Below are 57,671 nucleotides of genomic sequence, written 5' to 3'. Positions count from 1 at the left end.
TAATTCTAGCTCAACTTTAGTAATCCTTATCTAGTGACCTGTGCCTATTTATCTTAAGCTTCTAAAGGCTTTCGTATTACAGACACTAGTGATCAGGTAAATTACCAGCTTGAACCGCCACCTCCTCCAGAGCCTCCTCCTGAGAAGCCACCACCAGAAAAGCCTCCTCCTGAGAAACCTCCTCCATTTGAAGAACTTCCTAAGTTACTTGATGGATTATGAACTGCTTCTTTTGATATAAGAGCCATATCTAACATCATTCTATCTATACTGTATACAGGTCCATAAGGACTATAATAAATAGGTGGAGGAAGCTCTATATCCTTGAATTTATTTTCCCATACCTTAGTCAGATTCAACACTTGAGCATAAGGTAATGTATCATAAAAATATTGTGGTTCCTCTTCTATTAATTTTTCTAATCTATCCTTTTCAGCTACTTTTATAAAATTTCTAAAACCTACAATTTCCGCAAATTTTTCTTTACTATATTGATTTCTCCTTGGAATCTTTGATGCAAATATTGAAATTAATGTTGTTGTAATAAAAATAATTATCTTTAACATATTTGGAATTTTGCATATGAAAAGTTCTGCAGCAACTAACACTCCATATAATCCTACGGAAAGTATATAATTAAAAATTTTACTACCCTTTTCTCCTTTTATGTCCTTATCAAAATTTAATAAATATAATATTATTGTTAAAACTATACATTCTATAATTCCAATTGCCATATAAAGAAACATAACTTCAAAACCAGTTATAGTTATTTCTTTTACAACATAAGCAAAAATTGAAATAGGAATTATATTTATTAATGTACATAAAATCATAGTAAAAATTGATTTTCCATTGACTATCTTTTTCTCTCCACGGAAATTAGATTTTAATCCACGTACAGCATTATTTAAATTAATATAAAACTTATTTTTCAAGTTATTTTTTGTAACTATCTTTCCATCTCCATGTCTAAACATTGCATCAAACAATACTTTTTCATATTCTTTCTCTTTATCAAAAACAGAGATATCTCTTATTTTCTTCAACTTGAAATTTTCATTTTTAGTCATTATTATTTCTAAATATCCCTTACTTGCCCAATAAAAAATCAATTTAGTCAAATCACCATCATATATAAACTTATTATAAATATAAGAAACTTCAGCAGGATTTAAATCCTTTGGTGGATATATTTCTACTGCTGGAATTACCTTATTTTTATCACGTAATCTATAAGCAATAATAAAAGCTATAATTATAGATATAAATGATATTATATAAAAAATATTAACTGATTTAGGAAGCGGTCTATAAAATAAATCTTCATTTACATCTAATAAAAAATCTATTGATTCCTGTTTATTCAGTGATGTTAAGGACTTAAACATAATAGTATTATTCTCAACTTTATTAACCTCATATCTTTCTTTTCCTAAATTTAACCCAAATTCTGAGAACATAACATTATAATCTAATATAGGAACATCACTACTTACTTTTATATTTAATTGTTCTATTTTACTATTTACATTACCTAACAATTGTCCTACATCTATTGAACTATCCATAGGTGGAGTTATTTTATAAGTCACATTAACCTTATATTCTCCAGCTTTCCTCGGTAAAATAATATACTTACCATCTTCATCTATTGTGAAATTATTATTATCAATATTTATTTCTGAAACTTTTACCCTACTAAAATCTTCCCAAAGCCCAATAAAATTATATTTATCTTCTTCTAAAACATTTATAAGATATTCTTTATTTATTAAATACTCTTTTTCCTTTGTTATATGCATATTTATATTTTCCTCATTGATTATATAAGGATGCTTAATTAATGGTGCCTTTGAAAAAGCTCCTTCATTAAGCACTACATTAACAGTTATAGCATTATTAGGTCCTATAGTTCTTTTAGAAGAAAAATAAATGGTATTATCCTTAATTTCATAATTAACTAAGTTACTTTCCTTTGATCCATATTCTCCAGAAGCAACTGTTATTTTCTTTAGTTCTGCATCCTCTGGATAAGTTATCTTTGAAGTGAATTTTTCTATTTTAGTATCCCATTGGTCACCTAATATATTTAAATAAATATAATCTCCTTCTGGCTGTTCATCAGAAAAATGCTTTAATGTATATTTAATAATATACCTTTTATCCCCTCTTACAGTATTATCTTCATCTCCTATTTTTATTTCCATATCATTACTATCAGATATTTCGCTTTTTGCACCATCCACTGAAACATCTGTAATTTCATACTCTTCTAAATAAGAATTTTTAGGAATTGTTCTTATAATCCCGTGTCTTTCTTCATTAAAGTATACATCCACAGTTTCTGTTATTATATATTCTCTTTTATCATTTGCTACAACAGAGACATCCATATTTTTTATATAATATCCATCATCCTCTGCCATTACTTTAATACTGCTAAAACTTAATAAAGAACATAATAAAATTAAAATATATCCTATTTTCCTAAACACTTTCATGGTATCCCCCAAATTTATTTTTCAATACTACCTAAATAAACTAAGACTTAATTCAAATAGAGTTTTCACTTTAACTGAATTTTATAAGAATATAGCTTTGTTTATCTCTAGCTCATAGAAACTTTAGTATTATAAACATTAATCATCATATAAAAAAACTGTCATTAGAGAGAAATAACTTTGCTTACTCTTTAACGACAGAAATTTATTATTCAATTAACATAATGTCTTAAGTTCTAATAATTGTTCTCCTCTTATATCCTTATACATTACATAAAAAATTGTATTTACATAAGGTATAACATAAAAATTTCCTAATCCAAATGTAATAAAAACTAATAGATACCATGGAATTAAACTTAAATACATAATTATTACTTTTCCTAAATTTGAAAATACCATGCTAAAAGACTCAGATATAATTTTTCCAATAGAGTCCTCTTGATTTTCTATTACAATATATGGTGTAAATATAAATGGTAATGATAATAAAAACATTGCCAAAGCTGAAACTACCACAGTAACTATAATACTAATTACTGACTCTGTAGTACTAGCTAAAGTGATAATCACTCCAGCTGGAATTAAAGCAACTATAAATATAAGTGAAAACAATAAATAAATAGCACCATATTTCCAAATAGGCGTAGTTGTAGGAATTATACTTTCATAGTCAACTTTCTCCCTACTATTGCAAAAATTAATAGTAAATGTAGCCATTATTAATTGATAAATTATTGCTATAGCTATAGTTGCTATGACCCCTATAATAGGTATAAGTGTTAATATGAAACTTAATATTCCGTAACATACCATTGCTATTAGTAAGAATAAAGCATAATGTCCACGTCTTCCTTCTAAAATTTCTTTTGCCTTACTCTTAATGTCCCCTCTCTCCATTAAAATCCCCCTTAAATCATAATTATCAATTTATTTTATTATTCTTAAAGAAATAATATGCCAAAGTATCCTTCCCCCAGATATTACTTTGTACTATTAAATCGATATTAATCAACCTATATTTCACCATATAAACACTTTTTTGTAATATATTTTTTTAAAATTACCACAATTTAAGTAATTTCCACTTGAGTTATAAACTTAAAAATCTACTTTTTGAAATCACCTAATTACATCTAAAATATCATATTCAATTTCACCATCGCAGCCTTTCATATTAATATCTAATAACCTAGCTATAGTTGGCCCATGATTTATAAGTTTACCATTCTCTTTTACAACGCCTTTTTTAAATCCCTTACCATATCCTATAAAGAAAGTTCCATAATTCTCTTTATTAGAACTGTAACCATGAGTAGCTCTATATCTATGTTTTATTTTACCTATATCCTCTAAATTAACCTCTTCTACAAATTCTCCACAAGGGTCATCTATAAAATAAAATCCATTTTTAGCTTCAATCATAAAGTGAGCATTTGTATCCCCACCTACATTTTTAATTTCTTCTTTATTTAAAACTCCTTCTATAACATCATACTTTAAAAGCTTTTCTTCTATTAATTTTTCAACTTTCATTTTAATATCTTCATTGCATCTCTTATTTAAATAAATATAAGCTGAACCATCTAAACTCTTTGAAATGGCTTTATAACTAATAATTCTTCCTCTTGAGTTAGCTCTTAAAAGCCCTTCATCTTTAAAAAGTTTATTTAATTTTATAGAACTTTGGACATCTAAAGCACTATGATCTCCTAAAGCTATTATGGCAGTTTCCTCAAATATTCCTTTTTTCTTTAATGTTTCTATAATTTCACCAAGCCTTCTATCATGCCTCTTTAATCCCTCTAAGGCTTCTTTAGATGAATAGCCGTAATTATGCCTATGGCTATCTACATCTATAAAGTGTACAAGCATTAAATTTGGAGTATATTTGTTTATAGTATATTTAAGGGCTTCTGTAGTAAAATCATCTAATTCAGGCTCTTTAATTCCATTTCGTATATGCTTAAATTTATTATTTATTTCATATTGATATTTTAAATTTCCAGCCATAGCTGACATAAATAGTTGATTATGATAACACTTTGTACAAAATATTTCTGGCATATTATAATCTATATGAGCTCCAGCTGTTACTGGCCAAAAAAGTGAACAAGTTTTTAATCCTATATTTTTTGCTAAATCATAAATTGTATCACCCTTTATGTATTTTCTGTGCCAATACCAATTTGGATTTCTCTCAAAAGGTCTAAAAAAAGTATTATCTATAATTCCATGATTCATTGGATACTTTCCAGTTACTATAGTCCCATGTGCTGGGTAAGTTAAGCTTGGATAAACAGAACTAACATTTTTTATTAATGCCCCATTCCTAATTATTTCTCTAAAATTCGGCAATGTTTCTAAAATACTTAAATCCTCTGAAGAAACAGCATCAAAGGATATGATTATTATATACTTATTCAAAATTTAATCCCCTTTCAGCTTTTTTTCATATAATAATTATTCCTATTTTTCCTAGGAAATACTCATTAAATGAAAAAAATACTAAAAAATAATAGAATCCTGTACTTGTTTCCCCTAAGCTTATAGAAAATTAAAATATAACAGACACTAATTATGTGATAGACATTCTTTACCTAAATTAAAAGCCTTACCACAGCTTCAGTGGTCTTCTCTAAATTTTTAGCTCCATTTTTAAGTGCCTCCTCTAAACTTTCGACACCCCTCATTATGCTAAATATTGATTTTATTCCTATATCATAAAGCTCTTCAACGCCATCTCCAACTTTTCCTGCAAATGCAATAGTTTCTACTCCATGTTTTTTTGCCACCATGGCAACACCCATTGGAGTTTTTCCATAAATAGTTTGACTATCTATAGCTCCCTCTCCTGTAAAAATATAATTAGCTCCTTTTAATTTTCTCTCTAAGGCTGTATGCTTAATTACAAGTTCTATCCCCTTTTTAAGCTTTCCATTTAGAAATACTAAAAGAGCTGCTCCAAGACCACCTGCTGCCCCTGCACCTTCCACATATTTCACATCAATACCTAAATTTCTCTTAATTACCTCTGCATAATTAGTTAATGCCTTATCTAAAAGTTCAATATCTTCCTCTGTGGCACCTTTTTGTTTTCCAAAAACATAGGAAGCTCCATTAACTCCAACAAGAGGATTAGTAACATCACAGGCAACTTCAAAATTAATATCCTTTATTCTACTATCCAAAGTGCTTAAATCAATTTTATGTAATTTTAAAAGCTCTGCTCCTCCAAAGCCTAATTCATTACCATACTTGTCTAATAGTTTTCCACCTAAAGCTTGTAACATCCCTACTCCACCATCATTAGTGGCACTTCCTCCTATACCTATAATTACATGCTTTACTCCATTATTAATAGCATCTAAAATCAACTCTCCTGTTCCATAGGTTGTTGTTATTAGTGGATTTCTTAAATTCCTTTCAACTAACTGAATTCCACTAGCTTCTGCCATCTCTATAATAGCTCTTTTCCCATCTCCAAGAATCCCATAAGATGCATTTACTTTTTCTTTTCCCAAAGGTCCAGTTACAAAAGTTTTTTTTATTTTTCCTTTAGTTCCATAAACTAAGGCTTCTACAGTTCCCTCTCCACCATCTGCCATAGGAACTTTTATACACTGAGCATTACTAATAACTTTTTTTATTCCCCTCTCCATGGCATCACAGGCTTCCTTTGATGTCATACTTTCTTTAAATGAATCTGGTGCTAATACAAACTTCATTTTAATCACCTCACTTTATATCTCTACTATAATATTAACAAAAGAAGATTCCTCATCCAAATTATATTAAAACTCCTATGTTCTATAAATGGGAGATAAACAGCCTCATACTTATAGACAATAATCACTCCCCATTCACATGACTCCAAAACTCTACCTGAATTAAATCTACGTTTATAAGTGTATTTTTTCATCTGCCGAGATAGCTAGATAAAAGGCAGAGAGGATGTATCTATAATTTGATACATCCTCATAAAACTTAAATACGATTCTTCTAGTCTATACTTTTATTAATTGAGCCTTTATTCCATCAGCAACAAATTGAACATTTGTACCAACTATTACTTGAATAGAAGTTTTACTTAATCTCACAACTCCCCTTGCTCCTAAAGCCTTTAATTCTTTATCATTAACTTTAGTATTATCCACAACTTCAAGTCTTAATCTAGTAGCACAGTTATCTACTGATTTTATATTTTCACTTCCACCTAAAGCTTCTATATATGATTTTGATATCTCTGAAGTATTTCCAGTTAAAGCTTTATTATCAGTAAACTCTTCATCTTTTTCTCTGCCAGGTGTTGGTATATTAAATGTTTTAATTGCAAAATAGAAAAATACAAAGTAAGCTACTGCTATAGCTAAGCCTATTGGAATTATTAATATCGGTTTTGTTCCTAAGTTATAATTTAATGCATAATCAATAAATCCAGCTGAGAATGTAAAGCCATGTAATACTCCTAAGGCTGAAGTAACTGCCATAGATATTCCAGTTAAAATAGCATGTCCTACTAATAATACTGGTGATAAGAATATGAACATAAATTCTATTGGCTCTGTAATACCTGTTAAGAAACTAGTAAATGCTAAACTTGCAAGCATACCACCAACAAATTTTCTCTTTTCCTTATCAGCTGCAAAGTATATAGCTAAAGCTACTGCTGGTAAACCAAACATCATAATTGGGAAGAAACCAGCCATATAAGTACCGGCAGTTGGGTCTCCTGCAAAGAATCTTGCTATATCACCAGCTTTACCATTAAAGTCCCCTAAAGTAAACCAGAAGTATGAATTAAGAACATGGTGAAGTCCCATTGGTATAAGCAATCTATTAAGGAATGCAAATAGTCCAGCTCCTACAGCACCCATTCCAACAACACCTGCACCCATAGTATGAATTCCAGCTTGGATATACTTCCAAGTGAATCCAAATACCACTGCTAAAATAACTGCACATAAAGCTGTCATAATAGGAACTAATCTTCTACCACCAAAGAAGCCCAAGAACTCAGGAAGCTTCTTGTCACTAAACTTATTGTAGCAATATCCTGCCACTATTCCTATAAGAATTCCACCAAAACTATCAAATTTTAATGTACTAGCAAGCTCTTCTCCATAATTTTGAACCCAAACAAATTTACTTGCATTATTAAGAACTAAGTATCCAACTGCTCCAGCTAGTCCAGCAGCACCATTGCTATCCTTAGAAAAACCAATAGCTACACCTATAGCAAATATCAATGGTAAATTATCAAATAGAGCACTACCTGCAGCTGCCATAAACCCAAATTCCTCTGGAAGATGTAAAAATTCAAGAACATCTGGTTGCCCAAGTCTCAATAGCAAACCTGCAACCGGTAATACTGCAATTGGAAGCATTAAAGACTTACCAATTCGTTGTAAAAACCCTATAATAGCTTTTCCCATAAAAAATACCCCCTTACTTCTACTTATACAAAAGAAAGCTTATTATAATATAATAGGTTATAAATTAATTTATTCCTAATTATAAAAAACGTTTACAAATATTTTTTATAATAATTATTAAAGCCAATATATTTACATTGAGAAATAAATTTATTTATATAAATCATTATACTTTATAATTATTTACTTTTCAACAATTATTTTCCATTTTTAGAATAATTTTAATTAAAAGAATTAATTATTTTAACTTTCTCATTTAACAATAAAAAGCAAGCTATTAAATTATTTTATATTTACTATTGAAAAAAAATCAATAATTATAAAAGAAATAGCAATGATGAATCCAGCAGATTTATATGCTATAGAAACCTCACTTAAGATAAAAGAAAAATTAGGTGGAAATGTTATTGCTATAACAATGGGTCCTCCATCAGCTAAAGAAGTTATATTAGAAGCAATAAGCTTAGGTGTTGATAATGAATATATTATTTCAGATAGTTAACATTTGAGGTGAAAATTCAAAAAATGTTGATAAATTCGACGAGACTCTATATAGATTTGTGTAAAAACAATTCTATACAGAGTCTCGTATTTATTGCTGATACAGCCCCTTTTTAAAGATATAATTTAATTGTTTTTCTTATAATCTCTTCCTACTATAATTGTTCCAATATTAATTACAAGAAATAACGTTAATATGGTATTGTTTAATTTACCTGATGATCCAATTAACAAGATAATTGATATTGCTACTGCAATCCATCTTATTTTTTCACTAAATTTATAAAGTCTTTATTTTCACTTTCACTCATAATTGATATTTCCCCCTTAAACTTGTTCCAATAAATTATAGCATTCCCCTATGCTTAAAAACTTATCAAATACCAAATATAAATAAATTATAGCTCATCCCTACTCTTATTTTTTCTAATTAACATAATATTTTTAAATAAATTACTTTTTAATATTCAATTCCTTCACTTAATAATTTTTTAAATTCTTCCCATTCTATATATTCTCCTCCCATTGATTCTAAATGTTTAGTATGAAACTGACAGTCTATAAATAAGGCTCCTTCCTCTTCTAACTTTTTCCCTAAATATATAAGTGCTATTTTTGAGCCATTTGGTACTTTTGAAAACATACTCTCACCAAAGAAACATTTCCCAAGCTTTACACCATAAACTCCTCCCACAAGCTCACCATTTTTAGTTACTTCAACGCTAAATCCGAAACCTTTATTAAATAAATTTATATAAGCTTCCTTCATTTCCTCTGTTATCCACGTTCCTTCTTTATTTTCACGAAGTTCTTTGCAATTAGTAATAACCCCTTCAAAATTTCTATTAAAAGTTACTTCAAACTCTTTTTTATTCAATACTCTTCTCATAGACTTTGAAGTCTTCATATTTTTAGGTTTTATTATAAATCTTCTTTTAGGACACCACCAAAGTATAGGTTCATCATCACTATACCATGGAAATATTCCATTTTCATAAGCTAAAACAAGTCTTTCAATAGACAAATCTCCTCCAACTGCTAATAATCCATCTTCTTCACCTAGTTCTGGTAATGGAAAAATTATTCTCTCATCTAATCTATATACTGCCATGACACTCTCCTTCTTTTCATTTATTCTTCTTCTATAATAAAAAAGCCTTAAAAATCAATAAATTTACTTTTGATCCTTAAGGCTTTCAATAACATTTTAATTCTTCCCTGTTTTTTTACGTTATACTCAAGATTATTTGTTATATTTTACATCTATTTTAAATGGGTTTAAACTATAAATTTTCATTTTTTAATACATATTGCTTTGGAGTTATACCATAACACTTTTTAAATAATTCAATAAAATGTGATATGTTTTCATAACCCAAATCATATGAAACTTCAGTTACACTCTTATATTTAAGCATTTCTTTAGCCTCTAAAAGCTTTAGCCTTCTCAAGTAATTATTTGGAGTTATACCTGTAACTGCTTTAAATTTTGATGAAAATTTAGTTATAGGCATATTTAAGTTGTTTGCTATATCTCCTATTGTAATCTTATCTAGGATATTATTTCTCATTATTTCAATGGCCTTGTTTATAGGATTATTTCTGTATTCTGTGATTAACCTATTTATTTCAGCCACATTTAACAATTTATATACAAGTTCCTGTGAATATAAGTCTAATAAAAACTCCTTGTTTTTTTCATCACCCATTGAAATTTCTAAAATTCTATTTATTGTTACATCAATTTGAGATTCTTCTTTATTAAAAACATTTTTATTATATCCATAATTATACTCATTTTTAAAATTAATACTAGTTTTATTTTTAACTAAGTCTACTAAAGAATCAGTAAATTCAACAACTAATAGTTTAGATAACTTTTCTATTGATACTTCAGCTCTACTATGAGCTGGTATTATTATGAAATTTTTAGAATTACACTTGTATTCCTTTCCATTGAGAGTAATTAGCTTTTCTCCCTCTAATATTGTACATAATTTGTTATTTTCATAAGATTTTATAATACCTCTATACCCTTTACTATAATTAAAAAAAGATATTTTTAAAAATTCTGTTTCTATTTGGCTACTATTCTCTAGCCTACCTTCAAGTATATTCATAACAAACATCTCCCTTTTAAAATACGACAAAATTCCTCCCTATATCTAATATAAAATCCCATTTTCGCCTTGTCAACAACTTATTTTGTTTTATATCCCATTAATTCTATAATAAGTTTTAAAATTTATTATAACTATAATTTATATTTTTCTCATTAATGAAACTTATTAGATTATATCAATAATTAATGTATTAAATTAATTATTTTTATAATGCCTTATTTATCTCTAAGCTAAATTTATATTCCGTAAGTGTAAGTACCATAACAAAGTATCCAACAAGTACTCCAGCAAAGCCAGTTGCAATAACCTTTAAAATAAGTGCCTGTATATAGCTTAGTTCTAGTATTCCAAACATAACTGGAATTCCAATGAAAAATGGTATTATCAAAATCATAGTCATAATAGTTAATATTATTGCTTTTAACAAAACATTCTTCGGAAAATATTTAGCTATAATATGATCTTCTTTATTATAATCTATTTTAGGTGCAATCCCTTTTTGTATATCTTTTTTTATCATTGGAAATCCTGTAAGCGAACATAACATACCTAAAATTAAAATAGACATTACATAATCTGATGCAATTTCTGAAAGTGTAAAAAGCCTAGTTTTATCAGTAGTTTGAATAATAAAAATTATCCCATTAATAGCTGCATTTACAATCCAAAAATTAATTATACTTTTTTTAACCATATATTTATGCAAACTTTTTTCTTGAATCTTTTTCTTATCCAAACTTTTCTTTTCTAAATTCTCATCTAAATTTTTTATATATTTGTTTTTTAATAAAGTAAATATTACTAATGTTATAGTTACTCCCATAGTAACATCTGATGCAAAATGTGCACCTACCACAATTCTACTAACTGGAACTAATACTATCCATAATCCTGCAAATCCTATAAGCAAATTCTTCTTATCCTTTAAATTAGTAACAAATACTGGTATTAAGGTAATCCAAACCATAATTGCAGAATTTGCACTATGACCTGAAGGGAATGACATAAATTCATTTCCTGATGCAAAACCTTGTGGAATAAACCACATTGAATATCCAGCAAAAGAGCCTACCTCTATCATATGTCTATAACGTTCTCTTCCCCATAAGAATTTAATTGAATTGAATGCAATTGTTACAAATACAAATGTTAATAGACCTACAATTGCCACTCTTCGTAATTCTTCTTTGTGTGTAGTGGCATATTTCTTAGCTATAATATATGATGCTACAATATAAATAGCCATAAGTATAGGTATTAAAACCTTAGAACCATGTAAATAATTCACTGGTAGCATAGCAGCCATAAATGACAAGAAAATCAGTAAAACAATATAACCAACTGTACCTAAGTTGTATTTCATTGATTTATCTTTTTCTCTAGTTAACATTAAACTAACTATGCAAAATGTTGCAATAATTGCCGATGGAAACTCTCCAATGGCTTCAAATATTAATCCAAATTTACTTTCAGGATTGTACATAGCGTTAGATATATTCATATCTGTAAATGCAAATACTACTAATAATATTCCAATAATAGATAATATAATTTTATGCCCCTTTTTCATTTTATCCCCCTTTAATTACTGTATTTTAAAATAAAATTACCCATTTCTATTGCACAATCTTCACTTTGTGGATATACTCCTATATTATCCCCATATGCATGACCAAATCCTTTATATAATATGGTCGTCGTATCAACACCTGCTCTAGTTAACTTAGAAGCATAAGCCAAACATTCTACCTTTAAGAAGTCATGCTCTCCTACTGTTATAAATGTAGGTGGTAAACCTTTTCCATCTCCTATATATGGAGTTAAGTATATGTTTTTAACATCATCAGTTCCTAAAATATTTTCTAGCCCTCCTGATAATCCATTAAACATATCCAACATCATTTCTAAGCCTTTTCTGTATTTGGGAGCCATTTCGTATTCGTCTTTGCTCCATTTGAAAAATTCATCTTCTATATTTGCCATATTTACTGTAGGATAAAGTAATAATTGACCTTTAATCATCCCCAAATTAGCTTCGAGATTTCTTGTAGTACAGTATTGTGTCAAGTTTCCTCCAGCACTATCTCCTGCTACGAATATATTTTTCTTATTTGCACCTAGCCTCTCTGCATTAGCATAAATCCATTTTAATACTGAATAACAATCCTCATGACCTGTTGGATATGGATTCTCTGGTGCTAAACGGTAATCAACAGAGAAAGCAAGTATATCTGTGTTTTCAACAATTAGTTTTACTAATTCCTCAACTACATCAGGAGAACCTCCAAAGAATCCTCCACCATGTATAAAGTAAAGAATTGACACATTTTCTTTCATTGTTTCAGACTTGTAAATACGTACTGGTATCTTATATCCATCACTAGCTTCTACATATTCTGTTCTAATATCAATCTTCTTTTCTACTATAGGTATACTCTTAACTTCACCAAACATATTTCTCAATTTTTTAATAGATTTTTGAGAAACGTCCATCTTTCTCATACTCTTAGGCATAAATTTCATTATTGTAAGTTGCTTCTTCATATCTTTGTAAAGACGAGAATCCATTGCTCCTATTTCATCATTATCAGGTAATTTTTTAATTAAAACATTTGCTCCCTTAACATTAACAATTTCTTGTCTTTCTATAATCTTATCTAATAATTCTTGTGAATATTTTCTGCTCATTTTTAATTCCCCCTTTTATCTATACATTTATTCAATATTTGAAATCTTTTTCATAGAATATAAAAAATAAACGCATATTTTATTTCGTTTTGAATACATGCGTTTATTTTTATTACTAAAAATTTATGATTATAGTGATTTTAAGTCATTAGCTATTTCGTTCATACAATCTTCTGCCTGAGGATACAATCCTAACTTATCTATAAATGCATGATCCATCCCTCTATATCTTATAGTCCTACAGTCAACATTTGATTCTTTTAGTCTTTTTGAATATGCCTCACCTTGAACTCTTATAAAATCATATTCTCCAACTACCATTAAAGTTTTTGGAAGATTACTTAAATCTTCAACTAAAAGAGGTGATACATATCTATCTTCTGCTAATGAACTATCTTCCATATATAAACTTAACATTCCTGATGCATCTTTAAGTCCACAAATAGCTTTCTTAACAAGCTCTTCATTAGATTTTATTTCATATTCATCTAAACTCCAATTATAATATGGAGTTTCTTTCTGTGATATTATTGTTGCAGGATATATTAATGCTTGATATTTTATCATATTAGTTCCTAAATCTCTGTCTTTCAAAGTACATACTGCCGATAAATTACCTCCTGCACTATCTCCTGATACTCCTATTTTATTTGAATCTACATTAATTTCTTCTCCATTGTTATATACCCACTTAATTACATCAAAGCAGTCTGTAAATCCTTTTGGGAATTGATGCTCTGGTGCTAATCTATAATCAACAGATACAACTACTGCATTAGCTTTTTTAGCTATTAGTTTACAAGGATTTTCAACTACATCTACACTACCAGCTATAAACCCTCCACCATGTATAAATATTAATGCAGGCATTTTTTCATTAGATTTTGGTGAATATATTCTAACAGGTATATCTCCATTTTCACCTTGTATTATTCTATGAGTTGTTTCAATTTCTCCATTAGTTAAATCTTCATTGTCCCATCCAAAAATACTACGAATCATTCCTACAGGAAAATTATTATATGTGTAAGTTTTATCTGCTTTTTTATTTTCATATAGATACTTATCTGGATTTAACATTACATCCATTACTCTTGGATCTAGAGTTCCCTGTTCTCCTACATCTGGAATATCTTTTATGATTATTTCTTGACCATTTATTATTTCTACTTTGTTATTTTCACTTAAATGTTTTACTAGCTCTTTATACATACCACACCTCATATTTTAAAATTAATTATTGTTAACTATTTCAGTTAATTTTATTAGTTTATTTAAATTATAAGTTGCTTTATTACTCTTAATAGCATCTCCTACTGCTGCTACTATCATATTTCCTGCCAGTGCAGCTTCTACCCCTGCTTCTGCATCTTCAACTACTAAGCATTCTTTTGGATCTATTCCCAGTTTATTTGCTGCTAATATAAATACTTCTGGATTTGGCTTAGATTTTGTTATCATTGTACCATCTGCTATTTCATCGAAAATATTTGATAATCCTATCTTCTCAAGTATCAAGGAAGTGTTTTTACTTGAAGAACCTATGGCTACTTTTATATTGTTAGATTTTAAATAATCTATAACTTCATTAACACCTTCTAATATTTCTGAAGATGAAAGATTGGCTAATAAACTTCTATATATATCATTTTTCTCTTCTAATAAAATTGCTTTTTCATCTTGAGTATATTCTTTATTTGCCTTTTCTAATATTATTTCTAAGCTTTCCGCTCTACTTACACCTCTTAATTCATTGTTTATAGATCTATTAAACTCTATATTTTCTTTGTCAGCTATACTCTTCCATGCTTGATAATGGTATTCATCAGTAGAAACTATAACTCCATCTAAATCAAAGATTACTGCTTTTATTCTCATGCTATTCTCCTTAAGTTACATTTTATAATCTCGTATCCCACATACCACAGAATGGGTCTACTGGATTTTGACCTTTAAACTCACTTCTTCCCATTAATTTTTCAAACAGTTCATCTAATACCACATCTGAACTATGATAAGTATTTATAAATGTTTTTACACGAGGTACATCTATTAAATGATATGGATTTTCCACTGATATAAATATTGTAGGTACTTTTTCCATGTATATAGGTACATTAGCTCCCATTGGCTGATCCCACTCTATCCTTACTATAGTTTGGTTACTTTTAGTAGCTAGATTTGAAACATAAATTATTAAATCATATTTTCCAACTACTGATGAAAATGGTGCAACCATTCCTTCAAATCCTTCACCAGGACTAAATATATCTACTTCAAATCCTTCTCTTTCTAATTTATCTTTTACTAGTTTATCTACCCCTTCTCTAGCTCCATAAAATTCACCTGTACTACTTCCTATATAGTATAAAAGAACTTTTTTGAATTTATCAGGAGATATAGGTAATACACCTTTTTCCTCTTTTACTAAAGTTACAGATTTATCCGCACACTCTTTTGACCATTCTAAATGTTTTTTATTTGCAACTATTTTCTTTGCATTTTCAAGAGTTGGTAAAAGCTTATTTTCTTCTTTTTTAGTGTGAAGCTTTAATGATGCTTTAAGCCCAAGTACTTTTGTTACTGCATCATCTAAACGTTCACTTGTAATTATACCGTCTTCTACCCCTTTTCTCATGAACTTATAATCTTCTTCTAAGTTACGAGTAAATAGGAACATATCACATCCTGCGGCTATTGCCTGTGGTACAGCTTTTTCTCTTGGCATAGGAATTATCATACCAGCCATAGTAGATGCATCTGTAACTACTAAGCCATTGAAGTTTAATTTTTCTTTTAATAATCCTGTAACTAATTCTTGTGCTAAAGATGCTGGTAATATTTCTTTATCTTCTAACTGTGGGTTTAATTTTTTAGAATATGCAGGTTGCATTATATGACCTATCATTACAGTCTTTGCTCCTGCTTCTATTGATGCTTTGTATGCTTCTCCATAAGTTTTATCCCATTCTTCACAACTCATGCTGTTTATTGAAGTTACTAAATGCTGATCTCTTTCATCCATTCCATCTCCAGGGAAATGCTTTATAGATGCTGCCATATCATACTTTTGAACTGCTTTAACATATTCAGCTCCCATATTTTTTACTATTTCAGGGTTAGACCCAAATGTTCTTGTGTTTGTAATTGGATTTCTAAAGTTATAATCTATATCTATTATTGGTGCAAATGCCCAGTTAAGCCCCACTGCTGAACCTTCTGCTCCACAAACATCACCTAATCTATATCCTTGAGTATAGTCATTAGTTGCACCTACTTCCATAGGAGACCCAAAACTTGTTCCTTCTAAAACTCCTCCATTTCCACCTTTTTCTAAGTTTGCAGCTATTAACATTGGTATTTGAGAATTTTCTTGTAGAAATCTATTCGCTTCTATAACTTGCTCTAGCGGCATAGGTCTACACATTATTCCTCCTGGCTTAACTGTATCTAATAAATTTTTAAGATATTCTTTATCATCTGAGTAAGCTATTAAGCAAAATATTTGTCCTATTTTTTCATCTAAAGTCATGTTGTTTAATGTATTCTCTACCCAAGCAACATCTTTATCATTTAAGAAAAACGGTTTCTCTTTAAGTTTACTTAATCTATCCATCAAAATTCCCCCTAGTAATTATCTAATTTATAATTTAATTTTAAACGTTTTACATATCAATTACCTTTGACTTTTTTATCTAAATACTGTACATTTTTGTCCTATTATTTCTCTTGTTATAATAAAAAACTATCTCTAAATATAATTTGCTAATAATCTTTTTGATTTTATTAGTAAATTTATTCTGAGATAGTTTCTTAATTAAACATCTTATTCTAATTTAATTTTTTACTAACTTTAACTCCATAATTATAAAGTTATTATCTTAGTTAAAGTTTCATATTTTATTATTATCTTTAGTATTCACAAATTAATTATTGCAAACTATTTATCTCAAGTAATACTATTTCATGAGGTTGTAGTATTTTACTTATTTTATATGAATTTTTTATATTTTCATTTTTTCTTGTATAGCTTGGATAAGATCTACTTTTTAAATACTCTATTTCTTCTTGTGCTAAATATTTTTGAGCTCCAATTTCAACCCAAGCGTCAAAAGAGCTTCCATTATTTCTATTTACTCTGTATTCCTTTATTTCATAATCTCCAGCATCTATATTTTCCAATATAAAATTAAACTCTTTAGCGTTATCATTTTTAAATACACTATATCTATCTTCCTGTGTCATTTTAGATGTATCCATAGATAAATATAATTTATCAAAATGACAATAGTTATATATAATTATTTGATAACCCTTACTACTTCTAGTTATATAATGACCTTCCCCCTTATCTATCAAAACATTCCCTAGCTTAGCTAATAAATAAAATGCATTATATGCCGCTTTTTTTATTGAGTTCATGGTTATTAATCCTATACCGCCATGATACTCATCTTCTGGTAATGGCAACTCTTCTATAAAATCACTAACAACCCAGTATGCCAAAGACTCTGTGCTATCCATATTCTCTACTATATTCTTTACTATGAATGCAGATTTGTAACAAGTATCATGAGTCAATTCTCTATGACTAGGTGAAGAATTCCATTCTGTTATATATATTTTCATATCTTTTTTACTTATCTTCTTTACTTTCTCATTTAGTTTTTCTATATAATTGTGTAAAAAATTCTCATCTTCAGGAAGTCTTCCCTTTTCACTTAGTGAATTAATATCAATTTCTTTTATATCTTTATCAACAATATAGGTATAACTATGACTATATACAAAATCAGGCTCTATATTTTTACTAGAATAGAAATCATAAAAATCTTGATACCATTTATAACTTCCATCACATATAAAGTTCATACCTGGCGCTCCAACTTTTATATCTTTAGATATAGATTTTATAGTATTATAAGTATTTTCAAATAAACTATAATAATCATTAACCTCTTTGAAACCAAAAAAATTAACTATTTCAGGTTCATTCCACACCTCAAAATACCAAGTTTTAACTTCCTTTAATCCATATCTATTTATACAATGATTTATAAATGATTCTATAAGGATATTCCACTTATTTATATCTTTAGGAGGACTTATTATTGTTGCTCTATCAAATATTCGATTTTGTTCTTTAGCTAATTTACTAGGCATAAATCCCAATTCAATAAATGGCTTAAGATTAATACTATCTAAAAAATTAAATAACTTATCTATCTCTGAAAAATCCAATATTATATTTCCTCTATTATCTTCATCATAAACCTTCATTTCATCATCAAATATACCATGGAACCTTATATACTTAAATCCAATTTCTTTTTGAATCATTTTTAATTGATTTTGAATATCTTTATGTAGTCCATCTTTCGCCCTACCTATTGTAGTTAACAGTTTCCAATTATGATTTATATTTTCTTTCTTTTTATTTAAATCAATCTTTATATCACTTTTAGCACTTACCATCTTATCATTACAATATTCTTTTATATCTAAATATTTAAATAATGAAGTATATTTTTTATCTTCATCTATTTTTACATAATTAAAACTTTCATTATTCACTCTCATTTTTTTTAAATTAGTTTTTACTTTTTTTCTATATGAGTTAGGAGTTTGCCCATAGTTTTCTTTGAATAAATTAAAGAATGTTTTCTCATTATTGAATCCATTATTAAGAGCTATTTCTGTTATTGATAAATCACTGTAAATTAAATCTTTTACAGCATGCTCTAATCTAATACTGCTTAAATATAAGTGGAAGTTTTTCCCTATATATTTTCTAAAAAACTTAGATAAATACGCATTAGAAAGGTATTCTTTTTCTGCCAAACTACTAAGGCTTATATCTTCTTTGTAGTTTAAATCTATATATTGTATAATTCGTTTTAATCTTTCTGAATACTTATTACCACGTTTATTGTATAAATTATTTTTCACTTTAAAATTTCTACATAATATATAGATTAATTCAAATACCAAAGATTGTATCTTAATCTCGCAATCCTCTTCATCTTTACTATAAGTCCACATAGTCTTAGCTAGTATTTTTCTAATCTCATCTACAATATATTTATCTTTATCTTTTAATAACACTGACTTACAATTAAATTTTATATTTTCTATATCTTCATAATAAGTTTTTATAAAATCTATAGGAATTTGAAGTGCTAAAATTATATTATTATCATTAGAACTTATTGTATGCACTTCATTTGCATTGATTACTATAACATCTTCTTGACTTAAATAATATACCTTATCATCTATAACAACACTTACATTTCCTTTTAAAACAAATAAAATCTCTAAGCTCTCATGCCAGTGATTTTGTACATAGTTAACACTATGAATAAATATATTCATCTGCATTTTGCTATTAAATTTAATAGTTTCATAAATAGACCCCATATAATATCTCCCTTATTATTGTATATACTTCTATCCACTAATTTCTTATGTCTATCTTTTAAGATATAATATCCTTTAATAATATATTATACCAATTAGTTTACAAATTTCAATAATTTTACATTTTATTTAAATACATAACTTTTTCTTATATTTAATTTATTTCTCTTCTTTCAATTTAAAATATACTTACTTTTCATTTAGCCTTCAAGAAATTTGTAACTAAATCACTAAAATATTAATAGTATCTAATTAAATTGTAGGCTATATAATTCAAATAATAATTATAAAAATATATTTTGAATGAAAAAGTGGCTGTCTCATAATAGAACGATTTTCCATATCCTAACAGAAGATAGAGAATTTTAAATGATATCATGCTGTTTAAAGAAAAAGAGACTGTCTCAAAGTGGAATAAAATTCCTACTTAGAGATAATCCCTTTTTCATAGATTTCAATTATGAAGATTATTTGTAACAATCATATTTATGATTTATTTTTCTCTTTAGACAAATAATAATTTTTATAAGAACTTCTTTCAGATTTATTTATAATTTTTAAGCATAATACTACTTAATCTATCAGTTCTATTTATTTTTTATCTTTTTTAAATATTTTAATATATTAATTATCTATAATTTTATTTCTATTTTACTAAACTTCTTTTTAATCTTAGTTCTTCTATTACTTTTCTATATATATCATCCAATTTATAGAATTGAGCTATTATTATTATTGCTATTGAAATAATAATCGGTATCCAAATATAGTTTACGTTTATTGCATTAATTGCACTTTGTGTTTGAACCGCATTGGGAACATATCCTCCCCTTGATAAAATAAATGTAGATAATGAAGCTGATACTGCCATTCCTAGTTTTACCATAAATCCACCTAAAGCAAATAACATCCCTTGAGATCTTATACCTGTTTTCCATTCCCCGTAATCAACTGTTTCTGCAGACATTACAAATGTTATTCCTATAGCAATTCCATAACCTATTGCTGATATTACACTATTTACAATTACTAAAGAAACATTAAACTTACTTAAATATATTCCTAAATTACCTATTATTACAAATATACATCCTAATATAATACAATTTCTTTTACCTATCTTTTTTGCTAGACTTGGTATTACTAATGCTATAGGTATAGCAACCAAAGATGATATTGATAATAAAACAGGTACTATAGAAGCATTTTTTAAGTAATACTGTGCATAGTACATTGTAGATTGAGTTTTCATCATCATACTTGTAAACATCAAGAAAGACATAATACTTAAAACTACCCATGGTTGATTTGTTTTTATAACACTCCAAGTATCTTTTAATGATATTTTATCTTTTTTAGAAATAACACGTTCTTTCGTGCCTAAAAAACAAAGAATAATTAATATACTTCCAACTATACCATAAATCATTACTGTAGTTGAAAATCCTTTTAATTCATTTCCTTGTCCTAAAAATGCTACTAATCCTAAAGTGCATCCTGCAACAATAAACTGACCTATAGACGCCCCTAAAGACTTAAACATATTGAATGAAAGTCTTTCATTTTCATCATCAGTTAAACTTGACATCATTGTTGAATAAGGAATATTTACGGCTGTATAAAGCACACAAAATGCTATATAAGTTACAAATGCATATATCACTTTTCCCTGTTGAGTAGTATCTGGTGAGAAAAATGTTAATGCTCCCACTATCCCAAATGGTATTGCCATCCACAATAGATATGGTCTTGCTTTACCATACTTACTATTAGTTCTATCAATAATTGCTCCCATCATTGGATCTGTTATTGCATCTACAATTCTAGCTAATAACATTATAGTCCCAACTACTGCAATTCCTATACCTGCTACATCTGTATAAAAATACATTAAATATGATGTAGAAAGAGTAAATAGTAAGTTTGATGCTAAGTCACCAAATCCATAAGTTACTTTTTCTTTTAAAGATATCTTTTCTTTTTCATTAATTATACCTTCATTTAACTCCATAAAATTTCCCTCTCTTCATAATAACGTTTTCATAAGTAATTTTATTATAAATATCAAAACTTTTCCTAACATTTAATGACTTAATACCTGTATATTTTTGACATTTATCATTTTATATAACTTAGACATTTATAGTTGTTTAATCCACGTTTCTCCTAAAAAAATTGATAAATGATTTTAGACTTTAAAATTCATCGTGTAGTTCAGTATCTTTTAAACAATTAATTTCTTTAAAAAATGAGGTAATTTTAAATAAAAATGAGATAGTTAATTTTTTAACCATGTTGTAGAATATAGTCATAAGCTTGGTTGTTAAAAAGTAACTAGCTTCTAAAATGCTAGTTACTTTATTCTCAACATAGAAATTTAATTTAAGATTTAAAATGTTTCAAACAACAACAACATAATAATATAAGTCACTCATAAGGAAAAGACTACTGCTGCACTCAGTAGTCTTTTTTTCTTTAGAAAGATGGTGGTGTTATAGCAAATACTACTTCACAATCAACATCACTATCATTTTCCCACTTATGATTCGAATATGGAGGTATTTTAACACTGTCTCCGCAATTTAATTCAATTATATCATCTAACAAATATAATTTTACTTTTCCCTTTGTAACATAAGCCACCTCTTCACCTTTGTGATTAAAAAGCTCTTTAGAAGATGACTCTCTAGGAGATATTTTCATAAGCATAAATTCAATATCTCCCTTTGTATCCGGGGTTAGTAGTTCATAGACAAAACTCTCCTCCGCTGAAAATATTATTTTATTACGCCTATCCTTTCTAACAACTAAATCTTCTGTTTGAATATCACTTATAAAAAAATTAAATAATGGTACATTTAAAGCAGTTGAAATTTGCTTCAAAGTATTAATAGATGGATTTGCTGTACCTTTTTCTATTTGACTTAATAATGATGGAGTAGCACCTATTAATTCAGCTAATTCTTTTATCGTTAACCCCTTACTTTTTCTATATAGAGCAATATTTTTTGATATATCTACTTCATTCATTTAAAATTACCTCATTTATTCATATTTTAAATAATTATATCAATATAGAGTATATTGTGCAATTTTATTAAATTTAATTTAATTATTTGAATTATAATTAAATCAAATTGACTGTAATAAAAATCCATGTTACTATCTTATTAAATAATATTTAATTTTTATCAGATAAATTAATTATTATTTAATAAGAACTGAAATAAATTATATAAGGTGGTTAATTATGATTAATTCTATGGTATTAAACAAAGAAATTTCAAATTGGATAGAAGAATATCCATTATTAAAAAATATAATAGCTTTAGAAGAGTCTTTATGGATAAATCCAAAGTATAGTAAATTTAACGTAGGCATGGAAAACATTTCACTTTCTATGACAGATGTTAAAGACGCTGAAGAAAGATTAAATAGATTTGCACCATACATAGCTAAAGTATTCCCAGAGACTCAAATAGATAATGGTATAATTGAATCTCCTATAGTAAGAATAGATAATATGAAAGTTGAATTAGAAAAAATTTGTAATGAAAATTTACCTGGAAATTTACTATTAAAATGTGATAGTCATCTTAAAGTTTCAGGATCTATAAAAGCTAGAGGTGGGTTTTACGAAGTACTAAAGCACGCTGAAGATTTAGCATTAGAGCACAATATACTTAATATAAATGAAGATTATAAAAAATTAGATAGTGATGAAATTCGTCAATTCTTCTCAAAATATTCTGTAGTAGTTGGATCAACTGGAAACCTAGGTCTTAGTATCGGTATAATGAGCGCTAAATTAGGATTTAAAGTTACCGTTCATATGTCTGCTGATGCAAGGCAATGGAAAAAAGACCTTTTAAGAAGTAAAGGTGTTGAAGTTATAGAGTATGAATCAGATTATAGCAAAGCTGTTGAAGAAGGCAGAAAACAATCTAAAGCAGATTCTAATAGTTACTTTGTAGATGATGAAAACTCTAAGAACTTGTTCCTAGGATATTCAGTTGCAGCTTCAAGACTAGATAAACAATTAAAGTCCATGTCAATTAAAGTAGATGATAATAATCCACTATTCGTATATTTACCTTGTGGTGTTGGTGGTGGCCCTGGTGGAATTGCTTTTGGTCTTAAGCTTCTTTATAAGGACAATGTCCATTTCTTCTTTGCTGAACCAACACACTCTCCATGTATGCTTATAGGCTCTATGACTGGTGAACATGATAAAGTATCTGTTCAAGACTTCGGCATAGATAATATAACTGCTGCTGATGGATTAGCTGTTGGTAGAGCATCAGGTTTTGTTGGTAAAACATTAGAAAAATTAATGAGTGGATGTTATTCTGTTGAAGACGAAAATATGTACAAACTTCTAACCAAAATGGCTGACAGTGAAAAAATATTCTTAGAACCTTCAGCTCTAGCTGGTATTCCTGGTATTGTTAAAATACTTACATCTAAAGAAGGTAAAGAATACTTAAAGATAAATAACCTTGAAGATAAATTAAAAAATATAACTCATATAGCTTGGGCAACTGGTGGAAGTATGGTACCTGAAAATATTATGGATGAATATTACAACAAAGGTCTTTCATTACTAAAATAATTAATACGCTTTTTAAATATACCTAAAAAACACTATAAACTTTAAATATTAAAGAGGGGCTTTATAGAAAATGGCCCCTTTAATAATAACCATATGCTCTCAAACAATATGAAATAAAAAAATGATGAACTTAGAATAATTTCTTCTAAATTCATCATTAATAATCAAATAAGATGTTCTATTAAAACAGTTGCAAAGCCTAGGAAGAAAAAGAATCCTAAAACATCAGTAAATGTTGTGACAAATACTGAAGAAGCTAAAGCTGGGTCAACTTTAATTTTCTTTAAAAATAATGGAACTAAGTATCCTGCTATAGTTGCAACTATCATATTTAATAACATTGCAACTCCTATTACTAATCCAAATATAAACTTACCTTCCCATATATACCCTATCAATCCAATTATAATTCCTATGGATGTCCCTGTAAAAATTCCTACTCCAATTTCTTTAAAAAATACTTTTTTCATATTTTTAAAATTAAGTTCTCCAAGGGCTAACCCTCTAACTATTATTGTTAAAGTTTGCGTTCCAGCATTACCACCCATACCAGCAACTATAGGCATGAATGTGGCTAAAGCTACTACTTTTTGAATAGTTCCCTCAAATATTCCAACTACTGATGAAGCTAAAATGGCTGTAAATAAGTTAATTATAAGCCATGGCAATCTACTTTTAACAGATTCTATTAAAGTTCCATCTACCTTTTCACCTTCATCTACTCCACCTAAACGATGTATATCTTCTGTACTTTCATCTCTTAATATTTGCATAACATCATCAACAGTTACTATTCCAAGAAGTCTATTTGAATTATCAACTACAGGCATAGTTAAATAGCCATATTTCTCGAATCTATGTCCAACTTCTTCTTGATCTGTATTGAATAAAATTCCCTCGACTCTACTGTGGATAAGGTCTGATATTTTTGTATCAAAGCTTTTTGTTACAAGTTCCTTAAGAAAAATAACTCCCTTTAATTTATCAAGTTCATCTATAACATATAAATCATTAATATTTTCATTTTCTTCACCATAAATTTGTAAATACTCTAAAGTCTCTTTAACAGTCATATTTCCATTAATAGCAACAAATTCAGTTGCCATTATTCCAGCTGCTGTATCTGGGGCATAACTTAAAAGCCTACGTACAACTCTAGCATCCTCATCAGCCATTTTAGCTAGTATTTTATTTGCTTGTTCCTTTTCTAATTTTCCAAGCAAATCAGTTAATTCATCTGAAGACATCTCTTCAATTATGTTTTTTTGCTTATTTTCAGAAAACTCCATTAATATTTCATATTTTTCATCAACTTCTGCTTCATCTATAATATCTGCAATTATATCTTCTGGAAGTCTATATAATATGTCTTTTCTATCTTCAATATTTTCTCTAAGTACATCAAGAATATCCACTGGATGTATATTTTCCATATAGCTTACTATATTACTTTGTGGAGCATGTAATAAAAACTTTCTTAGTTCTTCTTTACTCATATTTAATTTCATAGCTATCCCCCTACTTCTTCCATAGGAAAAAACCATAGCTATAAAATAAACTATTGAAGTTATATGATAAATTGAATAAAATTTCTCTAAATCACATTAAATTCACTTATAGCCGTGGTATTAAAAACTAATTCCCCATATATTTCATAATTAATTTGCATATTTCCAAAGCTTCTACTCAGATACGGGTCCATAAATAATACCACCTCCAATAATCTCTTTATTCTCTACTTCTATGCTATTTAATAACTTTCCTTTTGTCAATAAAATTTACAGCATTGTAAAAATAATATAATAATTCTAGTATATTAAGTTTAATTATGGAATTTATTTTAAATAAGTAATTTAATGTAATCAATTTAAAGACCAAAAAATGAAGCTCCATCTCTTCTTAAAAATTCTAAAGCAGCTTGTAATGAATATGCATCTCCTACTAATTTTAATGTAAGTGATTTATTTACAAGTTCATTTGCTTCAAGAGAATAAGGAAATTCACCATTAAGCTTTTGATTATAAACAGTATCAAATCTTGCAAGTGCTACTTTAAGAAACATTAATCTAGCAATCATAGTTAATCTTACTGATAAAACAACTTGCTCATCTATTTTAATAGTCAATTCCTGCTGTTCTTGAGCACTTTTTTCTGCTCTATTGGAAATTAAATCAATAGCTTCTATAGTAGTAATATAAGAAAGATAATCACTATAAAAAATTAATAACATTGCATATTTCTCAATATTTAATAAATCTAAACTTTTTAAATCAGCTTCACTTATTCCAGTATTATTACTATTATTACTATTATTACTATTATTACTACTATTGTTATTACTAGTTTTATTACCACTCTTATTATTACTATCATTGTTGTTACTAGTTTTATTGCCACTACTATAATTACTATAATTACTATCATTGTTATTGTTATTTATATCATTTTTACTTTTTTCATTATTCCTATCTTTTTTTAAACTTTTCTTCGATTTATATTTTTTCTTACTTCTAGCCATAATTAAACCTAAATATATTGCTATTAGTTTATAATATTAAAATTAAAATTCCTTTGTTAATAAATATTAATTTAGTTCAATCATGTTACCTACTCAAAAAAATATCATCTAAAATCCATGAAATACAAGAAAATTATATAAATTTATCAATATATAAAAATTATCTAAAAAATAAAAACTAAAATATTGTATAATAGTAAAATAAATCAATATAATGTAAAATATAAACTAACTTTATAATTTAGTTAGGATGTGATTTATAATGAATAAAAAAACAGAATACCTAAAAACTGAAAAAGAAAAAATGTTAGCAGGTGAACTTTATTATGCTTCAGATTATCAATTACAGAAAGAACATGAATGGGCTCAAAATATTCTTCATGAATTTAATAATTCTACAGATATAAATAGAAATGAAATATTAAAAAACTTATTTGGTAAAACAGGTGAAAATTTTTGTATAAAGCCTACTTTTCATTGTGACTATGGATACAACATTTATGTAGGAGAAAATTTCTTTGCAAATTATGATTGTGTTATATTAGATGTTTGTAAAGTAACAATAGGAAACAATTGTATGATGGCCCCAAAAGTTTGTATATATACTGCAACTCATCCATTAGATTCAGAATTAAGAATATCAGGATTAGAATTTGGTAAGCCAGTAACTATTGGAAATAATGTTTGGCTTGGTGGGAGTTCAGTTATAACACCTGGGGTAACCATTGGAGATAATGTAGTTGTTGCGGCTGGTGCTGTAGTTGTAAAAGATGTTCCAAATAATGTAGTAGTTGGAGGAAATCCTGCCAAGATTATAAAATATTTATAATGAGCAACTATCTCTAAATTTAGATCTATTTTTTTACTAATCACTATTCTTAGAATTTTCTATATTTAAATAATATAATAAGTAAATTTTTACTTATTATAAAAAGGTAAAAAATATTTACCTTTAATCTTTTAGAAAAAAAATAATACTGGAATTTTTAATATTCCAGTATTATTCCAATAAAAACTATTGCTCGCTAAAAATTTTTAGTTTTATCTATATTTACGCAAATCATCTAAAAATGCTCTAATTTACTTAATATATTTATCTTCTAACTGTTTTAATATTTTTAAATATTTTTCTCTTGTAGCTTTATTTTCTTCTTCATAAACAACAAATTCTTCATTTATAGTGTTTATAACACTCTCATCTAATTCTCTTAAAGCAAATTTATATATAACATTATCTTCTTTATTTATATGTCTCTTTAATAGGTCAGTATAAGAAATCGCATTAGCAATAACATCTAATTTAGCTTCTTCATTTCCTGCTTTTAAGTTCTTAAGAGCTTCTTCAAGATTATTTATATACATTCTTCCTAAATCATGTTCAACTAACATTCCATATTTTATAGTTTTTTCACCTAATACTCCTAAATGTTCTACCATTCTATTAAAAAGCATTACCTCTTCTTTTCTGTGGTGATATGCATCAGCATATTCTCTTATGTATTCTATTATTAAAGCAAAATCATCGTAATTTACATCTTTTCCTTCTAATATTTGAAAACAAGCTCTTCTAACTACCTCAAGCATAGGCTCAATATTTCTATGTTCTCCCATCATTACTTCAACTGCTGTCATATTTTCTTCCTCCTACTATTTATTATTTATAATTAACTATGTTTTTCTAATCTTTATCTAAATTAAGTCTTAGTTTATTTTAATTACTTCTTATGTATATTATTATAATTAATTCTAAATAAAATTCCTGTAACTTAAGTTACAGGAATTAAATTATATTGCTTAATATATTAAAGCATATTTTCAAAATAAGTAATATTATAAAATAATTATCTATTTTTAAATTTACAATTAGTTATTCATTAATACAGTTATTATTTCATCAACTTCAAATATATCTTTAGTTTCAAAAATTTCTTGTAAATCTTCTATATTTTCTTCTGAATGTTCAATATCCTTAGAATACATATGACTTATATTAACCATATCCTCTTCAGTTAATTGTCCCTCTTCTATCCATTTTACTAATACTAATTCCCTAATCATTAAAGTACTAATTATTGCTAGTTTCATTTTTGCTGACATATCATAATCAAAAATAGCTTTCATAAAGTATCTAAATATAAAGTAATTTAATATATTCTCGAATTTATATAAGTTATCCTTATAATATTCATTGAATTCTTTTGATTTAGTAAAATAAAGTTCTTCCTTATCCTTAAAATACTTTAATGCATTATCTAGACCTAATGGGTCATTAGAATTAATATGCTTTATATCCTTATACACATTAAAATATCCATATATATTATTATACTTAAGGCTTTTCTTTCCTTTATATTCAACTAATTCTTTTATAATTTCCTTTAATAAATTTTCTTCCTTATATTCTTCTATGACATCCTTTATTTCATCCATATCACCTAAATCTATTTTATTTTGAATTTCCTTAACAAATTTAAGTGCTATGGCACATTTACTTTCTAAATCTAGTTCTTTACGTTCTATAATATTAAGAACAATATCTCTACACCCTAAAAAATCAGAAAGAACATCTTCACTAATGTCACTCTCTAAATCAGCTTCTTCCTCATTTTCACTTAATTCAAAAATAACTTTTTTATTTGACCTTAAAATTATTCTTGCAGCTTCTGGGCAAGATAAAGAAATTCCTACTTCTCTTAAATCCAAGAATTCCTCAGTATATCTTGGATATTGCTTACATGTATAACAAAGATAATCTTCTCCAAGCTCAGCATATATATCACAAAGTTTTTTCTCATTTAAAAAAGAACAATTTCCTTTATTTAGAAGAAAAATATTATTTCCATCTTCATCCTTAACTATTTTACTTCTTAAAATTTCTCCAAAGTCACCATTTACCTTTTTATAACGATTATTACTTTCCTCATCAATAACAATACTCCATCCAGCACAACATGTATCCTCGCACTCTGAAGCTATACACTTAAATTCATTAAAATAATTTGGTACTCTTACTTTCATCTTTTACATTGCTATCCATAAAATCTATATGCCTTACAGACTTATTGCAACTGACACCTCCATCATGTTCTTCATATAAATTAAAGCTTAATTCATATAGAGTTTTACCTCTAGTTGGATTTTAGTATTCTTTATCTTGTGACCTATGTCTATTTATCCCTATTTTATAAGAAACTTTGATATTACAGACACTAATCACCAGACAAAATAATCTTTAATTATCAATTTGTATTTTTCTTATGAATTTATCAAAGTAAATTTACAAATTAATTTTAATATTTATTTTTACTATCATCAAGTATTCACTACTTTATTTAAAAGTATTTGCAAAATATGTTCAAAAATAATGCATACTAACTATTTCTATTTGTATATTTATTATAGTAATTAAATTTAGAAAACTCGAATTAATTAAGGAGAAAATAACATGGATATAAAAAAAATTTCTACTGTATTTTTTAGTCCTACAAAATCAACTAAAAATATTCTTTCATTAATAGGAAAAGACTTTCCCTTACCATTAAATGAAATTGATATTACTCCACCTTCTACCATCACTAAAAATATTAAATTTTCTAATAATGAACTCGTAATCTTTGGAGTTCCTGTTTATGGAGGTAGAATTCCTAAACCTGCTGTTAAACGTATAAAAAATATTAAAGGTAATGCTACTCCAACACTACTTGTTGTGACTTATGGAAATAGAGACTATGATGATGCACTCCTAGAACTAAAAAATATTGTAGAGGAAAATGGATTTTTCTTAGTAGGTGCCGCTGCCTTTATTACAAAGCATTCTATTATGCACTCTGTAGCGCAAGGAAGACCTGATAGAAATGACCTAAAAGAGATAGAAAACTTTTCAAAAAAAGCTTTGAGGAAAATTCAAAATATCACTAATGTAAATGACCTTCCCTTAATAACTGTAAAAGGTAACTTTCCCTATAAAGAATACAATGGTATTCCATTGAAACCTCAAGGGACAAAAAAATGCATTAAATGTCTTAAATGCGTTGAAAACTGCCCTGTAAATGCAATTTCTAATGATACTCCTCATAGAACAAACAAAAACCTTTGTATTTCTTGTATGCGATGTGTTAAAATATGCCCTACTCATACAAGAAAATTAAATAAATTAATGCTTTCCATTGCAGAAAAGTCCTTTGCTAAGAAATATACTGAAAGGAAGGAACCTGAAATTTTTATTTAAGTTCCTTTTTAAATTTTTAATATTGATTGATAATAAAATTTAAATTATCTAAATTTTATTATTTAAATAATAAATAATTGTGGTTTATAGAAATATTTATAAAAAATAGAACAAATATAAAAGATCAAAATTAGAAAAGATTATTAATTTATATTTTTTAAACATAAAAATACTCCCCTTAAAGTAAATTCTAACAGTTCTTTTTTATCCTGCCTACCTTAAAGGGAGTACTTCATATATAACTTACAACACTAACGCCTTTAATATTTTCTACTAATTAATTATTCTTAATCACAGATTTTGCTGTTCGTTTGACAACATCAAAAAAACTTAAAGACTTAACCATATGATTAGGATCAACATATTTTCTAATAGTACGAAGTACTTGTTTTGGTTCTTTAGAAGAAAAAGAATAAGTACCATTCTTTTTAGTTTTTATTGCATATCGTGGAATCCACTTTCCTTTTAACATTACTGATGCAATAATATAATCTACCTCTTCCCAAGGAATTTGAATGAATTTCTGATAATTATTAGAATTATAAAATTCAAATCCTTTATCACCAATCATTATTTTCCCATAATCTGAAAGTCCAACAAAAGATGTCCCATCAACTACTAAATCAACTTTTGTATTAAGTGATTGAACCATACATTTCACCTCTTTTCTAAAGAATATTACAGCCTCTAGCTATCGGATAAAAAATATTACATTAATCCTATCAAATGTGCAACTATACCAATTACAAATAAAGAAAGAATAATAACAATTGGAGATACTTTCTTTTTAAGTAACCACATACAAATAAATGTTAATACCAATCCTGCAAGTCCAGGAATCAATGAATCTAAATTATTTTGTAAAGTTGTAACTTTATCAGGAGTTAATGATAATCCAGCTGCTTGTTGTAATAAAGCTTCCTTAATACCATTTGCTCCAGCAGGAAGACTACTCCAATCAATATAAGCACCTTTACTTAACTGCACAGATGATACTACTGGTGTAAATTTAATAGATACCCATCTATTAACTAATGCACCTAAGATAAACATACCAAGTATAGATGCTCCTTTTGTAATATCTTGTAATAAATTACCTGATAAGTCTTCTGTAATACGGGAACCTGCTTTGTAACCAAATTCTTGTGTATACCAAGTAAATGCCATACGAACAATATTCCAACCTAAGAAAAATATAATTGGTCCTAATATACTACCACTCATAGCAAGCGAAGCACCTAATGCTCCTAATATAGGTCTAACAGTGAACCAAAAAACAGGATCTCCGATACCTGCTAAAGGCCCCATCATACCAACTTTAACTCCCTGAATAGTTACATCATCTACAGGAGCTCCATTTGCACGCTCTTCTTCTAATGCTAATGTCACCCCAATAATAGGTGATGCTACATATGGGTGCGTATTAAAAAACTCTAAATGTCTTGTTAATGCAGCTGCTCTATCTTCTTTAGTTTTATATAATTTTTTAATTGCAGGAATTAATGAAAATGCCCAACCACCATTTTGCATTCTTTCATAGTTCCAAGATCCTTGAATGAAAAATGAACGCCACCAAATAGAAAGACGATCTTTTTTTGTTAGTTTTAAATCTTTTTTCATTTTCCTTTTATCCCCCTTCTTAATATTTGTCAATAATATCGCCTATTGGATCTCCCATATTTGATCCACCATTACCTGAACCACCCTTTTTAGTAAGTGCTAAATAAATAAAAGCTAAAGATACACCAATTATTCCTAATCCTATAAGTGTAAGTTGAGGAATAGTCGCTAGTACAAAACCAATTGCAAAGAATGGCCATACTTCTTTAGTCGCCATCATATTAATTACCATTGCATAACCAACAGCAACAACCATTCCACCACCTATTGCTAAACCATCTGTTAACCAAGCTGGCATTGAAGTAAGTAATGTACGAATAGGTCCAGCACCTATTACTAATATTAATGCAGCTGGAAGAGCTATACGTACACCTTGCATACAAATAGCAATAATATGCCACATTTCAACTTTTCTTATATTTCCTTCTTTAGCGGCAGCATCCATAAAATGTGCAAATGCTGTAGCGATTGTACGACAAATAATTGTTAGTAATAATCCTGCAACTGCTAGTGGAATTGCTATAGCAATTGATGAAGAAACCCCTGCTTTTCCTTCTCCACTAAGAACTAGAATAATAGCGGCTGCAACAGATGCTAAGGCTGCATCAGGTGCTACAGCAGCACCTATATTTGCCCAACCTAAGGCAATCATTTGAAGACTACCACCTAAGATTAAACATGGCATTAAATTTCCTGTAACTAATCCGATTAAAGTACACGCAACTAAAGGTTGTTGGAATTGGAATTCATCTAGAATACCTCCTACGCCAGCTAAAAATGCAATAATAATAACTAATATTATTTGAATTATATTTAAATCCACTATTAACCCTCCCTTACTTAATTTATTATTTTAATTTATTTAATTCCTCTTGTGCCTTTTTTAGAATTTCATCCATATTTCCCTTTGAATCACTTGGAACCTTACGAACATCAAAATCCAATCCATTTTCTTTAAGTTTATTAAAAGTATTAATATTTTCTTGATTGAAAGCAAGTACTTTATTTGGTTGAACTTTACCTGGAGAATGTGCCATAGAACCAACATTAATTGTTTTTATAGGGACTCCTCCTTCTACTGCTCTAAGTAAATCTTCTGGATTTTCAAAAAGAAGTAATGCACGTTGTCCACCGAAATGTTTATCATCTTTTGAAAGTTTAATCATTTGGCTAACTGGAACAGTATGAGCTTTAACTCCTGGAGGAGCTGCTTGTTGAATTAATTTTTTACGAAGTTCATCTTTAGCTACATCATCTGATACAACAATAATTCTTGTTGGCTTCACAGCTTTTGTCCAAGCAGTTGCTACTTGTCCATGAAGTAAACGTGAATCAATACGAGCTAAAACATATTCAAAGGATCCTGGTACACCTACATTAGATTGTTGAATAGAATCTATAGAAGATTTATTTGAATCTACAGGTTCTAATGATTCTGGCTTAGCTTTAACTCCTTCTCTAGATGTTTTTATAATATTAGTGGCAATTTCTTGTGCTGATTCCATTGAAAAACGAGAAGCATAAGCTTCAATAACCATTGGTAGATTCATACCAGCTACTATTGCCCACTTATCTTTATATTCTTCGACTAGACTATCTGCTTGATTAAATGGTGTTCCTCCCCAGAGATCAACTAAAAATAAAACTTCATCTTGATTGTCGAAGGATGCAACTGCTTCTTTCATTTTTGCTTTAATATCATCTGGTCCTTCACTAGGCATCAATGTAACCGCTTGTACATTCTCCTGTTCTCCAAAAATCATTGTAGCTGATTGTAAAATTCCTTTAGCAAACTCTCCATGACTTGCAAGAATAATTCCTACCATTATATACCTCCTACTTTAATTTGTAATATAAAATTTATAAACAAGTTTCAAAAAGCTTATATTAATTAAAATTAATAATTATAACTTTCATATTAAAAATAACCCTAAGTCTAATCAACTAAAATATTAAATATTAATTATTCTCTCTCCTTAAAGTTAACGTTTACATAGAGGGTAATTTTTAATTCAGACTTATTTATTTAACTAGTCTGATATTACACCTAAAACTATTCTAAAAAATAATATTACAATACAACATAAAAAATTTATTACATTTGTACTATCACCAAGTTTTCTATATACTTACATATTTTTAATAAATTTTTATTAATTCAATATTATTGCTTTTAACTTACTGTTAAAATAAAAGCTATATTATTTTATTTTTGCTTATCAATACCGACATAAAATCGCCCCCTTAAAACTTATTTTTATCTTACCAATAGAATACTTTTTTTAACACTAAATCACAAATTTATTATTTTTAAAATAATTTAAAAATAATTCTTAATAAATTATTTTTATCATTAAAATAAACTAAAAAACGCTAAAATAATATATTTTTATTTATATTAATAATAATTTACCAAATCACTTTATCCATTTGTTAACATTTCTTTAACTCAAAAACAATAACTTATATAAGGAATAATACCATTTATTTATTATGTATAATTCTAATTTTATTAATTGCACTTATTTCAATATAACCATTAAAATATATAATATTAAATAATTCTAAAAAGGTTATTTATATAATATTTTCAATTATAAATAATTAATTTCTTTATCTTGTATATTTAGTAAATTATCTTTAATTTAGAATTATTATATAAACATTGATCCATAAAAATTTAATAATTAATATATTTTTTACCTAATTCCTTTGAAAATTCAACTTATTTTTCTTTATTTAAAACTTAAATACAATAAACATTTTTTTAATATAAAAACTAAATCATCCTTCATAAATTCACCAAAATTTAATCTTAATTTTTATAAAAAACTCCAGATAAAGAATTAAATCTTATCTGAAGTTAACATAACATTCTCTAATAGCTAAAAGTTATATTTTTTTATTTAAATTCATGGCTTATTTTAGTTTTTTATTTTCTTAATTATCACATTCTTTTAAATAAAAATTACTCATAAGGTAAACTTACTAATATTTCAGTATACTTTCCTAATTCACTATCTATGTGTATTTCACCTTTTGATATATCAATTATCCTTTTGCAAATAGATAATCCTAATCCATAGCCTTCACTTTTTCTAGAACTATCCCCTTGAAAAAATTTATGAAACACTCTCATTTTAGTCTCTTCATTCATTCCACAACCATAATCTTTTATTTTTACAAATGCATATTCTGAGTTTTTATAACAATGTATATGAATTTCACTATTTTCCTCTGAAAACTTTATAGCATTATTAATTATGTTTATCCATAACTGCATTAAGTACTCTTCTTTTCCATAATAGGACATACTCTGCAAATCTAAATCAAAGGATATATTTTTGTGAGTCCATTCTTTTTCTAGAAGTATAATAGTTTTTCTAATCTGCTCGTCTAAGAAAAACTTTTTATTGTCTTTAAAGTTATCTATATTATCAAGCTTTGAAAGTGTTAATATATTAGATGATAATTCTGATAATCTATTAACTTCGTCAGTTATAATATTTAAATACTCTATCCTTTCCTCTTCTGATAGCTTGGTATTTTTAAGTATAGTTGCAAATCCTCCTATAGCTGCTATTGGTGTTTTAAATTCATGAGATACATTATTTATAAAATCACTTTGCATATATTCTATATTCTTTAACTCCTTAGCCATAGAATTAAATTTTTCAACAAGCATACCTACTTCATCATTGCTTTTAATATCAATATTTACATCAAAATTACCAGAAGATATTTCACTTGTTGCCTCTGCTAACTTTTCAATTGGTTTTGTCATCCTTCTTATTACTAAGCTTGTTATAATTGAACAAATCAATATATTAATAAATAATCCTATTTTATTTACCCCAATTATAATGTGTTCTATTTCTGAATAATGCTTTAATTCTACTGTAATATAATCATTATTAATTTTTCCTATGACTTTTGCTCGAGGTCTTCTAGTTACTAAATATATTAGTTTCCCTTCTTCAATAAGCTTGTCTTTCTGAGCTTCTGTTAGATTTAATTCATCTATATCTCTATTTATAGTTAATCTATACCCTAGCCCATCATATATCTTTATTAAGTTATCTAATTTTTCTTTATAGTTTTTAGATTTTGTTACTTCAGAAATTATTATTTCATATCTATTGAATAATACTTCTTCTATTTTTTCATCTATGTAGGGAGCTACTATAAGAAAAGATAGTATATTCCCTATTATAATAGATATAATAAGAGCTACTAAAAACTTAAATTTTATAGTATTTCTTAACCTTCTAGAACAATTAATCATTTTCTTTTACCGCCTTATAGCCAAGCCCTCTTACTGTCACTATATCAAATTCATTATAATGCGAAAATTTTTCTCTTAATCTACTTATATGAACATTTACTGTTTGCTCATCACTTTTTACATCCATTCCCCATATCTCGTCCATTAATTGAATTCGTGTAAATATCTTATTAGGATAACTAAGTAACTTATATAATAAATAAAATTCCTTTTGTGGAAGTTCTATTTGTTCATCTCCCCTTGTAACTGTCAACTTATCATAATCAAGGACAACATCTCCTATAGTTAATTTATGTTCATTATTTATATTTGCCCTTCTAAGTAAAGCTTTTACTCTCATTAATAATTCTTCTAAATCTATAGGCTTTACCATATAGTCATCAATGCCTAGTTTGAATCCTAATATTTTATCTTCCTTAGCTTCTTTTGCTGTAACTATGAGTATTGGTAAATTACTATATATTTCTCGTAATTCCTCTATAAGTTCAAAACCATCCATATTAGGCATCATAATATCACATATTACTAAATCTATCATGCTGTTATTTATTATATTTAATGCTTCAAGTCCATCTGTTGCATTATAAGTTTTATAGCCATTATGACTTAGATATACATCAATTAATTTTCTTAGTTTATTATTATCCTCAACTATTAATATTTTTACCATAATGTCCCCCTAAATTAATATATGATAAAATTTTACTATATTTTGTAACTAATATTAATATCCTTTTATAAAAATAAACAGAAATAGTTCAAATAATAAATCAAAATACAAAAGGGATATACCTGTAATTTCGATATATCCCAAATTTACTTACTATATCATATATTAATTAGTAAGTTTATAATTTTAGTTTATTCACTTCTAAGTGCCTCTACTGGATTTTTTCTAGCTGCTATTTTTGATGGTATCCATCCACCTAACATTGTAAGTGCAACACTTATTATTAATAAAGCTACTGCATGTACTGGATTTAAGTTTGCTATTGATTCTAAATCAGTCATTTTATATAAAATATTATTTATTGGTATTGTTAGTAACCATGCAATTCCTATACCTAATAACCCTGAACTAGCCCCTATTATAAAAGTTTCTGCATTAAATACCCTAGTAATATCTTTTTTTCTAGCTCCCAATGCTCTTAATACACCAATTTCTTTAGTTCTTTCTAACACTGATATATAAGTTATAATACCTACCATTATTAAAGATACAACTAATGATGTAGCAGCAAATGCAACTAAAACTATAGTTATTCCATCCATAATTCCACCAGTCATATCTGATATTGCCTTTGATAAATCTGTATATACGATTTTATCATTAGATGATTTATTTTCATTGTAACTATCTAAATAAGATATAACTTGATCCTTATCTTCAAAATTATTTGGATATAACATAACTGCATAAGGAGTTTCATCTCCTCCAAGATATGCTACTAAATTTTCCTTAGTTTCATCATCAATAGGTTCTCTTGACATTACATTATAGTCAGCATCTTTTTGAGCTTTTACTATATCAGATTCCTTTGCTCTTTCTATTACTAATTCAGTTAAATCATCACTATATGCTATTCCTTCGCTTATCATAGGAACACCTGCATCTTCTTTAAGACGTACTATAGCACTTAAGGTTAATGTAAGTGAATCCTTTGAGTTGTACATTTTTTCATAATCCTTTGAAGGCATATAGGTATTAAATTGTGTTTTTTCATAGTAATCATTGTTTGATATTAATTTAAATTCCATACCAACTAAATCTTTAAATTTAATACTCTCCAAATCCTTTGTATCTATTCCAAGATTCTTCATAGCATTTATATCCACTCTATTTTTTGAATCTACTATAAGTACTAAATCTGTTTTTGACTTAGGATATTTTCCTGCTAATAGATCATAATTTTTTTCTATAAAGGATGCATTATTATCTTTTGTAGAGCTCGGATAAGAAGCTAGTCCAGTTGCCATCTGACTCATAGGTAGCATATTCATCTCATTTTTCTCACTAGCACTAAAAGTTATAGGTTTTATTTCATCATCAACTTTCCTTAAAAGATTCATGGATGCAATTCTTGTATAACCTATATTATCAACAATTTGAGAATCTATTTTTTTAATATAATTTATATAATCCTCTGATATATTATTTTCATGTGTTATTGTAGATTCACTTGAGTCATACAAATAAGCTTCATCTGAATCTACATATTCAACTACTCCCATAACCTTATCATTCATTTCTTTTCTTTTAGATTCCATAGCTTCTTTACTAATTTCTTGAGCTTGTTTAGTAATTGTAATTGGATATTCTGCCAATGCATCTTCTTGAACTTCTGATATCTTAGCATCAAATCCATTTGATAAACTAAGTATAAGAGCAATTCCTATAATACCAATACTTGAAGCAAGTGCTGTTAAAAAAGTTCTTCCCTTTTTAGTCTTTATATTCATTGCTGATAATTTTAAGGCTGTAAAAAAACTCATACTTGTTTTCTTTAAGGAATATTTCTCTTTTTTAGCTTCAACATCTAAAGGATTTGAATCTGATACTATACTACCATCCCTAAATTCTACAATTCTATCTGCATAATCTTTAGCTAATTCTGGATTATGAGTAACCATTATAACTAATTTATCCTTTGATATTTCCTTTATTAATTCCATTATTTGTACACTTGTTTTTGTGTCTAATGCACCAGTAGGCTCATCTGCAAGAATTATATCTGGGTCATTCGCTAAAGCCCTTGCAATAGCAATTCTTTGCATCTGCCCTCCTGAAAGTTGATTAGGCCTTTTGTGTATGTGATTCTTTAGACCTACTCTTTCAAGAACCTCAAGAGCCTTCTCTCTTTTTGCCTTAGCTGATATTCCACTTAAAGTCATTCCCATTTCAACATTTGATACTATATCTAAGTGTCCTATTAAGTTATAACTTTGGAATATAAATCCTATACTATTATTTCTATATGAATCCCATTCAGAATCTGAAAATTCCTTCGTTGATTTCCCATTAATAATTAAATCACCTGAATCATACTTATCAAGTCCACCAATGACATTTAAACAAGTTGTCTTCCCTGATCCACTTGGTCCTAATATGGCTACAAATTCATTTTCTCTAAAATTTAAAGATACATTATCTAGTGCTACCTGTGTAAAATCACCTGTAATATAACTTTTCTTTATATTTTTTAATGTAAGCATAAATCTCTACCCCCTTTAGCAATAATTAAAATATACACACATTACATTAACTGAACATTAACTTTTCACTATTTTAATTAAAGTAACTTTTAATAAGAGGTATGAAATCAGTTACTCACATTTATCTTTAAAATAAAAACTCAAAGATAGATAAAAACTATCCTTGAGTTAATTTCACTTTATTTTAATTCTGGCCAATATTCTTTATTAGCTTCTATTAAGTCATCTAATATTTCCTTAGCAACAGTTGCACTTGGAACTGTTTTTGATAACGTTATTGCTTGCCATAATTTTTGATATGATTTTTCTGCCCAAGCCTCAACAACTAACTTTTCTACAGCAACTTGCTGTTCCATAAGTCCTTTTTGGAACCTTGGAATATCTCCAATTGATAATGGTTCTGGTCCATTTGAACCAACTATACAAGGTATTTCAACCATTGCTGTTTCATCAAAGTTTCTAATAGCTCCTTTATTTTCTACTATTAATAACATTCTTTCTTGAGTGTTAAATGCAATAGCTCTTGCTAAATCAACTATATATGAAGCATGTTCATCTATATGAAGTTCTGAATTCTTAGCTGTTCCAGCCTCAGCAATCTTTTTACATTCTCCAAATACAAACTTTTCCCTTCCATCCATAACTTCATTTGCTCTTGTGTATTCTTTATTAGAATGTTCTACAACATAGTCTGGGAACAAATAATATTTTAAATAAGTATTTGGTAAGTGAGTTGGATCTACAGCAAATATATCTTTAGCCTTTGCAAAGGTATCATTCCAACTAGCATCTGTGTGTTGATTTTCATCTATTTTTACAGTATATCCATACTTTGCTACATGTTCTTTTATTTGTGGCATTAAATCATGACCTTCTTTATCAGTAATACTTGACCACCATCCAAAATGATTTAATCCAAAATATTTAACTATCATTTCTTTTCTTGACTCTAAACCTAGTATTTCAGCCATATGAGTTTCTATTCCTATAGGCATATCGCAAATATTTAATATCTTTGAATTTGGCTTTAATAATCTAGTAGCTTCTGCAACTATAGCTGCTGGATTTGAATAATTTAGCATCCATGCATCTGGTGAATACTTTTCCATATAGTCTATAAGTTCTAAAATTCCACCAATAGATCTCATTCCATAAGCTATTCCGCCTGGTCCACAGGTCTCTTGTCCAACTACTCCATGCTTTAATGGAATTTTCTCATCTAATTCTCTCATAGCATATTTTCCAACTCTTATATGAGCCATAACAAAATCTATATCTGTAAATGCTTCCTCTGGATCTGTTGTAGCTCTAAATTCTATTTCTGGAGCATTTTCCTTTAAAATTATCTCACAAGCCTTTGCAATATCATCTTGTCTTTTAAAATCATTATCATAAAACTTTATTTTTCTTATTGGAAATTTACCTAGATTATCTAATAACATAAGTACAATTCCAGGAGTAAATGTACTACCTCCACCAGCTATAACAACAGAAAACTTCTTCATATAAAAATCCCCCTAAATCAAATAATTTATTATTACTTTTTTTATTTAAATTGTAATCATTTACCTTATGTCTTTATAATAGCAAAGAAAAAAGCTTAAAACAATAGTTCTAGGCCCTTTAGGGAATAATCTCACAGGTTGAAACTTAGTATCATAAGTTGTGAAAATTCACAGCTAAAGTTTATGAAAATTACAATGTTAAAAGGATGGACAAAGGAAATTTTAAAAACTCCTTGTCCATCCATATTTAAATTTAAACTAATAATTTTTCGAAATCTTCTCTTACCTTAGGAACTGATAAACCAACAATTACTTGTATAGCTTTCCCATTCTTAACTAACCCATGAGCTCCAGCTCCTTTAAACACTTCTACATCTTGAACTAGACTTTCATCCTTAACTGAAATTCTTAGTCTCGTTGCACAATTTGTAACATCAACAATATTATCTTTTCCACCTAAAGCTTCTAAAAATATAGTTGCTTTTTCAGCGTTAGGTGCTTTTTTCTTATTTCTATAATCTTCTTTATTATACAATTTTACTTCTGCATTATCTTTTTCTCTTCCTGGTGTTAGGAAGTTAAACTTTAAAATTAAAAATCTAAATACAACGAAATAAATTCCTGTAAAAATAATTCCTACAATAACTTGCATAATATAAATATTAGCATGATACTTTCCTAAGGGAATCCAATTAAGTGCTGCCCATTCTATTAGCCCACTACCAAAGTTACCAACTAAACCTAAAGAATAAGAAACTGCTGAAAGTGTTGCTGCTAAAAGTGCATGAACTAAAAATAATACTGGAGCTATAAATAAAAATGTAAATTCTAAAGGTTCCGTAATTCCTGCAACCACTGCTGTTAATGCAGCTGGTATTAATAAACCTGCAACCATTTTCTTCTTCTCTGGTTTAGCTGTTGAATATATTGCTAAAGCTATTCCAACGCATCCAAATACCTTTGATAATCCATGAAGAGCAAATCCTCCTGCTGGAAACATAGCTTTAAGACTTTGTGCTGAATTTGCAAAATCACCTAAATGAGTTGCCCAATAAACATTTATTCCCCCTTGGACCACTGCTGAATCAAATATAAATGGTGAATAAATAAAATGATGTAAACCAGTAGGTATTAACATTCTTTCAAGAAAAGTATAAACCCAAACCCCTGTAGTTCCTGATGATGTTAAAAATCCTTGCAAAGAAGATATAACGCCTTGAACCTTAGGCCAAATAAAGGCCATAGCAAAAGCTACTGGTATCATTATAAAAAATGCTATCATTACTACAAATGATGAACCTTTAAAAGTTCCTAAAAATTCTGGTAATTCAAAATCAAAAAATTTATCATGTAAGTAAACTACTATACCAGCTATTAAAATAGATCCTACCATTCCTATATCAAGAGTTTTTATCCCTGCAATTAAAGTTAATCCTGAATTTCCACCAACTTCTTGAGCAAAATCAACTCCAAATGATGGTCCCCAAATATTAAGAATAGCACTCAAAAAATAATTAAATATTAAATATACTACTAAAGCTTCCATACAAGCTCTAGCTTGTTGCTTTTTTGCAAGTCCAATAGGTAATCCTATAACAAATAAAAGTGGTAACTGTCTAAAAACTGTCCATGCTCCTTCTTCTATTAATGTCCATATGTTATACCATGTCGTTCCTGTTGCAGCCATTGATCCCATTATCTCTTGATTCTTAAATAAAATTGAAAAACCAACCATAATACCTGCAAAAGCAAATAATAACACTGGAGTAAACATAGCTCCACCAAATCTTTGAACTTTTTGCATCATTTTTTGCATCATTTTTTCCATCCCCCTTTTTAATTCTCAAAACCATTTATAGGTAAATAATAACAACTCTAAAAAACGTTTTCAATATTTTTGTCTACTTTAGGTATTTTTATCTCATATTGATATATCTTCACATTTACTGTGAAATTTCACAAATATTAAAATAAAGTATTATACCTTTTTCTTATCAAACAAATCTTGTAAATTACTAACTTAAAATAAAAATTAAACAAAAAAAGCCTATATGATGGAGCTTACTTATATAAAATTAAAATAATTTTTTTAACTTTATATAATCTTCTCAATAATACAGGCCTTAAAGTCACCTTAATTTATTATTTTTAAATTCAACATATTTACTAAATAAAATTTCTACAAGAGTAAAAAACAAACTAGTAGATTCATATTCTGTTCCATTTCCAACTTTACCAATCGACGTATTTATATATAAATTTTCATGACTTACTCTTGCTAATTCGTTATTCTTTAATTTTGTTATAGAAATAATAGGAATATCTTTAATGTTTAATTTCCTTGCTAAATTTCTTATATGATTAGATTCCCCTGTTAATGAAATGATTATTATTACATCTTCCCTCGTCATAGAGCTTAATAAAATTTCAGCTTCCCGATCTCCATGGATGCTATAAAAACATTCTTGACCAGATAAAAATATTCTTTTTAGTTCTCCTGCTACAGCACTTTGAACAGCACCTGTTCCATATACAAATACTCTTTTAGCATTATATATTAAATCACAAACCTTAGTAAAATCTTTTTCTTTCATATCTGAAACAAATTTAATAAAATCATTACAAATAACATCAGAAAAATTCTCCGTATTTTCTTTTATTTCATCAATTGACCACTTTAAATATATCTTTAATTCACTATAACCTTTTAATGTAAGCTTTTTAGCAAATCTTAGTATGGTTGTCCTAGAAACATTACACCTCATTGCTAATTCATCTATAGTTAATGTTGAACATAATTTTTTATTTGCCACAATATACTTCCATATATACAAATCATTTTCATTAAAGTTATCATAATTTTTATTAACCAATTCCTCTAGTTTCATATAATGTCCCCCTAATAGCAGCAATTTTTATTCTTACTAAAAATTCATTTTCTCAATATACAAATTATACCATATTAATATCTATAAATAATATAGTAATTAGCAAATTAATTATGACTAACATTTAAATTTTATACTTTTTGAAATCATAGCATATCTTTTTTAGAATCTATATGATGATTAATAGTTTCATACTTATAAAATAAAAATTCATTAAATATTTAATTATAATCTCCATTATAAATTAGTTTCTTTATTTTTATTGCTATCATTTTTAAACTATTTTCTAAACAAAATTAACATAATAAAACTCATTGATTTTAAATTAATAAATTCAATACATAAATTAATTTTGTTAAATATACAGACACTAAATATTAATAATAATAATTTATAATTAAAAATATTCAATAAAACTATTTACATTTCATTAAAAAAGAAGTAATCTATTCTTAAAGATTGGAGGCAATTTATGTATAAATTATTAAGTCATTGTCCAGTATGTTCCAATAATCTAAAAGCAACAAAATTAAAATGTACTAATTGTAATACTGTTATAGATAATGAATTTGAATTATCTAAATTTGATTACTTAAATAATGAGCAATTATATTTTATAGAAACTTTTATAAAGTGTAGGGGAAATATAAAAGAGGTTGAAAAGGAACTGGGTATTTCATACCCAACAGTTAGAGCAAAATTAGATGAGGTTATTGAAAATTTAGGTTATTCATCAAAAGAAACTAAGGTTAAAGAAGATAATAAAGATATTTTAACTGCTCTAGAAAAGGGAGATATCTCAGTTGATGAAGCAATTAACAAATTAAAAGATTAAAATTAGGAGAAATTATTATGAATGATGATGATATTATTATAGTATTAAAAATGGTTGAACAAGGCAAGATTTCTGCTCTTAAAGCAAAGGAAATAATTGATACTTTAAACAATACTAAGGCTGTTGCACCTAAAAAGTATGAAGATAAATTTTTAAAAGTTAAAGTCCTAAGCCATGAAGGAGATAAGGTTAATGTACAGTTACCAATTAAAGTAATTAAAGAAGCATTAAAAGCTACTGGTAAATTACCTATATCTACATATATTGAAGCTATAGATGGAATTGATATAGATGAACTAATGAATGCTCTAGTAGCTTGTTTAAATAATGAAGTTATAGGAGAAATAGTAGATATCTCTTCTAGTAAAGGAGATACAGTTAAAATAGTTATAGATTAGAGGTTTCTATATGATAGTTTCAATAAAAAGTAAAGAATTTAACTTAACCTTACCAGTTCCCTTATCTATGGGTGGTCTAATAATAAGATGTATTCCCAAAAAACAGCTTAATACTGAACAAAAAAAGATAGCTTTACAACTTTTTAAAACAGTAAAAGGTAGCTTAAAACCTTATAAAGGATTAAAAATTGTAGAAGTTGTATCACAAAATGGCGAACATATTACTGTTACAATATAAAAAAGGCATGTCCAAAAAAAGATTGAGAGAGACTAGATATTTTTGTGTAAATAATATTTTCTTATCGAAATAATACTGGAATTTTTAATATTTCAGTATTATTTTTTTACTTATTGGAATACTAAAACTAAGTATTTTTTACTTTTTTAGTATGTATTAAAAAATTACTTATTATACATTGTTATTTTAAATGTACAGGTTTTTAAGCTAATTCATCATTTATTTGATTTTTGAACATCAACGTTAACTGGTTAGCATGGCACCCCAATTAGGCGTAGGTTGAGTCCACTTTTCCATGATTTCCATTGTAGCTAAATAAATACACTTATTTAATATTCATCAGTAGGAAAAATAACTCTAACCTTAGTAAACTTACGAATTTGACGATTAAATCCTTCTAAAATATTTGTAGTATAAATCCTTTTTCTTATTTGAGATGAAAATTCAAAAAATGTTGATAGATTCAACCAATTATTATACCAAGAATCATTACTATAGCATATTTAGAGTGCCATTTCTCTTTTAACATATCTAATTATGCTAACGCAAGTTCCTCTGTTGAAGCCTTATAGACTTCCTTTAGATTTTTCATAAATTCCTTTTTATCTTTAGATGCCACATATTTTATTGAATTTCTTATTTGATGAATTATACAAGTTTGAATATTAACTGACGGGAAAACGTTTTTTATTGCTTGTGGAAGTCCTTTTAAGCCATCCATGCATGCAATAAGTATTTCTTTTACACCTCTATTTTTTAGGTCATTACATATTCCAATCCAGAATTTAGCTCCTTCTGCTTCGTCAACCCAAATTCCTAATATATCTTTGTAGCCATCCATATCATAAGCTAAGCATATGTAAACAGCTTTATTAACTATTTTCCCATTACTTCTAACTTTAAAATACATTGCATCCAAATATACTATAGGATATATACGGTCTAACAGTCTATTTTGCCATTCAACAGCACTACTTAATACTTTATCTGTAATTTTAGACACCGTAGATGATGAGATTGTAATACCATATAAATCTTCTATTTCAGCTTGAATGTCACTAGTACTCATTCCTTTAGTATATAAAAATATTATTTTTTATCTAATTCATTACATACTGTTTCATATTTTTTAATTATCTTATGTTCGAATTCACCATTTCTATCTCTAAGTATATTGAGATCAACATCTTCAAATGAACTTCTTAAATTTTTTTACTATAACCATTTCTATAATTGACTCTTTCAAAATCTTCATCGTCTAAACGTTGATATTCACTCCTTCCGAGGTGTTCTTCCATTTCACCTTCAAGGATATTTTCTAATACATCTTTAACAAGTTTTTAGATTAAACCATTCTTGCCCATAACATCATCAATAGTCTTACATTTTTTTATTTCTTCATTGTAATCAAAATTGCTATTTTTCATATAATTACCTCCAAATCAATCAGTTATATTATTCCAAAAACACCAATCAATCACACAAAACACTCCATATAGAATTATTTTTACACAAATCTATACAGAATCTCAAGATGTAATCTAATAAAATTCATTTAATTCATGAAATTGAATTATAAATTGTTCTACCCCGATTATTTTTATTTCAATAACGAATGTATCACTTTAATAATGGTCAATCCGTAATCAACAAAGAAGTTCTTTTGCTCTTCCGAATAGGAATTTCTTTCTGCTATTGCTTCATCTGCAGCATGCCTAAAGCAATGCATTTTCTTTCTATAGCTTGTCACTATATCGTTAGTAATGTAATCAAAACAAATCTTAGGATAATCAAGCGTGATAAACTTCCCATTCTTCTTTAATAAGTTTTCTATCAAGTTTGCTATCTCAGCAAGTTTTTCATCTGTGCTCATATTATTGAAAGATGCTTGTCGATTTGATATCTCGACAAACTTTTGATTTATCAAATTATCTATATCAATATGACTAGATTTCAATTCGAAGGTAAAACTTGCAATAAATTTTCTTCTAACTGCGTATCGAACGGTTCCATTATCATCATCTCCCTGAGCAATAATTCTGTTTCTTATTTCTCCATAAGTAAAGCAACTAGGATCTACAGGTGATCTCGCCAAGACTCTAGGAAATTCTTTTATCTCATATCCCATTTTATATAAATAATACGTTATAAGATGAAACCAACATTTCTTTTCACTACTAGAAAAATCTACCTCAGGCTGGCATAATTCCCTGAATTTTTTTATCGCTTCCTCTACATCATACACTTCAAATTCATAATCCTCTCCTTCCTTATATCCACTAAAAATATCGTATATCCTATTAACATTCTTAATTGAATCATGAAAACGATAATGATATTCTGCTTCTTGTATATTTTGAAAATAAAATTCTTTTAAATCCATCCTAACACTCCAAATCTTTTAAGTAATTCTATAATGCGTCTTCAGATAATCATCACTATAAATTCTAAATTTATCTAACAACTATTTTTACTTAATAAAATTATACTATTTATCTATAATAACCTCAATATCCTAAATTCCTCATTACTACTACTCTCTATATAGCAATATATAAGTTCAATGTTTTTATTCTAACATTTTTTCTTTGCTTATATAGTGAACCAAGTTATCATTTATTTTCAGTTTTATTGAATCAATTTCCCTTGATTTATTTATAGTTATTTCTGATATTATCATATGTAACAACTTCTTCTATTGCTCTCTATCTATTCTTTCTAGTTCCTTCTTTACTGAATTTATCTTATTCTCTCTCTTTATTAACATTCTTTATTGTTGACTTAATCATCTTTTCATTAGAAAGTAGCTCTGATAACTTACTAAATACATACTCATTGGCTTTATCAACTCTTATCATATTTGAACTGCAAGAACTTGTACCTTTATTCTTCCATGCTCCACAACAGCAATAGACTATCCTTTTCTTAATACCATCTGTTAACTTATTAGTAGTTCTTGAAATCACCATACCAATTCACATTTAAGACATCTTAGTATTCCTATTCACCATCATATATTCTTGCCGACTTCCCTTTCTTACTTTCCATAATTGCTTATACTTTATCCCATAGCTTTTCATTTATTATAGGTTCATGTATTCCATCTGTTATTATTGGATTAGTATTGATATTCCTTCTTCTCTTTTAGCTTCAGTTCTATCTTACATTGTATCTTATTTTACCTATGTAAACAAGATTAGTTAGAATATCTCTTATTGAACCTACTGAAAAATTATTACCTTTCTTAGTCTTATAACCTAGTTTATTTAATTGATTAGTAATAACCTTATAACCTTTACCATTAGCATATTTATTGAATATAAATCTAACTGATTCTGCCTCTCTTTCATTAATAGCTAATTTTCTTTTAGCTCCCTGTTGCTTCTCAATCGGTACTAAATCATCTCCTAATCCCTACCCTCCTCACCATTCATTCTCCTTATTTTTGTAATCAATCACCATTTTTTATATTTTGAGCTATTGTTCCACGTTCAAATTCCTCAACTAAAGCCATCATTTGAAATTACATTTTTCCTGCTAGTGTATCTGTTTCAAATTACTCTAAATAAGACTTAAATGTTATATTGTTCATTTCTAATATTTCAGCTATTTCTAATACATGGGTTAATCTCTTACTTATACGGTCTATCTTCCATACAAGCACGATATCGAAATCTTTATTTTCTGCATCCTTTAGTACCTCCTTTAAAGCTGTCTATTATTAATAGCTTTTCGACTAATTCCTCTATCTGAATAACACTTGGTTACTATGTAATCCATCTTATTACACCATTCAGTTATAGCCTTTCTTGTTCAGCAATACTGTAACCTTCTTCGAGCTCTACATATACTAAGGTTTCTTTATCATAGCTTGTACCATTACATAACTCTTCAACCTTATTGAAGTCTTTTATCAATATGAATTGAGTGTAATTAAGCTCTTCTTGTAACTTCTTTAAATCTATTTCTTTTTTATCATTCAATTTATTATTAATTCTCTTGAATTCCACTGATTAGCTAGTTTTCCATCATAAAAATCAAAGCGCATTACTCTTAGGAGCTCTTTACTATCATAATCAAAAGTCTTTTTTTTACTTAATTTCTTCATTTTCTCCTCCATCTCATCAATATTCCCAAGGAAATAACATAATCGAGCAATCTCCATTATCTATTATGTAAACCTTAATTCCTTCTTTTCTTATCTTGAATACTTTCAAGTAATCTATCTCAACATTTCCTTCACTCTTCAATTTATCAATCATACTCCACATAATAAGTTGCAATCTTATATCTACTTCCTCATTTACTCCTCTAGTTACATATCTATTACTTTTACTAAACATTTCTCCTTTTTATTACAACTTTTTATAATTATCCTTTCATCTTTAATTACATCTACACATATAATTCTCTTCATTCACCTTTTACCGCCTAAAAATAAAAGTTTTAATCACTACATCAATAGCAATTAAGACTTTATATATTACCTATTTCTTAGTTTTACATTATTACAAATTCATCTGAAAACGCTTTATTCTTTATTGATTCTTTTATTATCTCTATTAATTCTAATTTTGTAACATCAAGTCTTCTTGAAATATAAGTTTCATCACCTCTTCTAGTTGATTTATACACACAAAATCCTACTTTATTTCTTTTTAGCTCTTTTATGTAGACCTTCTCTAATAAGTATGTATATTCATCATCTCCAATTTTTCCTTGATTTATTATCTTACAATACTTAGTTTCTTTGATTATCTTTTCTTCTTTTACATTCTTCTTACTCACATTAAATTAACCTCCTTTTATTCTAATAGGAACTTAGAAAGTTCTTTAGTACACACTACTACAATTGAAAAATCGCTTGAAAGTAAAAATAGTGAAGAAATCCAATTAACATCTTCACTACATTCAATAACATCAATATATTCTGGTATTAAGCCTTTTAATTTATCTTGTTTCAATATTTCGATAACAACGATATTTTCTGCTATAACTACATATCCACCTAAGTCAGTTTCTATATTTCGTTCCTCTCCATATAGTACATTTAAGACAACTATATTTTCTCTTATACTTTTAATAACCTCTATCAGTATATTATGTAATTTATTCAATTATCTTTCATTATAAACCTTTTTCATTCTATATTCTCCTTTCTAATTATAAAAACTCTTACCTATATATAAATACAAATAAGAGCTTCTATTATTAATAATATATATATTTATATATTTTCATATAACTTTTCTTTCTCATATGATATTAAATCAGACTTATTAATTAATTCATTATTCTTTATATATTCTATAACTTTATCCTCATCTATATCACTTGGTATGTTATATGATAATTTATTTATTGCTGAGCTTGGTACCCCATATTCATATAGAACTGATAAGTTATCTCTTATAAACTCATTTTCTATTTTATTAGCATAAAATATATAATTACCTGGCTTAATATCTTTTTTATTACATATAAATTCCTGTAAATTATTGATTACACTTAACCACTTAGGAACTTTATATTGAAACCAATGTTTCAATATCTGAAAGGATTGCTGGATAGCATTATCTAATAATTCTATATCAGTTTTGTCTTTATTATTATTTTTTAAATATAAGAAATTTTCTTTAACTAATCTAATTATATTAGAATCATTCCCATAATCAAAAGTAACTTTAATAAGTTTATTTATAGTCATTGGTTTAGTTGTTTCACCCATTTTTATAAAGTTATCCCAAGCTAAACTTAATACATATTTTAGTTGCTCATATGTTGGAAATCCAGACCAAGATACTAAATTATATTTATTTTTAATGTCTTTCTCTAATATTCTTAGTACTTCTATTTGTCCTTTAATCGATACTCCATTCTTTCTTACTAACTGTTTTATATCTTCTGGAATACCTTCGAGCTCTTTATATTGATTACTATATTTATCTCTTATATCTTTATAATTAATATTAATTAATACTTCATCTGATACTGGATTCTGTTCAAAAAACGGAATATCAACTATCATATTTTCTATAGGAGGCTCCGGATTAAAATTATATATATTTCCAATATAATGAACCATCATTCTACCAGCTCTCCCCTTTATATTACTATAATCAAAATAATCTATTTTAACTTTATTCCCCTTAGTTTGGTCAAAATATATTACATTCTTAGAACTCGTATTAACTCCTTCTATTATTGTTGATGTACAAAATAAATATTTAAGCTTTCCTAAATTAAAATATTTAATTATACTTGACGTTATATGCTTTTGTAATGCTCCATCATGAATACCTATTCTATATTTTAAACATTCTATTAAACTCCATTTTCTATTAACATTTTGTTCTATCCATTCGATTAAAGATATTTGATTTCTACTTTCAATTACATTTCTATCTTTTAAATACTCCTTAAATTTTACAGATAAATACCTGACTCTTGCAGGAGATGAACAATATATGATACTTTGCTCATCTTTTAACTCATATAATAGTTCAAATAGCTTTTGCTCCTTAAATTCTTTTTTTTCCCTTTAACTCCATAAAAATCTTTATATTTAGTATAATAATCTATACTCTTTGTATCAACTAAAGAATAATTAGTTTTATAAAAATCAGCATTATAACGCTCAGCAAAACCTGGTGAAATCCCATCTATATTCGGACCAAGTAAATAAAAGTTACTTTTATGCTTATTTAGTAATAAATTAATTGCATTATTTAAAGCATCACTTCTTTCATCATCCCTCTTAGCACTTATCTTATAAAACTCATCTAATATAAAGAAATCTATTTTAGGTAAATCTTTATATTCCATAACTCTTTCAGCTGTTAATAAAAATATATTCCCTCTATCACTGGATTGTTTTTGAGTTGTCCTAACTATTATTTTATAATAATTTTGATATTTTTTTAGCTTTCTTCTTGTTTCATCTAGTAATGCTAATGTCGGCTGAATTATAACTATATTATTATATTGTTTACTTGATATAATTTCTTCTATAAGTAAACTTTTTCCAAAACTAGTTGGTGCACTAACTATCAGATTTCTTCCATTTTTAATTATATCTAAAATATTTTTTTGCTCTTCATGAAGATACTTCCCTTCTAGATTAGATGATCTATAAAACTCCGTTCTTATTTTTGCAGATGTACTCTTTAACTCTATACTTTCTTCTTTACTAATATAAGGATAAAAACCTGCTGCTTCAATTAAATCACTCCATATCTCCTTAGTATCTTCACATACTTTATCCCAATTATCAAGTATATGAATAATCACTCTTCTAGCATCTAATTCTGTTTTTTGATTTCTTAGTAATCTAGAACAAATTCTTGCAATTCTAAAGCTCTCATCATACGTAATCTTTTCACAATAATCTATTTGATTTAAAACCTCAATCATTAACTATTCACACAACTCCTGTAATAAACTTAATTTATAATGTAATTTCTTAATCAACTCATTTTTACACTTTACTGGAAATAATATTAATATTATATTTATGTGTGTTCTTAATGGGTGATCATTATTATCATCAAAATATTTTTTTAATTCTTTAACCTCTCTTTCATAGTCAGCTATAAATTTCTGTGTGGTTTCATCATTATGTTTTGTAAAATTATTACTTGAATATGTACACAAAAGTGGAATTGATATCGAATTTAATTGTTCTGATAAAGTATTACTATTGCTAAGAATATCTAGCCAATATTCTTTTTCAGGAATATTATCAAATAATTTTATTTTTTTTGAAACTAAAGCAAACTCATCGTTTAAATAATCTCTCAAAATATGTTCTTTTATATCTTGTATAAGAGCTTTCACGCCTTTTTTTCCACTTTCATATAATTTTGATTCACCTAACCATAATGTTCTTGAAATAGGCTCTACATGTACTGCATCAAATCCATGAACAGTATGTCCATAAGAGTCTTTAAAGAATATTTTTGATAATAGTGGTATAGTTGAATAGAAATCTCTCAAAATTAAATGTAAAATTAGTTCCCCAAATTCTCCTCTCCTTAAATATTTGTTAGCTAAATCATCATCTTCAATATATTTACCCTTTAAATATATATCTTTCACTTTTTGAAATTCATCTATTTTATATATTGCTTTTGCAGCCTCACTTACCTTACTTATTAGTTCAGTATTTTTAGTTTCAGCTCCATCATGAAACCCAAATGCAAACTCTGGTATAACATTCATAAGTATTTTTATTAAACTATTTAACCTATATTCCTTTGTCCCATCATCCTTTAAGTCAAACCCAACTAAATATGTAGACCAGTTACATTCAGAAATTCTTTGTTTTATTACCTTTTCCGAGTAAAAAACAGACATTACCAACCCCTCCTAATAAATAACTATATTTAGTATACATCATTTTATAAATATTGTAAATATTGTAATTATAAGAACTATGTATTATAAATTTGAACTTATATCCTCAGTTATTTTATCCAATTTTAATAAAAACCTCATTTACTTATGGTACGGTTCACTTTAACTTACTTTAAAACAACTATTAATATTTTACTTCTATACTATATACTTCTAAGTTTATTAAATTTATTAAATCATCTATAATTACTCTTTCATATTCATTATAAACATCAATTTCTGATAAACTTTTTAATATATCTTCCCAACATAATATTCCAAGATAAAATTCTCATAAATTCACCTCTCAAATGAAGTTCTAATATGTACAATCATACAAATAATTTAAAATTCCTCTAGTACATAACTTTATTTTAGGTATATGTTGATAGTTAATTATTTTTAAAACTTATATTCTATTAACCTAAAACAATTAATAGTTTATAAACTTATTTGTATATTATTGAAATTAAGGAAATAAATCTTATATAATAGATGTATTAAAAATTATAGTTCTAATTAATATATTTGAATATAAATAAAAGGGAGAAATATTATGTGGGAAGAATTGGGGATTAGTAGTGGAACTGCACTTATTATTTTAATTGCTTTATATCTTATCATAAAATGGGCAGTTAAAAATGGAATAAAGGAAGCTTATACAGATATAACAGGTAATGAAACTGATAAGCAGAAAAAAATAAATCAAGCTATAAATATGTATGCTAAGACAGATAAAACTAATAAAGATACCGAATAAAATAAATAGGTATTTTTATCTATCAATTTTCAACTATTGTAAAGAACTCCAGATAGGAAATTAAATCCTATCTGGAGTTAATATAATTTTATATTCTATCTTTAAATAAATCTACAGCTGCCAAAATATCTATTTCATTTGGATGTCTTTCAGCTATGCTGTATTTTTTCAATCTTTCTGGAGTCAGCTCATGTCCCTTACCATTTGGTAAATTTTTGAACATTTCAACTATTCTAGGATCTATCTTTCCTTGGCAAATAAATTTACCTATTACAGTATTGTTTTCCTTAACTATATTTTCTCCATTAACAAGGGAATCCCATGCATGTTGACTATCTGGATATGCTCCAAGTGTTGCAAATATTCCAACTCTTTTTCCACTTATTTGTTCCATAAATATTTTTGCTTCTTTGTTAGGGAAAGCTCTATCAACCCAATACCCAACTAACACAGTATCATATTCATCTATATTCCTAACATCTGCAATAGGCATTATATCCATTTCTTTAAAAGGTAAATTATTATAAAGTCCCTCTGCTAATTTTTTTGTATTTCCTGTTTTACTTGAATATGTTATTAATAATTTCATTTGAATTATCTCCCCTTGTATAACATTGATTAAATATATCTTTTTTCTATTTACTTCCCATGTTTATCAATAATAACAGCTTTTGTTACAAACCTTCCATCTTCAAATTTAACATCAAAGGCTTTACCAAAGCCCTTTACTAATCTTCCTTCTTTAACTTCTATTTCAAACACATCAAAATCTAATCCTACCAATACATCCATTATAGATTTCCCTTGTCTTTCACTTAGTTTCTCTATAATAGCTTCATTATCTTTTAATATTTTTGCTGTTCCATTAAATGAAACTCTCTCTCTTGCAAAGGTAATATCAACATCTTGTTCATCTTCAATAATCATTATGCTTACTTCTGGATTATTAACAATATTATTGTAATGCTCTGCTATTTTGCTTATATAAATATAAAATTTATCTTCAATATTAACAAATGGAGAATAACTAATCCTTGCTTTATTATCCTTATCCAATGAACTTATCATTAATGTTCTTTGTTTGTTTAATAATTTTTCCATAATCTTTTCCTCACTTCTCTTCTTTAATTTCTAATTCCTAATATTCTTTCTAGTAATAATAAACATCCTCTAAATCCAACACAAGGTGTATAGGGATATATATTTAAAGCATTTATATTTGGATTACTTATTTGCATATCTAACTTACTTCTATGGAACATATCCAATGTAGCTCCATCAGCCATTAATATTAATAATTCATTAGACTTTAAATATTTAAATCTACTTGGTTCTCCTAAATCTACAATAATATCCTCACTCTCCACTTTACATCCATGAAGAATTTCAGCTCTATCTACACATAACCCTAGTTCTTCTATAAAACTTTTCATTGAATGAACAGTATCATAATCTCCAAAAATACCAACTTTCTTATTATCTAAATTTCTTAATTTAAATCTCATTCTAAATAAATACTTTTTAAGTAAAGTTATTTCCTTATGAAGAACCTCTTCATTTACTTCATAATTCATAAGCTCTTTTATCTCATCAATAAACTTCATAGTTTGAGTTAATCCAATAGGCTTTCTATAAACATAAGGTATATTAAACTTTTTTTTCATATATTCAGCTGCTTTTAAACCTTCTTTTCTAATAACAATATTTAATGAAGCTCTTGCTGCCCCTTCTAATTCATCAACTGAAGTATATGATGTGAAAGTAGTATTTAAATCCTTATTAAATACACTCTTCATCATTCTTTTTATTTCCTCTGAGTCTGATAAGAAATTATATTCATCTATATTACTTCCAATAATATTATAGGAATCTTCTTTTTTATCACATGACTTAACAATATTTTTAACAATTAACTCTAAAGCTTCTTCAACACCAACATTATAATCATATTTTAATCCACCAGTTGTAATAGGGATTAATTTTGCATTAACCTCTCCCTGTAGTTCTCTACAAACACTCTTTACATCTGCTCCAATAATTGAAGAAACTGATGATGCCATTACAAATATGTACTTAGGCTTTTTATTTATATCAACTTCTTTTATTGATTGCTCTAATCTTTCATAAGTTCCAAAGGTAATATCACTTTCATCCATACCTGTAGAATATATAGTTGCTAAATCTTCCCCATTAATTTGTCCAATTGATTCCACTGAATAGTGAGTAGTTCCAGCTGGTCCAAACTCTATAATACAAAGATCTTTTATAGAACTTAATGTCCATATTATTCCCATTCTATCTGATGCCACAGGAAAATATTTAGATATACTCATAACTATTCCTCCTCAACCTTTTCAATTAAACTTTTCATAACTCCAATAGGTAACTCATATCCAATTTTTTGTGCATTTGAATCTAAGGTTACTTGTGTAATACCTTTAGATTTTAATAACATAGGACTCTCATGACCTATATAAATTTGTATATTTAGTGAATCATATAATTC

53 protein-coding genes and 2 pseudogenes (1 of these 55 cut by a window edge) are annotated in these 57,671 nt (G+C 27.3%); 8 read left to right on the top strand and 47 right to left on the bottom strand.

All coding sequences use genetic code 11. The features are described from left to right. Window positions 1-101: 101 nt before the first annotated feature. From ARA19_RS08295 to nagE, 5 genes are all read right to left on the bottom strand, one after another. Window positions 102-2,504, bottom strand: a complete 2,403-nt coding sequence (locus tag ARA19_RS08295; protein WP_055070507.1) for a DUF2207 family protein — start codon at window positions 2,502-2,504, stop codon at window positions 102-104. Between the two features lie 216 nt (window positions 2,505-2,720). Beyond that, a complete protein-coding gene (locus tag ARA19_RS08290) occupies window positions 2,721-3,404 on the bottom strand; it encodes a DUF975 family protein (RefSeq protein WP_055070506.1) in 684 nt (227 codons plus the stop codon). Window positions 3,405-3,626: 222 nt separating this feature from the next. After that, on the bottom strand, window positions 3,627-4,931 hold the full coding sequence (locus ARA19_RS08285; RefSeq protein ID WP_242862412.1) for an alkaline phosphatase family protein: 1,305 nt from the start codon (window positions 4,929-4,931) through the stop codon (window positions 3,627-3,629). Window positions 4,932-5,104: 173 nt separating this feature from the next. Beyond that, on the bottom strand, window positions 5,105-6,232 hold the full coding sequence (locus ARA19_RS08280; protein WP_055070504.1) for a glycerate kinase family protein: 1,128 nt from the start codon (window positions 6,230-6,232) through the stop codon (window positions 5,105-5,107). A gap of 279 nt (window positions 6,233-6,511) precedes the next feature. Then, window positions 6,512-7,939 (bottom strand): N-acetylglucosamine-specific PTS transporter subunit IIBC, encoded by a 1,428-nt coding sequence (gene nagE, locus ARA19_RS08275; RefSeq protein ID WP_197276582.1) that lies wholly within the window; start codon window positions 7,937-7,939, stop codon window positions 6,512-6,514. Between the two features lie 334 nt (window positions 7,940-8,273). Here nagE and ARA19_RS17145 point away from each other — a divergent pair, with 334 nt between their 5' ends. Continuing rightward, window positions 8,274-8,441, top strand: coding sequence for a hypothetical protein (locus tag ARA19_RS17145; protein ID WP_084764388.1), 168 nt, complete (start codon window positions 8,274-8,276; stop codon window positions 8,439-8,441). A 459-nt stretch (window positions 8,442-8,900) separates the two neighbouring features. On the opposite strand, the gene aat is transcribed toward ARA19_RS17145, so the two are convergent. From aat to ARA19_RS08225, 10 genes are all read right to left on the bottom strand, one after another. Next, window positions 8,901-9,551 (bottom strand): leucyl/phenylalanyl-tRNA--protein transferase, encoded by a 651-nt coding sequence (gene aat / locus ARA19_RS08270; protein WP_055070503.1) that lies wholly within the window; start codon window positions 9,549-9,551, stop codon window positions 8,901-8,903. Between the two features lie 172 nt (window positions 9,552-9,723). Further along, on the bottom strand, window positions 9,724-10,560 hold the full coding sequence (locus ARA19_RS08265) for an AraC family transcriptional regulator (protein ID WP_055070502.1): 837 nt from the start codon (window positions 10,558-10,560) through the stop codon (window positions 9,724-9,726). Window positions 10,561-10,768: 208 nt separating this feature from the next. After that, window positions 10,769-12,133 (bottom strand): phosphatase PAP2 family protein, encoded by a 1,365-nt coding sequence (locus tag ARA19_RS17140; protein WP_084764384.1) that lies wholly within the window; start codon window positions 12,131-12,133, stop codon window positions 10,769-10,771. Window positions 12,134-12,144: 11 nt separating this feature from the next. Beyond that, window positions 12,145-13,251 carry an alpha/beta hydrolase gene (locus ARA19_RS08255; RefSeq protein WP_055070501.1) on the bottom strand — a complete coding sequence of 369 codons (1,107 nt, stop codon included), beginning with the start codon at window positions 13,249-13,251 and terminating at the stop codon, window positions 12,145-12,147. A 129-nt stretch (window positions 13,252-13,380) separates the two neighbouring features. After that, the gene (locus ARA19_RS08250) at window positions 13,381-14,463 is read right to left on the bottom strand and encodes an alpha/beta hydrolase (protein WP_197276581.1); all 1,083 of its coding nucleotides are present in this window, start codon (window positions 14,461-14,463) and stop codon (window positions 13,381-13,383) included. A 21-nt stretch (window positions 14,464-14,484) separates the two neighbouring features. After that, window positions 14,485-15,129: a beta-phosphoglucomutase gene (gene pgmB / locus ARA19_RS08245; RefSeq protein ID WP_055070499.1), complete on the bottom strand. Its 645-nt coding sequence runs from the start codon at window positions 15,127-15,129 to the stop codon at window positions 14,485-14,487. Between the two features lie 22 nt (window positions 15,130-15,151). After that, window positions 15,152-16,867: a glycoside hydrolase family 3 protein gene (locus ARA19_RS08240; protein WP_197276580.1), complete on the bottom strand. Its 1,716-nt coding sequence runs from the start codon at window positions 16,865-16,867 to the stop codon at window positions 15,152-15,154. A 314-nt stretch (window positions 16,868-17,181) separates the two neighbouring features. Continuing rightward, window positions 17,182-19,671 carry a GH39 family glycosyl hydrolase gene (locus ARA19_RS08235; RefSeq protein WP_055070497.1) on the bottom strand — a complete coding sequence of 830 codons (2,490 nt, stop codon included), beginning with the start codon at window positions 19,669-19,671 and terminating at the stop codon, window positions 17,182-17,184. Window positions 19,672-20,317: 646 nt separating this feature from the next. After that, a complete protein-coding gene (locus ARA19_RS08230) occupies window positions 20,318-21,682 on the bottom strand; it encodes an MFS transporter (RefSeq protein ID WP_055070496.1) in 1,365 nt (454 codons plus the stop codon). Window positions 21,683-22,146: 464 nt separating this feature from the next. Beyond that, on the bottom strand, window positions 22,147-22,701 hold the full coding sequence (locus ARA19_RS08225; protein ID WP_055070495.1) for a helix-turn-helix domain-containing protein: 555 nt from the start codon (window positions 22,699-22,701) through the stop codon (window positions 22,147-22,149). 220 nt (window positions 22,702-22,921) lie between these two features. Here ARA19_RS08225 and ARA19_RS08220 point away from each other — a divergent pair, with 220 nt between their 5' ends. Then, on the top strand, window positions 22,922-24,283 hold the full coding sequence (locus ARA19_RS08220) for a D-serine ammonia-lyase (protein WP_055070494.1): 1,362 nt from the start codon (window positions 22,922-22,924) through the stop codon (window positions 24,281-24,283). A 164-nt stretch (window positions 24,284-24,447) separates the two neighbouring features. On the opposite strand, the gene mgtE is transcribed toward ARA19_RS08220, so the two are convergent. Beyond that, window positions 24,448-25,791: a magnesium transporter gene (gene mgtE, locus ARA19_RS08215; protein WP_055070493.1), complete on the bottom strand. Its 1,344-nt coding sequence runs from the start codon at window positions 25,789-25,791 to the stop codon at window positions 24,448-24,450. Between the two features lie 359 nt (window positions 25,792-26,150). Continuing rightward, a complete protein-coding gene (locus tag ARA19_RS08210) occupies window positions 26,151-26,801 on the bottom strand; it encodes a hypothetical protein (RefSeq protein WP_055070492.1) in 651 nt (216 codons plus the stop codon). A 262-nt stretch (window positions 26,802-27,063) separates the two neighbouring features. Here ARA19_RS08210 and ARA19_RS08205 point away from each other — a divergent pair, with 262 nt between their 5' ends. Beyond that, entirely contained in the window at window positions 27,064-27,630 is a 567-nt protein-coding gene (locus ARA19_RS08205; RefSeq protein WP_055070491.1) for a maltose acetyltransferase domain-containing protein, read from the top strand. 251 nt (window positions 27,631-27,881) lie between these two features. Here the strand turns inward: ARA19_RS08205 and ARA19_RS08200 are convergent, their stop codons facing one another. Then, window positions 27,882-28,433, bottom strand: a complete 552-nt coding sequence (locus ARA19_RS08200; RefSeq protein WP_055070490.1) for a hemerythrin domain-containing protein — start codon at window positions 28,431-28,433, stop codon at window positions 27,882-27,884. A 231-nt stretch (window positions 28,434-28,664) separates the two neighbouring features. Next, window positions 28,665-29,819: a flagellin lysine-N-methylase gene (gene fliB, locus ARA19_RS08195; RefSeq protein ID WP_055070489.1), complete on the bottom strand. Its 1,155-nt coding sequence runs from the start codon at window positions 29,817-29,819 to the stop codon at window positions 28,665-28,667. 427 nt (window positions 29,820-30,246) lie between these two features. Here fliB and ARA19_RS08190 point away from each other — a divergent pair, with 427 nt between their 5' ends. Then, complete coding sequence (locus ARA19_RS08190; protein WP_055070488.1) at window positions 30,247-31,029, top strand: EFR1 family ferrodoxin; 783 nt, start codon at window positions 30,247-30,249, stop codon at window positions 31,027-31,029. A 277-nt stretch (window positions 31,030-31,306) separates the two neighbouring features. Here ARA19_RS08190 and ARA19_RS08185 read toward each other — a convergent pair whose 3' ends face one another. From ARA19_RS08185 to ARA19_RS08140, 10 genes are all read right to left on the bottom strand, one after another. Then, window positions 31,307-31,681 (bottom strand): DUF956 family protein, encoded by a 375-nt coding sequence (locus ARA19_RS08185; RefSeq protein ID WP_055070487.1) that lies wholly within the window; start codon window positions 31,679-31,681, stop codon window positions 31,307-31,309. Window positions 31,682-31,737: 56 nt separating this feature from the next. Next, the gene (locus ARA19_RS08180; protein WP_055070486.1) at window positions 31,738-32,649 is read right to left on the bottom strand and encodes a PTS system mannose/fructose/sorbose family transporter subunit IID; all 912 of its coding nucleotides are present in this window, start codon (window positions 32,647-32,649) and stop codon (window positions 31,738-31,740) included. A 19-nt stretch (window positions 32,650-32,668) separates the two neighbouring features. Next, window positions 32,669-33,472 carry a PTS mannose/fructose/sorbose transporter subunit IIC gene (locus tag ARA19_RS08175; RefSeq protein ID WP_055070485.1) on the bottom strand — a complete coding sequence of 268 codons (804 nt, stop codon included), beginning with the start codon at window positions 33,470-33,472 and terminating at the stop codon, window positions 32,669-32,671. A gap of 25 nt (window positions 33,473-33,497) precedes the next feature. Further along, window positions 33,498-34,475, bottom strand: coding sequence for a mannose/fructose/sorbose PTS transporter subunit IIA (locus tag ARA19_RS08170; protein ID WP_055070484.1), 978 nt, complete (start codon window positions 34,473-34,475; stop codon window positions 33,498-33,500). 1,142 nt (window positions 34,476-35,617) lie between these two features. Further along, the gene (locus ARA19_RS08165; protein ID WP_055070483.1) at window positions 35,618-36,934 is read right to left on the bottom strand and encodes a sensor histidine kinase; all 1,317 of its coding nucleotides are present in this window, start codon (window positions 36,932-36,934) and stop codon (window positions 35,618-35,620) included. Next, window positions 36,927-37,604, bottom strand: a complete 678-nt coding sequence (locus ARA19_RS08160; RefSeq protein WP_055070482.1) for a response regulator transcription factor — start codon at window positions 37,602-37,604, stop codon at window positions 36,927-36,929. The genes ARA19_RS08165 and ARA19_RS08160 overlap by 8 nt, the downstream gene beginning before the upstream one ends. Window positions 37,605-37,795: 191 nt before the next feature. Further along, a complete protein-coding gene (locus ARA19_RS08155) occupies window positions 37,796-40,147 on the bottom strand; it encodes an ABC transporter ATP-binding protein/permease (protein WP_055070481.1) in 2,352 nt (783 codons plus the stop codon). Window positions 40,148-40,326: 179 nt separating this feature from the next. Then, the gene (locus tag ARA19_RS08150; RefSeq protein WP_055070480.1) at window positions 40,327-41,652 is read right to left on the bottom strand and encodes a 6-phospho-alpha-glucosidase; all 1,326 of its coding nucleotides are present in this window, start codon (window positions 41,650-41,652) and stop codon (window positions 40,327-40,329) included. Between the two features lie 253 nt (window positions 41,653-41,905). Next, window positions 41,906-43,459: an alpha-glucoside-specific PTS transporter subunit IIBC gene (locus ARA19_RS08145; protein WP_055072085.1), complete on the bottom strand. Its 1,554-nt coding sequence runs from the start codon at window positions 43,457-43,459 to the stop codon at window positions 41,906-41,908. Window positions 43,460-43,781: 322 nt separating this feature from the next. Next, window positions 43,782-44,540 (bottom strand): MurR/RpiR family transcriptional regulator, encoded by a 759-nt coding sequence (locus tag ARA19_RS08140; protein ID WP_055070479.1) that lies wholly within the window; start codon window positions 44,538-44,540, stop codon window positions 43,782-43,784. A gap of 472 nt (window positions 44,541-45,012) precedes the next feature. On the opposite strand from ARA19_RS08140, the gene ARA19_RS08135 reads away from it, so the two are divergent. Genes ARA19_RS08135 through ARA19_RS08125 form a run of 3 tightly spaced genes read left to right on the top strand, consistent with a single transcriptional unit; the run spans window position 45,013 to window position 46,011 of the window. Next, window positions 45,013-45,375, top strand: a complete 363-nt coding sequence (locus tag ARA19_RS08135; RefSeq protein WP_055070478.1) for a DUF2089 domain-containing protein — start codon at window positions 45,013-45,015, stop codon at window positions 45,373-45,375. Window positions 45,376-45,392: 17 nt separating this feature from the next. After that, on the top strand, window positions 45,393-45,773 hold the full coding sequence (locus ARA19_RS08130) for a hypothetical protein (protein ID WP_055070477.1): 381 nt from the start codon (window positions 45,393-45,395) through the stop codon (window positions 45,771-45,773). A gap of 10 nt (window positions 45,774-45,783) precedes the next feature. Further along, entirely contained in the window at window positions 45,784-46,011 is a 228-nt protein-coding gene (locus ARA19_RS08125) for a hypothetical protein (protein ID WP_055070476.1), read from the top strand. 202 nt (window positions 46,012-46,213) lie between these two features. Here ARA19_RS08125 and ARA19_RS08120 read toward each other — a convergent pair. The 14 genes and pseudogenes from ARA19_RS08120 to ARA19_RS08080 all read right to left on the bottom strand — a co-directional run bounded on the left by ARA19_RS08120 (window position 46,214) and on the right by ARA19_RS08080 (window position 54,366). After that, window positions 46,214-47,438: pseudogene (locus ARA19_RS08120) on the bottom strand (IS256 family transposase). A 173-nt stretch (window positions 47,439-47,611) separates the two neighbouring features. Next, a complete protein-coding gene (locus ARA19_RS08115) occupies window positions 47,612-48,394 on the bottom strand; it encodes a hypothetical protein (protein WP_055070475.1) in 783 nt (260 codons plus the stop codon). 361 nt (window positions 48,395-48,755) lie between these two features. Then, window positions 48,756-48,980: a hypothetical protein gene (locus ARA19_RS17990; RefSeq protein WP_055070474.1), complete on the bottom strand. Its 225-nt coding sequence runs from the start codon at window positions 48,978-48,980 to the stop codon at window positions 48,756-48,758. 187 nt (window positions 48,981-49,167) lie between these two features. After that, the gene (locus tag ARA19_RS17985) at window positions 49,168-49,332 is read right to left on the bottom strand and encodes a recombinase family protein (RefSeq protein ID WP_242862441.1); all 165 of its coding nucleotides are present in this window, start codon (window positions 49,330-49,332) and stop codon (window positions 49,168-49,170) included. A gap of 235 nt (window positions 49,333-49,567) precedes the next feature. Beyond that, entirely contained in the window at window positions 49,568-49,675 is a 108-nt protein-coding gene (locus tag ARA19_RS17980) for a recombinase family protein (RefSeq protein ID WP_242862411.1), read from the bottom strand. Between the two features lie 133 nt (window positions 49,676-49,808). Continuing rightward, window positions 49,809-50,021, bottom strand: coding sequence for a hypothetical protein (locus ARA19_RS08105; protein WP_242862410.1), 213 nt, complete (start codon window positions 50,019-50,021; stop codon window positions 49,809-49,811). Then, window positions 49,991-50,119, bottom strand: a complete 129-nt coding sequence (locus tag ARA19_RS18130; RefSeq protein ID WP_278321690.1) for a hypothetical protein — start codon at window positions 50,117-50,119, stop codon at window positions 49,991-49,993. The genes ARA19_RS08105 and ARA19_RS18130 overlap by 31 nt, the downstream gene beginning before the upstream one ends. A gap of 16 nt (window positions 50,120-50,135) precedes the next feature. Continuing rightward, window positions 50,136-50,354 (bottom strand): DUF960 family protein, encoded by a 219-nt coding sequence (locus ARA19_RS08100; protein ID WP_055070473.1) that lies wholly within the window; start codon window positions 50,352-50,354, stop codon window positions 50,136-50,138. Window positions 50,355-50,511: 157 nt separating this feature from the next. Next, a complete protein-coding gene (locus ARA19_RS08095) occupies window positions 50,512-50,799 on the bottom strand; it encodes a hypothetical protein (protein WP_055070472.1) in 288 nt (95 codons plus the stop codon). 17 nt (window positions 50,800-50,816) lie between these two features. Beyond that, window positions 50,817-51,128 carry a hypothetical protein gene (locus ARA19_RS08090; RefSeq protein ID WP_242862409.1) on the bottom strand — a complete coding sequence of 104 codons (312 nt, stop codon included), beginning with the start codon at window positions 51,126-51,128 and terminating at the stop codon, window positions 50,817-50,819. Between the two features lie 110 nt (window positions 51,129-51,238). Further along, entirely contained in the window at window positions 51,239-52,099 is an 861-nt protein-coding gene (locus ARA19_RS17785; RefSeq protein WP_242862408.1) for a hypothetical protein, read from the bottom strand. Window positions 52,100-52,156: 57 nt separating this feature from the next. Beyond that, window positions 52,157-52,309, bottom strand: a pseudogene (locus ARA19_RS18195) (hypothetical protein); the annotation flags it as partial. A 188-nt stretch (window positions 52,310-52,497) separates the two neighbouring features. Further along, window positions 52,498-53,424 carry a DEAD/DEAH box helicase gene (locus tag ARA19_RS17780; protein ID WP_197276579.1) on the bottom strand — a complete coding sequence of 309 codons (927 nt, stop codon included), beginning with the start codon at window positions 53,422-53,424 and terminating at the stop codon, window positions 52,498-52,500. A gap of 3 nt (window positions 53,425-53,427) precedes the next feature. After that, window positions 53,428-54,366: a HamA C-terminal domain-containing protein gene (locus ARA19_RS08080; RefSeq protein WP_055070471.1), complete on the bottom strand. Its 939-nt coding sequence runs from the start codon at window positions 54,364-54,366 to the stop codon at window positions 53,428-53,430. A 595-nt stretch (window positions 54,367-54,961) separates the two neighbouring features. Here ARA19_RS08080 and ARA19_RS08075 point away from each other — a divergent pair. Beyond that, on the top strand, window positions 54,962-55,165 hold the full coding sequence (locus tag ARA19_RS08075) for a DUF6019 family protein (RefSeq protein WP_055070470.1): 204 nt from the start codon (window positions 54,962-54,964) through the stop codon (window positions 55,163-55,165). Window positions 55,166-55,253: 88 nt separating this feature from the next. Here ARA19_RS08075 and ARA19_RS08070 read toward each other — a convergent pair whose 3' ends face one another. The 4 genes in view from ARA19_RS08070 to ARA19_RS08055 are tightly spaced (at most 50 nt apart) and all read right to left on the bottom strand, a layout consistent with a single transcriptional unit that may run on beyond the window. Next, window positions 55,254-55,754, bottom strand: a complete 501-nt coding sequence (locus ARA19_RS08070; RefSeq protein WP_055070469.1) for a flavodoxin family protein — start codon at window positions 55,752-55,754, stop codon at window positions 55,254-55,256. Between the two features lie 50 nt (window positions 55,755-55,804). Continuing rightward, window positions 55,805-56,266 carry a HugZ family pyridoxamine 5'-phosphate oxidase gene (locus ARA19_RS08065; RefSeq protein WP_055070468.1) on the bottom strand — a complete coding sequence of 154 codons (462 nt, stop codon included), beginning with the start codon at window positions 56,264-56,266 and terminating at the stop codon, window positions 55,805-55,807. A 23-nt stretch (window positions 56,267-56,289) separates the two neighbouring features. Beyond that, window positions 56,290-57,498: a nitrogenase component 1 gene (locus ARA19_RS08060; RefSeq protein ID WP_055070467.1), complete on the bottom strand. Its 1,209-nt coding sequence runs from the start codon at window positions 57,496-57,498 to the stop codon at window positions 56,290-56,292. A 2-nt stretch (window positions 57,499-57,500) separates the two neighbouring features. After that, on the bottom strand, window positions 57,501-57,671 hold the 3' end of the coding sequence (locus tag ARA19_RS08055) for a nitrogenase component 1 (RefSeq protein WP_055070466.1). It continues 1,086 nt past the right edge of the window; 171 of the gene's 1,257 nt are visible here — the last part of the coding sequence; its start codon lies beyond the right edge, outside the window; its stop codon occupies window positions 57,501-57,503.

Source organism: Clostridium massiliamazoniense, from assembly GCF_001403635.1.
GTDB lineage: Bacteria > Bacillota > Clostridia > Clostridiales > Clostridiaceae > Sarcina > Sarcina massiliamazoniense.
Note: the sequence above shows the minus strand (reverse complement) of the source record. Positions and strands in the feature narration are given on the sequence as shown.

Bases quoted from the DNA above. Each gene is read 5' to 3' on its own strand.
- ARA19_RS08145 (WP_055072085.1), bottom strand. From the start codon at position 43,459: ATGATGCAAAAAGTTCAAAGATTTGGTGGAGCTATGTTTACTCCAGTG.
- ARA19_RS17785 (WP_242862408.1), bottom strand. From the start codon at position 52,099: ATGATGGTTCATTATATTGGAAATATATATAATTTTAATCCGGAGCCT.
- ARA19_RS08150 (WP_055070480.1), bottom strand. From the start codon at position 41,652: ATGAAGAAGTTTTCTGTTGTTATAGCTGGTGGAGGTAGTACATTTACT.
- ARA19_RS08205 (WP_055070491.1), top strand. From the start codon at position 27,064: ATGAATAAAAAAACAGAATACCTAAAAACTGAAAAAGAAAAAATGTTA.
- ARA19_RS17990 (WP_055070474.1), bottom strand. From the start codon at position 48,980: ATGGTGATTTCAAGAACTACTAATAAGTTAACAGATGGTATTAAGAAA.
- mgtE (WP_055070493.1), bottom strand. From the start codon at position 25,791: ATGAAATTAAATATGAGTAAAGAAGAACTAAGAAAGTTTTTATTACAT.
- ARA19_RS08220 (WP_055070494.1), top strand. From the start codon at position 22,922: ATGATTAATTCTATGGTATTAAACAAAGAAATTTCAAATTGGATAGAA.
- ARA19_RS08180 (WP_055070486.1), bottom strand. From the start codon at position 32,649: ATGAAAAAAGATTTAAAACTAACAAAAAAAGATCGTCTTTCTATTTGG.
- ARA19_RS08235 (WP_055070497.1), bottom strand. From the start codon at position 19,671: ATGGGGTCTATTTATGAAACTATTAAATTTAATAGCAAAATGCAGATG.
- ARA19_RS18130 (WP_278321690.1), bottom strand. From the start codon at position 50,119: ATGAAGAAATTAAGTAAAAAAAAGACTTTTGATTATGATAGTAAAGAG.
- ARA19_RS17145 (WP_084764388.1), top strand. From the start codon at position 8,274: ATGATGAATCCAGCAGATTTATATGCTATAGAAACCTCACTTAAGATA.
- fliB (WP_055070489.1), bottom strand. From the start codon at position 29,819: ATGAAAGTAAGAGTACCAAATTATTTTAATGAATTTAAGTGTATAGCT.
- ARA19_RS08190 (WP_055070488.1), top strand. From the start codon at position 30,247: ATGGATATAAAAAAAATTTCTACTGTATTTTTTAGTCCTACAAAATCA.
- ARA19_RS08280 (WP_055070504.1), bottom strand. From the start codon at position 6,232: ATGAAGTTTGTATTAGCACCAGATTCATTTAAAGAAAGTATGACATCA.
- ARA19_RS08290 (WP_055070506.1), bottom strand. From the start codon at position 3,404: ATGGAGAGAGGGGACATTAAGAGTAAGGCAAAAGAAATTTTAGAAGGA.
- ARA19_RS08160 (WP_055070482.1), bottom strand. From the start codon at position 37,604: ATGGTAAAAATATTAATAGTTGAGGATAATAATAAACTAAGAAAATTA.
- ARA19_RS08230 (WP_055070496.1), bottom strand. From the start codon at position 21,682: ATGGAGTTAAATGAAGGTATAATTAATGAAAAAGAAAAGATATCTTTA.
- ARA19_RS08250 (WP_197276581.1), bottom strand. From the start codon at position 14,463: ATGTATAAAGAGCTAGTAAAACATTTAAGTGAAAATAACAAAGTAGAA.
- ARA19_RS17780 (WP_197276579.1), bottom strand. From the start codon at position 53,424: ATGATTGAGGTTTTAAATCAAATAGATTATTGTGAAAAGATTACGTAT.
- ARA19_RS08070 (WP_055070469.1), bottom strand. From the start codon at position 55,754: ATGAAATTATTAATAACATATTCAAGTAAAACAGGAAATACAAAAAAA.
- ARA19_RS08240 (WP_197276580.1), bottom strand. From the start codon at position 16,867: ATGGATAGATTAAGTAAACTTAAAGAGAAACCGTTTTTCTTAAATGAT.
- ARA19_RS08255 (WP_055070501.1), bottom strand. From the start codon at position 13,251: ATGAGCAGAAAATATTCACAAGAATTATTAGATAAGATTATAGAAAGA.
- ARA19_RS08165 (WP_055070483.1), bottom strand. From the start codon at position 36,934: ATGATTAATTGTTCTAGAAGGTTAAGAAATACTATAAAATTTAAGTTT.
- ARA19_RS08060 (WP_055070467.1), bottom strand. From the start codon at position 57,498: ATGAGTATATCTAAATATTTTCCTGTGGCATCAGATAGAATGGGAATA.
- ARA19_RS08125 (WP_055070476.1), top strand. From the start codon at position 45,784: ATGATAGTTTCAATAAAAAGTAAAGAATTTAACTTAACCTTACCAGTT.
- ARA19_RS08080 (WP_055070471.1), bottom strand. From the start codon at position 54,366: ATGTCTGTTTTTTACTCGGAAAAGGTAATAAAACAAAGAATTTCTGAA.
- ARA19_RS08135 (WP_055070478.1), top strand. From the start codon at position 45,013: ATGTATAAATTATTAAGTCATTGTCCAGTATGTTCCAATAATCTAAAA.
- pgmB (WP_055070499.1), bottom strand. From the start codon at position 15,129: ATGAGAATAAAAGCAGTAATCTTTGATTTAGATGGAGTTATAGTTTCT.
- ARA19_RS08115 (WP_055070475.1), bottom strand. From the start codon at position 48,394: ATGGATTTAAAAGAATTTTATTTTCAAAATATACAAGAAGCAGAATAT.
- ARA19_RS08100 (WP_055070473.1), bottom strand. From the start codon at position 50,354: ATGTTTAGTAAAAGTAATAGATATGTAACTAGAGGAGTAAATGAGGAA.
- ARA19_RS08225 (WP_055070495.1), bottom strand. From the start codon at position 22,701: ATGAATGAAGTAGATATATCAAAAAATATTGCTCTATATAGAAAAAGT.
- ARA19_RS08210 (WP_055070492.1), bottom strand. From the start codon at position 26,801: ATGGCTAGAAGTAAGAAAAAATATAAATCGAAGAAAAGTTTAAAAAAA.
- ARA19_RS08295 (WP_055070507.1), bottom strand. From the start codon at position 2,504: ATGAAAGTGTTTAGGAAAATAGGATATATTTTAATTTTATTATGTTCT.
- ARA19_RS08130 (WP_055070477.1), top strand. From the start codon at position 45,393: ATGAATGATGATGATATTATTATAGTATTAAAAATGGTTGAACAAGGC.
- nagE (WP_197276582.1), bottom strand. From the start codon at position 7,939: ATGGGAAAAGCTATTATAGGGTTTTTACAACGAATTGGTAAGTCTTTA.
- ARA19_RS08065 (WP_055070468.1), bottom strand. From the start codon at position 56,266: ATGGAAAAATTATTAAACAAACAAAGAACATTAATGATAAGTTCATTG.
- ARA19_RS08170 (WP_055070484.1), bottom strand. From the start codon at position 34,475: ATGGTAGGAATTATTCTTGCAAGTCATGGAGAGTTTGCTAAAGGAATT.
- ARA19_RS17140 (WP_084764384.1), bottom strand. From the start codon at position 12,133: ATGAAAAAGGGGCATAAAATTATATTATCTATTATTGGAATATTATTA.
- ARA19_RS08155 (WP_055070481.1), bottom strand. From the start codon at position 40,147: ATGCTTACATTAAAAAATATAAAGAAAAGTTATATTACAGGTGATTTT.
- aat (WP_055070503.1), bottom strand. From the start codon at position 9,551: ATGGCAGTATATAGATTAGATGAGAGAATAATTTTTCCATTACCAGAA.
- ARA19_RS08140 (WP_055070479.1), bottom strand. From the start codon at position 44,540: ATGAAACTAGAGGAATTGGTTAATAAAAATTATGATAACTTTAATGAA.
- ARA19_RS08200 (WP_055070490.1), bottom strand. From the start codon at position 28,433: ATGACAGCAGTTGAAGTAATGATGGGAGAACATAGAAATATTGAGCCT.
- ARA19_RS08265 (WP_055070502.1), bottom strand. From the start codon at position 10,560: ATGAATATACTTGAAGGTAGGCTAGAGAATAGTAGCCAAATAGAAACA.
- ARA19_RS08185 (WP_055070487.1), bottom strand. From the start codon at position 31,681: ATGGTTCAATCACTTAATACAAAAGTTGATTTAGTAGTTGATGGGACA.
- ARA19_RS08075 (WP_055070470.1), top strand. From the start codon at position 54,962: ATGTGGGAAGAATTGGGGATTAGTAGTGGAACTGCACTTATTATTTTA.